Raw genomic sequence first — 56,530 nt, 5'->3', positions numbered from 1 at the left:
TCCCGACATGCGGGCCAAGTATGCGCGGAGGCTGGGGGAGGTGTTGAAGCCTGAGGTCAGTGGGTTGCTCGTTTCGCTTTCCTATAATCCTGCCGAAATGTCTGGCCCGCCTTTTTCGGTGTCGAAGGTCGAAGTGGAAAAGCTGTTTGGCGACCGTTTCGCGATAGATCTACTATCTGAGCGTGATGCTCTTGCAGGAAATGCCAATCTCATAAAACGTGGCCTGACGGGTCTCGTTGAAACTTGTTACAGGCTGCGCTGATGGCTCTTACTACTTTACGTCCTTCATCCGAGGGAGATGCGGCACCGCAGTCCAAAATGCTGCTTGTTGTGGCCGCTGCGCTTGTCGATCCGAACAACCATGTGCTTATCGCGCGACGTCCTGCAGGCAAAAATCTCGCTGGTCTGTGGGAGTTTCCCGGCGGCAAGGTGGACGTCGGGGAAACGCCCGAGGCGGCTCTCGTGCGCGAATTGCGTGAGGAACTGGACATCGAGGTCTGTGAAAGCTGCCTCGCACCGTTCACCTTCGCCAGCCACACTTACGAGCAGTTTCATTTGCTGATGCCCCTTTACCTCTGTCGGAAGTGGGATGGGGACATCGTCGCGCGGGAAGGCCAGGAGTTGGCTTGGGTGCGTGCCAGTCGACTCGGCAAGTATCCGATGCCGCCAGCAGACATTCCGCTTGTCCCCATGCTGAGGGACCTGCTCGGCTGATCAAGTGGTTCGACTAGTCTCGACGTTTTGAATTGCCGACTTGGTCCGGTTTTTCTCCGGTGGAATGTTCCGTCGTGCCTAGGGCGTCTGCCAGACGATGTTGTGCGGAGCCTGGACGCAAGGGCTTCTGCTGACTTTCGTGCGGTGCCCATGCCGTCATCGTGATCAATTCGAAGGTAGCGGGTATCCTTCCGTCAGAGGTTGCGAAGGTGTCTATATAAACCTCGCATGCGCGCGCCAGCAGATGGCGCGTGACGGGATGTCTGTGCCGCCCTGATAGAGCATTTGCGGCGCCCATTTTCTTGAGTTCCCTCATCAGTGCGAGGGGGGAATCATAGGTCACTGTCAGCGTTTCGGAATCGACGACGGGAAGTGCAAAGCCCGCTCGCTGCAAAAGAGCCCCTACCTCGCGGACATCGGCAAAAGGTGCCACGCGCGGCGAGACACCACCGGAAACTTCGGACTCAGCAACCAGCCAAGCATGACGCAGTTCTCTCAACGTGGCGCCGCCTAGCAATGTGGCCAGGAGCAGACCGTCAGGCCGCAAAGCCTTGCGGATCTGAATGAGGGTGCCGGGCAAATCGTTGACGAACTGGAACGCTAAGCCAGAGACGACCAGATCAAGGCTTTCGGAAGCAAACGGGAGGGCCTCTTCATCGGCGAGGACGCGGGGGCCCGTGCATTGCATGAGGAGGTTGAGCGATGCGTCGGCGTCTATCACCACGCCGACGTTGTCGCGTTCTCTAATTCTACGGCTTAGCAGACCGTGGTGGGCTCCAAGATTGAGCGCTGCCGGAAATGATCGCGTGACGATGGATAGGCGGTCAACGAGGTCGTCACTCACATAAGCCAGCAGGAAGTCGTGATCGGCGGCACCACCCGCGGCGCGGTTGCGCTGACGGCGAAGCTGGGCACGGTCAAAAACGATATTTGAGGTCTCGGATGCCATTCCTGATTCCGTGGCTTTGCAGGCCTGGGCGATATGAATAGAGGCGTGCACTTCGTTCTACATAGGTCGCGCTGGCTCTCGCCGATTCAAGCTGAGCAGGTTATCCTCGTGTACGGAGGAATTTGCTTATGGTTGTTTCAGGCAAGGGCGAAAGTAACGGCGCAGAGCCGCAGACACGCTCAGCTTTTAGCGCATTTTTTGTCAATGCGCGCGCCCTTGCCGGTCGCCTCGCCGACACCATTGTTCCGCCTGTCTGTCTCGCGTGCCAGGCTCCCTTATCCGTACATCATGCGCTTTGCCCGGAATGTTGGTGCCAAATAGATTTTATTCGTGCGCCTTTGTGTGACCGGCTCGGTTTGCCTCTGCCGTTTGATACGGGTGGGGTCATGATTTCGGCGGCGGCCGCGGTGCGCGTGCCGCTCTATCATCGGGCGCGTGCGGTCGCGAGTTATGACGGCGTTATGCGTCAGCTTATCCATCGCTTCAAATATCACGATCGCCACGATATTCGGCGGCTATTCGGTGGTTGGCTGCTGCAGGCGGGGCACGAATTGCTAGATACCGCTGATGTCATTGTCCCCGTTCCGCTCAATCGCTTACGGCTGCTCAAGCGCCGATTCAATCAAGCGGCCATCCTGGGCGGGGAGCTCAGCCGACGGTCGGGGGTAAAGCACTCACCTATGGTCCTGCACCGCGTGCGGGCGACCCGGAGCCAAGTCGGTTTGACCCATGCGCAACGGAGGCAGAATGTGCGGGGGGCGTTTGTTATCGCACCTATGGGGCGGTCCATTGTGCAGGGACGCCGCGTTCTTCTTGTTGACGATGTCGTTACGACCGGCGCCACGGTGGAGGCTTGTGCCAAGGTCTTGCTGGATGCCGGTGCGGTGGCAGTTGATGTTCTGGCCTTGGCGTTGGTCACGGAGCCCGAACGCATGACGACGTAACGTCGCGGTTGTTGAAAGTGCATGGTTAGGGCTTTGCCATGAACACCTGCTATCGCTAGCTTTTCGGGTTGATCCGGCAGCGTGTGAGACGAGGGAATGGCGCACATAACCATCTACACAACACTGTTGTGTCCATACTGCCATATGGCCACAAACCTGCTCCGCAAAAAGAATGCCCCGTTTGAGGAAATTGATGTTACGGCGCGCGCTGATTTGCGGGAGGCCATGCGTGCGAAGGCGGCGGGTCGCAATACGGTGCCGCAGATCTTTATCGGTGATGAGCATGTTGGCGGCTGGGACGATCTGTTCGCCCTTGAAACCACAGGCCGTCTCGACGCTAAGCTGACCCCCCGGAGTGATTGAGCAGTTTTCGGGGTTTCTCTCGATAGCCGAGCGGCGTATTCCTTTTTGTTAGCGTGGTCAGCGAAGCATATTCGAATACAACGGGCGGCACATGACTAATAACACTATTGCAGGTGAAAAATTTCGGGCGGGCCTCGTACAAATGTGCTCGGGCCGTACGGTCGACGCCAATGTGACGGCAGCGGTTGCGTTGATCCGTGAGGCGGCAGCGGGGCGCGCGCAGTATGTTCAGACGCCCGAAGTCACGACGCTGATGGAGCTCGATCGCGAACGTTTGTTTGCCGCTTGTCAGCCGGAGGAAGGAAATGAGGCGTTAGCGGCGTTTCAGTCGGTTGCGCACGCGCTTAGGATTTGGCTGCACATCGGATCGATCCCCGTGCGGGTAACGCCGGACAAGCTGGCGAACAGGTCTTTCCTGATTTCACCCGCTGGCGAGATTGCCGCGCGCTATGACAAGATCCATATGTTCGACGTCGAGCTTGCCAATGGTGAGAGTTACCGCGAAAGCGAGAACTATAAGGCCGGAGAAGAAGCCGTGATCGCGGCCACACCTTGGGGCGGCCTCGGTTTGACGATCTGCTACGACCTACGTTTTCCCTATCTTTTCCGGGCGTTGGCTCATGGCGGGGCTTCGTTGTTAGCCGTGCCTGCGGCGTTCACGCGTACGACGGGTGAGGCGCACTGGCATACCTTGTTGCGTTCGCGGGCGATCGAGGCACAGTGTTTCGTGCTTGCAGCGGCGCAGGGTGGTCAGCATGAGCATGGCCGTTCAACCTATGGTCATAGCGTCATCATTTCGCCTTGGGGTGAAGTTCTGGCCGAAGGCGGGACGGAACCGGGCGTCGTTTTTGCTGACATCGATTTGGGGCAAGTTGCTCAAGTCCGTGCGCGTGTTCCGTCTTTGCGGCATGACCGTTCCTTCACGGTAACGACGCAGGCGATGACGGCGCCGGTGGAGAGCTGAGGGAACCCTGCTCCGCATGACGGACGAGGTACGAGCGCTGGAAGTGGGGCGGGGCCGCGAACCGGAGCGCTCGTGCGCGCGGGAGTTGAAGACAGGTTTCAATTGGTCGGGCCATGCGCGGATACTGCTGCTGACGTTCGCCGTTTCGGCTGTGGCCCTTGTTCTGATTGTGGCGGCGTTGAATCCGTACGGCAATCTGCCGTGGAGTTTCACCGGATCTCATGTCGTCATGGACGACAATCAGCGCTTTCAGTATCCGGCGCTGGTGCGGGAAAAGGACTACGATTCGGTTGTCGTCGGAACGTCAACGTCACGCTTGTTGGATCCAGAGCTTCTTGATGCCCAGTTTGGCGGCCGATTTCTGAACCTAGCGCTCAATGATGGGCGGGCCTGGGAGCAGAGCCAACTCATGCACCTCGTGCAGTCTGAAGGGGCAAAACTCCATACCCTTATTGTCGGCCTTGATGTGGTGTGGTGCGATCAGCGTGCCGATGAGCGGCGTATCACAAAGCGGGGCTTTCCCGATTGGATGTACGACGCCAATCCCTGGAACGATTTCCCGTTCATGCTGAATGGAAAGGCCGTTGAAATCGCCGGCCGGAAGCTTGCTTATCATTTGGGGCTCACAGAGGCTCGCATATCCTCACGCGGGTTCGAGGTCTTTGTTCCGCCGGATGCGAGCTATGACGCTGAAAAGGCCAAACGTAAGATTTGGGGAAATCGCGGGCATCGACGCACTGCTGCCTCAAAACCTTACGTAGCTTCGGATGAAGAGCGGAAGGGATGGGATTTTCCAGCCTTGAAGTGGCTGGACGCCGATTTGGGTGCGCTCGCTGCTCAGCGGGTGATCCTGGTTTTTATGCCGGTTCATATTGCTGCCCAGCCGCGTCTTGGTAGCGACGTTGCCGCCGTCGAAACGGAATGTAAGTCCCGCATCGCGGGCTTAGCACGTCGGCACGACGCCTATCTTATTGATTTTCGGCGCCATTCTCAGCTTACGACCCGCGACGAGAATTATTGGGACAATTTGCACTATCGGCTACCGATAGCCGGACAAATCATCGATAGCCTCGGCGAAGCTCTTAAAACGGGTGGCGCTGCCGCAGACGGAACATGGCATGTTCTGGCGCAACCTGCAGGCAAATAGCCGCAGAATGCTGGGATACCAGGGTGATTTGGGCCTCGTGGAAAGTACAACCGCTGACAAGGGCTTGCCGGAGCGGGCTCGGCGGTGCACAAAATGCGGCCAAACAAGGCGGTAAGTGTTCGCCGCGGCTGGTTCAGTTAAAGAGCCGACACCTCCACGGGATAGCAAGGAGAGATAATTCATGCTCACCGACACGGTTGCAATGGCGCGCGCCGAGACGGCGAAGCGGAGCGATGTGCGTCATGATTGGACACGTGTCGCAGCGCTCGAACTCTATCGGCGCCCGTTTAACGATCTGCTTTTTGAGGCGCACACGCTTCATCGTCGCTACTTCGACGCCAACGCCGTCCAGAAGAGCCAGCTGATTTCGATCAAGACGGGCGGGTGCCCGGAGGATTGCGGATATTGCAGCCAGTCCGCGAAATACGATTCCGGCTTGAAGGCTTCAAAGCTGATGGCGGTCCAGGAGGTGCTCGAAGGCGCGCGTGCGGCCAAGGCTTCGGGCGCTACGCGCTACTGCATGGGGGCAGCATGGCGGAGCCCGAAGGCGCGTGACATGGACACGATCGTGGCCATGGTCGAGGGCGTGAAAGAATTGGGCCTTGAGACGTGCATGACGCTGGGCATGCTCACGGACGATGATGTCGGCCGGCTCAAGGACGCCGGGCTCGACTACTACAACCACAACATCGATACATCGGAGCGCTATTACTCCGAGATCATCACAACGCGCAGCTTTGAAAGCCGTATCGACACGATCAATCGGGTGCGGGAAGCGGGCATCAAGGTTTGCTGCGGCGGCATTCTCGGTATGGGCGAGGATAGTCAGGACCGGGTCGACATGCTGGTCACGCTGGCTAATCTCGAACAGCATCCGGAAAGTGTCCCGATCAACATGCTCATACCGATTCCGGGGACGCCGTTGGCGTCGACGGAGAGGATCGATGGTATCGACTTCGTACGCACCATTGCAGTTGCGCGCATCATGATGCCGAAGTCAGTCGTTCGCTTGTCCGCCGGGCGCACGGAGATGAGCGACGAGCTTCAAGCTCTATGCTTCTTTGCCGGAGCGAACTCGATCTTTGTCGGCGAGACATTGCTCACGGCGGACAATCCTGGCGAAGACGCGGATGATGTGCTGTTCGACAAGCTCGGTCTTCAAGGTATGGCACCCGGAACCTGAAGGGGTTCGTTAGCCGGATGACCTGAAAGGCGAAAGGCTCCATGAACGACGCGCGGGCGAAAAGCAGGCACGCAGCTCAGGCGCGCGGTCTTGAAGCGCTGGCCCGTCGCAATCGGTTGCGGCAGCTTTCACCGCGCGCAGGGCTCGACTTTGCCTCAAACGATTATCTCGGCTTGGCTTCGGCTCCTGAGTTGCGGGAAGCGGCGATGGTTGCTTTGGAGCAGGGGGCAAGTATCGGCTCTGGAGGATCGCGTCTCCTACGAGGGAACGATGCTGAACACGAGGCGCTTGAGGCGGAAGCGGCCACGTTCTTCGGAGCTGAGGCTGCGCTCTTCTTCGGCGGCGGATTTGTTGCGAACTACGCACTGTTTTCTACGCTGCCGCAGCGCGAAGACCTTATCATCCATGATGAACTGATCCACGCCAGCGTGCACGATGGTATGAAGGCTTCGCGCGCTCCGCATGTTGCCGTTCCGCATAACGACGTGCAGGCGTTCGGGGATGCCATCGCGAAGTGGCGGTCTCAGGGGCATACGGGACGAGCCTGGATTGCGGTGGAAAGTCTCTACAGCATGGATGGGGACATCGCGCCGCTGGAAGACCTGATGAGCGTCGCGCGCTGGCATGATGCGATACTGGTTGCCGATGAGGCCCATGCGACGGGCGTCTTTGGTCCTCAAGGCCGGGGGCTCTCGGCGAGGTTCGAGGCGACCGAGAATTTCATCGCGCTTCATACCTGTGGCAAAGCGCTGGGCGTTATGGGCGGGATTATTACGGCGCCCAAGGTCTTGTGTGATTTCATCGTCAATCGGGGGCGTCCGTTTATTTATGCGACGGCTCCCTCGCCTCTGCTTGCGGCGGTGGTGCGGGCAAGTCTTCGGCTCATCGCGCGGGGCGACGAGCGCCGGGCGCAGTTGAACCACCTTGTTCAGCGTGTCGGGCGGGCACTTGAAGAGAAATGTGGTATCCAGCCCACGGGCACACAGATCCAGCCGGTGATTGTCGGAAGTGATGCTGAGGCCGTGCGACTTGCGGCGGCAATGCAAACGCGCGGGTATGATATCCGTGCGATCCGCCCACCTACGGTGCCGGAAGGAACCGCGCGGCTGAGGCTGTCGCTTAATCTCAATGTGAGCGAGGACGAGGCGTTGGCCATGGTTGATGACCTCGCGGAAGAACAAGCGCAACGGCTGGCATCATGACATCGGGTTTCATTGTTGCCGGAACCGACACGGGGATCGGAAAAACCGTCTTTTGTGCAGCGCTCACACGTGCGCTCGGCTTCAACTACTGGAAGCCCGTTCAAGCGGGGACGCACGAGGAGACCGATACGCAGGTCGTGCAGCGACTTTCAGGTTTGCCTGCGGATCACTTCCTTGAGCCGCGACACAGTTTGCGCACGCCCTGCTCACCTCATCTCGCGGCGGAGATTGACAAGGTTCAAATCGAGCGGTCGCAGTTAGGTCTGCCTGAGACGGCGCGCCCCGTCGTTGTCGAGCTTGCCGGGGGGCTGCTGGTGCCGCTCACACGCGACCTGCTCCAGATCGATGTCATGGCGGATTGGGCGCTTCCGATTATTCTCTGCGCGCGGACGTCGCTGGGTACGATCAACCATACTTTGCTCTCGGTCGACGTGTTGAAGACGCGAGGTCTCAACATTCACGGGATCACTTTCATTGGTGAGGAGAACATCGATACGGAACGCACGATATGCGATTTCGCGATGGCGCGGCGTCTGGGGCGTTTGCCCTTGTTGGCGTCGCTCGATGCGGTAACTCTGCATGCGGCATTCGACGCGCACTTTCGTCGTGAGGATTTCCAATGAGCGTGCAATCAGAATCGCCCGTTTGGCATCCTTTCACGCAACATGCGCTGCAGGCAGAGATTCCGGAAATTGCGCGTGCTAAGGGTGCGATCCTGCAAACGGCTTCAGGCCGGAAGATCCTCGATGCCATTTCGTCGTGGTGGGTTGTTACCCACGGTCATCGGCATCCGCACATCATGGACGCGATAAAGCGTCAGTGCGATGTGCTGGATCATGTTATCTTCGCTGGCTTTACGCATGAGCCTGCGGAGCGGCTGGCGCAGGAACTCATCCGCCTTGCTCCTGCAGGCTTGTCGCATGTGTTTTATTCCGATTCCGGATCGACCGCCGTTGAGGTCGGTCTGAAGATGGCGCTCGGGTATTGGCACAACAGAGGGGAACCGCGTTCACGCATCCTTGCGCTGGAGCACGCCTATCATGGCGACACTGTCGGAACGATGTCGGCAGGTGCGCGGGGCGTTTTTAACGAGGCCTATGGTCCTTTGTTGTTCGATGTTGAGCGGTTGCCGTTTCCTGTGTCGGGGAGCGAGCAGGGCACGTTCGATGCGCTTGAAGCGGCATGCCGTGATCAGGCGGTGGCTGCGCTCATCGTGGAACCATTGATCCTCGGGGCCGGAGGTATGCTGACCTGGCCGGCGGAGACGCTCGCAGAGATGAAGCGCATCTGTGAACGGTTTGATGTGCTGTTGATTGCCGACGAGGTCATGACAGGGTGGGGGCGGACGGGCACGTTGTTTGCGTGTGAACAGGCAGGCATCACGCCTGATATTCTGTGTCTGGCAAAGGGGATCACGGGGGGAAGCATGCCGCTAGCGGCGACGCTGGCGACGGCGCCGATATTTGAAGCGCACTATTCTCAAGATCGCACGCGGACCTTTTATCATTCGAGTTCGTATACGGCGAACCCGATCGCCTGCGCCGCTGCGTTGGCCAACGTCGGAATCTGGCAAAGCGAGCCGGTGGGCCAACGTATCTCGACCTTGAGCACGCTACAGTCCGAACGGCTCAACCGGTTTTCCGGTGACCAACGTTTTTCATCCCTGCGTCAGTGCGGGACGATTGCAGCTATGGATCTGGCTTGCGGGGATCCTGGCTATCTCGCCGGGGTAGGGCCTCGCCTTTATGACTTCTTCCTCGAAAGGGACGTTCTGTTGCGACCGTTGGGCTCCACGATCTATGTGCTTCCGCCGTACTGTGTGACGGCGCAGGATCTCGACAAAATTTATGATGCGATTTCTGATGCCGCCGAGTTGGTTAATGCCGCATGAGTGTCGCGGGCAGTAGGAATAGCATTGGTGTCGAGATCGCTGGGCTTGGGCATTATGCGCCGGAGCGGATCGTTACCAATGCCGAAATCGAGCAGCAGCTTGGGCTCGAAGCTGGGTGGATCGAGCGACGGACGGGAATCCGGTCCCGCCGATGGGCGCATGATGATCAGGCACTTTCGGACATCGCAATTGCTGCAGGGGAGCGGGCGCTAGAGCGGGCGGGACTCGCACGCAAGGACGTCGGGCTTTTGTTGCTCGCGACGTCTACACCGGATCATTTGTTGCCGCCGTCGGCTCCGCTCGTGGCGCATCGCCTGGGGTTGAGCCGGGCCGGGGGCATTGACATGGCAGGCGCCTGCGCCGGTTTCGTTTATGCTTTGAGCTTGGCGGATTCCTTCGTGAGAACAAGGCGCGTTCCAGTTCTTGTCATCGCTGGCAATATTCTGTCGCGGCGCATAAATCCGGAAGAGCGTGCGAGCGCGATCCTTTTTGCGGATGCTGCAGGCGCCGTTTTGCTGGCTCCGAGTTCCAGAGAAAATGCAGGCGTTATCGGTTGCGAACTGGCGAGTGAGGGTGATGGATACGATCTCATCAAAATCCCGTCAGGAGGAAGCCGGCAGCCATTCCGCATGGGGCTGGATCCAATTGAAACGCTGATGTCGTTGTCTGACGGGCGGGCCGTGTTTCAGAAGGCGGTGGCCATGATGACAGATACAAGTCGTGCAGCTTTGACGCAGGCAGGACTGAGTATTTCGGACATCGACCATTGGATTCCACACCAGGCAAATGCCCGCATTATTGAGGCAGTTCGCGGGCGTTTGGGGTGTTCAGCCGACCAAGTTATTTCGACAGTGCCAGACTATGCGAATAGCTCCGCCGCCTCGATTCCGTTCACGCTATCGAAAGGTGCGGAAGCTCGCGACTATCGTTCCTCGCAAGTCGTGCTATTCTCGGCAGCAGGCGCTGGTCTGACAGGTGGCGCGGTCGTCTTCCGTCTCTAGGGAACTGGAAGGCGGGAAGTGCGTCACCTCCGTGACATGCGCTTGCGTGAAGACCGGTTCCAGGGAGATGGAGGAACGTCATGGATCAGGACATGGAGCAGACTGAAGTCATCGCCGCCAACGATCGCTTCTACGCCGCGATCCGCTCAGGTGATTTCGCAACAATGGATGCTCTGTGGTCGGCTCGCGATGTTGTTTCCGTGTACCATCCCAATTGGCCGGGTATCACAGGACGCGAAGAGGTGATGGCCTCCTGGCACGACGTTCTGGTTTTAGCAGAGCCGCCGGAGATCTTTCCGAAGGAGGTAACCGTCATCCGTACGGAGCGGATGGCGTTCGTACTCTGCGTCGAGGAAGTCGGCGGGGCACGGATGACGGCGAGCAACGTCTTCGTGAAGGAGGCCGGCGGATGGCGTCTGACCTGTCATCACGCGCGACCTCTCCCTGTCGGAGCGGAAAGTAAAAAGAGCCGCTGAAGCAGCTTCGCTTTCCTAGCGGGCGCTGATTATCTGCGCCGGCCGTGATCGCCAAAGTTGGTGTAGGGTGCGCAGATATCCTGAACGCGCGTGTCATGTCCGACTAGTCTGCAGACTTCTTCCTTCTTACTCGGGTTGTTACGGATTGCGCGGGCTGAGACGTGGCTACCGTAACTCTGGGCGACCGACGCGAGATAATTATCGCCGCAGTAGGGTGTTGCGATCAGGGACCCGTTGACAATCTGATACGCGCCGTCACATCGGATCTTTGCGGCAGCAGGTGTCGCCGCTGCAAAGATCGGCAGCGTTGCCGCGCATGCCAGGACGAGTGTGGATTTCCAAATTTGCATTACCTGTTCCTCTTCGGGAGCGAAACCTTGTGTCTGATATTCAGATATAAGGTCACGTGCGCCGGTTGGTTCAGTTTCCTAAGGAACACAATTGCTTTTCACTGAATATTGATGCGCCATATTTTCGGTTTCTACCGGCTCGTCCTAGTTGCGATTTGAACGCGCCGTTGCGACACCTGTTTTGCCCTTGGTGGTGCGCACTTGGTAGCTTCGTTGCTGCAAAGCCAGGAAACGGCGACAGCTCGCCAAGCCCAGATTGCACTGAAGACGGGGAAGGGGGGCGGCGGCCACCGCACGCGGAGGACGCGATTTCGTATTGGTAGATTTAGCGGCTAAGTGCTGGGCGGCTATCGTCTCGATCGGTAACGGCAGCAGTGCGACCAGCCTCTGTTCCTCCACGGACAACGCTTTCCAACGGGAGGGCTGGTGGACAATATTTTGTAATGTCTCCTCTGCCTGAAGAACTGCGGCTGTCTCGCCGCACACGGCTAAAGGGGGGTGAGCGCCCCCCTCCCCGGGGGCGGCATCGAGAATGCTGTAGCGACCATTGCATACGCTGATCCGTGGGGGGAGCCGCGTGCGCTCAAAGGAATCGTAGCCTTCCTTCAAGTTGATCCAAAAGTCACGCCACTCACTCTCAACGTGACTTGCGAGATTCTCGTTGGTCATGCGGAAGGGAAAGACATGAACCGGCACGTAGTCCTGTCCCGCCTTTATGGCGTCGTACACAAGACCGAAGATTTCGGTCATGACCGCGTCGGTCATGGCGTAGCAGCCAACAGAGGAACAGCCTCCGTGAATGAGCAAGTAAGACCCCGTCCGCAGCAGCGAACGGTCTAAAACGTTGGGAAAGCCCAGATTGAAAGACCGCGGCCAGCGTCCGCTGCGGTGGAGGCGCTTGCGGGTTATGGTGTAAAAACCTTCAGGACTTTGCTTGTCGCCTTCCACAAGTTTCGGCCCGAGGTCACCGGACCAATGGCAAATGGGATACGTTGCGAAGTGGACGTAGCGATTGTCCTTCTTCATCCAGATTTCGAATTCGGACTCGTCCTTGAAGATGCGCAAGAGGACGGGGTCTCCGCGTGTCAATTGCTTGTTCGCGAGTCGTTCGTCTAGCTTCCCTACATTAGGCGTCGACGGGAGGGGGAGGTCGCCGTTGGCAGCTTGGCGTTGCCGCTCGATGCGGTCAGGCGCTGCACCTTTGAGCTCGATTGAAATTGCGTAAGCGCGCGGTATTGCGCCTAAGAGGATCAGGATGGCGACAGACAAGCCGACCAAGCCGACAGCCAGAGGTTTGACTGAACGCGCATAAGCGAAGCAGGACCATGTGGATCTAGACACTGCCTGTTCCTTCTCATGCCGGTCTGCGCGTAAGGCGGCGTCCGGCGCTATCAAGGGTACTGCCAAGTGCACACCAAATGCTGAAGCATTGTGACGATTTCATTGAACAATGCTTAACGAAGCCGCCGGTTCAATCTATGCGGGCTTCCACACAAGATGCAGCGGGCATGGCGTTCAATTGGTAACGACCGCGTTCTGCGTTGCGCAGGATTCGCCGATCGTGGCTGATCCATCGGAGCGCTCGACGCCGGGTGTGGCGACGTAGCGTTTACGGCAGATGGCCACGCGTGGCGGGATTTGCGTCTTCTCGAAGAGGTCGTGGGCGTGTTTCAAATCACGCCAGAACGGTGCCCATTTGTGATCGGCGCGTGCTTCGATTGCTTCTGAAGTCATGCGGAAAGGAAAAATCTGCACCTGGAAGCGCGGTTGACCGCTTTTCAGCGCCGAGGTGACGATCTCCCAGATCTCATCAATCACATCGTTGGTCATTGCGTAGCATCCGATCGAAGAACATCCGCCGTGGACCATCAGAAAGGTGCCTGTGCGGTCGTGACTGCGATCGAACGCATTGGGAAAGCCGAGGTTGAAGGAGCGATGCCAACGGCTCGCCGGATTAAGCTGACCCGAGGAAACCGTATAGATGCCTTCGGGTGACTGGTGGTCGCCTTGCTTCAGTTTTGGTCCGAGCTGTCCGGAGTATCGGCAGATGGGATATGTGGCGAAGCGCTGAAACTTGCCGTCTCGCTGCATCCAGATTTCGAGCAGAAACTCACGCTTGAAGATCCGCATAAAAATTGGATCGCCGAGTTTTAATCCGGCATCTTGAAGGCGGGCCTCGAGCGAATTCAGGTCCGGGGTTCTCGGGAGCGGTAGCCCGAAGCGGGCAAACGCTTTGCGCCAGAGGCGTTCTCCTTGAAGAACAACGTCGTCGTGATGAGCGGAGAGCGTGGTCCAATGCTGGCGCACGAAAACGGCACCTAGCAATATAAGGATGGTACCAAGGACGAACAGTGCCGCTCCGGGGCGGCGACGGGGCCGTGGTTCTCGATTTTCGGACTTGCGGGTCATCTCTCGAGGAAACCTCGCGGGAATACTCGTCCGGAAAAGAAACATCCCACCCAGGGTAGGTCAAATGACCCTGGGTGGGATTGCGTTGCGAGCGGCTTACTGGTTGAAGCCTAGCGCCGCGGAGGGCGGTGATTGCGTATAGCCACTGGATGCGATGCCAAGGCCAAATTTTGGGCCTGTGCCGATGGCTCCCGTTGCAATTGGCGATTGCGTTTCCGAAGCTGCGGTGCGCATGCGCTGGCCGGGTGCGGTGTACCGTTCCAGCGCGATTTGCTGTTCCGTGGAGCTTCTCGGGACAAACGGCTCAATCTGCGGCCGCATGAAGCGTGGGCAGTGACCGATGGGATCAATCCTGCTGTTTTGGGGCAGGTGAACATTGACGATATAGTTGCGATTACAAACGGCGACCGTCGGCGGGATGCGATGCACTTCGAAGTGGTCGTATCCTTCCTTCAGCGTCCTCCAGAACTTGTACCACTTGTTATCGCGGTGAAGTTCCATGTTGGCGTCGGTCATGCGGAATGGAAACGCGTGAACCTCAATCCTCTCCTGACCTCCGCGGAATGCTTCGCGGGCCAGGGCGTAGATTTCCTCAATCAGCGCGTCTGTCATGGCGTAACAGCCTGCTGAACGGCACTTGCCGTGGACCATGAGGAAGTCTCCGGTCCGGTTGTGAGCGCGGTCGTAGGCGTTGGGGTAACCTAGATTGAACGCGATGTGGAAGCTCGAGTTCGGGTTCATCTGGCCGCTGGCTACGGTGTAGAAGCCCTCCGGCGCTTGTTTGTCGCCCTGCTTCACCTTCGGCCCCAGTTCGCCGGACCAATTACATATTGGGTAAGTTTTGTAATGGTAGAACCGGCCGTCATCGCGGGCCTTCCAGACCTCAAGTTCGGATTCCTGCTTAAAGATCCGAATAAAGATCGGTGAGCCCACTTCCATGCCCTTGTGTCCCATCAACATCATGGCGGGACGTGACAATGGCTGTTCGGCGGGTGGGATTTGAGGTGCATTTGCGCACGCAGCCAATAATAAGCCGCATGCTGCAACGAGCGTGATAGCGCGCAACATTTTCAACATATCAGTGATGATCAGACTCATGACGCAGTGCCCCTGGCGCACGCCGATCACCTTCGATTCGTAACGGTTAACAAAATGTTAACGCGCATGAGATTAGCGATGATTGGGCGGATGCGCAATGATTCGTTCCCTGCTCAGAAATGAGCTTAGGAATGCGGCGGTCTGTAGGCGGAATTGGGGTCAACCCATCACGTAACGCTTTGTAACTTATGAGAATAACCTACCTCTGGAGGCGCGCTGCTGCAGCTGTTTCGCCTCAGGTAAGGGTGTTGTGCGGACTACAGGTTGCGGCCCATTTGCAAGAAGCGGTCACGACGGTGCCGACGGATCTGATCGGGCGTCATGGTTTCAAAGCCCGCCAGGGCCAGCGCAATTGCCGTTCCTGTTGCGTCGATGACCCCTTTGGGGTCGCGATGCGCGCCGCCTACGGGTTCGGCAATGATACCGTCGATCACGCCGAGTTCCTCAAGGTCCTGAGCTGTGATTTTCATTGCAGTGGCGGCTTCTTCCTTCTTTTCGGCGTCTCGCCAAATGATTGAAGCGGCACCCTCTGGTGAAATCACCGAGTAAATGGCGTGTTCGAGCATAAGTATGGTGTTGGCCGTCGCGATCGCCACAGCACCGCCGGATCCGCCTTCGCCGATAACGACGCTGACAATCGGAACGCCGAGTTTCAGGCAACAATCGGTGGACCGGGCAATGGCTTCGGCCTGACCGCGCTCTTCCGCCCCGATGCCGGGATAGGCACCGGCTGTGTCCACGAGCGTGATGATGGGAAGCGAGAACTGGTCAGCCATTTCCATTAAGCGGACGGCTTTGCGGTAGCCTTCCGGCATGGCCATGCCGAAATTGTGTTTGATCCGGCTTTCTGTATCCGAGCCCTTTTCGTGGCCCATGACCATGACGGAACGGCCGCGGAAGGTGCCTACGCCACCAACGATTGCTTCGTCTTCCGCGAAGTATCGATCGCCTGCAAGCGGCGTGAAATCTTCGATAAGGCCGTTGATATAGTCGAGGCAGTGTGGCCGCTCGGTGTAGCGGGCCACGAGAGTCTTCTGCCAAGGCGTAAGTTTGGCGTAAGTTTCAGCGAGGGCCGTGCGCGCTTTTTCCTCCAGTTTCTCGATTTCTCCGCGCATAGACTCGTTCGTATCATCCCCGATCAACGTCTTGAGTTCGTGGATCTTTTTATCGAGTTCTGCGATCGGCTTTTCGAAGTCGAGATACGTGCGGACAGGCGAGCTGTTTTCCAACGGAACGGACCTTTCAATGACGTCGCGGAGCCTCAGTTCAGGCTCGCTCATCGTACTTGTGTGCGGGCAGATACACTTTTGTCCGGGGTTGGTGTCAAGACCGAGACCCCGTGAGTGCCGCAACCATTGACATGATAGCATTCGTGCGGCGCAGCATCAGCTTTCTGAGGCGGTGATTTCGACCATGGTAAATCGACTGACCGTCAGGGTTCGCGGCGGGCCAACGGATGGTGTTCCTTGACCAGTTTCTTCAAACGTTCTTCGAGAACGTGGGTGTAGATCTCGGTTGTTGAAATGTCTGCGTGTCCAAGAAGTTGCTGAACGGCGCGCAGATCGGCCCCGCGATCCAGGAGATGGCTGGCGAAGGCGTGGCGTAGAACATGGGGGCTGACGCTCTCGGGCGCCAATCCGGCCGCCACTGCCAGCTCTTTCAAATCTTGAGCGAACCGTTGGCGCGTCAAATGGCCCGTGTCGCTTTTTGATGGAAACAGCCAGCGCGTTGCGACCGTCGCTGAGAGAGCCGCGTGCTCCTCCTCGCCGATGGACAAATAGCGTTGAAGCGCGGTGCGAGCCCCGGAATTCAAAGGCACGAGACGTTCACGGCCGCCTTTGCCCTTGATCGTCAGCATCCGATCATCGCCGCGCAAAACTGTACGCGGAAGTGAGACAAGCTCGCTAACGCGAAGTCCAGTGGCGTACAGCAGTTCGATCAGACAGTGTAACCGCAGAGCGCGCATGCGTTCGATGCCGGATGTGCCTTCCGTTCGACGGCGCGCTGCGTCGATCAGGCCATCGACTTCTTCGACGGTGAGCGTTTTGGGAAGGCGGCGGCCCGATTTGGGGGCGGCAACGCCGTGACTTGGGTCTTCCGGGACCCTGCCTTCCGCCGTCAGGAAGCGAAACAACTGGCGCAACGACGACAGTCGCCGCGCTCTGGAGGCTGGCGATAGCCCTGCAGCTGAAAGGGACGTCAGGTAGGCGCGGATGTTGTCTGGTGAGACTGAGACGAGCCTGCAGTTGTTGGCTGCGAAAAAGTGGCAGGCATCATGCAAGTCGCGCTGGTAGGCGGCCAGGGTGTTTGCTGCAGCCCCACGTTCGGCTGACAGCATTTGCAAAAATTCATCGATCTGGCCGCGGTCTTCAGCGGATATGGGCGCAGTCATTGAGCGCTTCTCCGCAGCTAACCGCTGACCTGGCGTGGCCAAGCCGGAAACAGCGCTTCAAAGCCGAGACGGCGGGCTTCAGCCTCCAAGCCCGCACTTTTGAGGGCACGGATGGCATCACCAAGCGCGATCATATGTGCTCCTTCGGCTCCCTTGGGGCCGAGGGCGTTCATAGTCAGGAGTACGGTCCGGCCGAATTCCTTAGCTTTCGCGGCGTTCTGGAGCCTGGAAAGTACGCCGGTTTCAGGTAGATGGCCTGTTGACGGCTGAGGTGTGCGGCTCGCCGCTTCCCAGAGTGGAATGGGGATCTGGTAGTCCAGGGCGTCGAGGACTGTGGCAATACGATGCAACTGATCGGGAACAAAAACGCCGCGTAAAGCGAGATGCTCAAGTGCTGCCAAGCTTTGGCCGTGGCGGGCGCCATTCACGTCTGAAATATCGATCAAGGCGCGCCAATGATTGAGCTGGCCTGCCGCGCGTGGGTCCGCCGGATCGCTCAAGTTCAGCCATGATCGGGCGACTTGAGGTTCATTGCTCGCCAATAGGACTTCAATGGCGGTTTCAGAGAACCAGCTGATTTCCGGCACGGGCCGCATCGATTGGACGGCCGGCCCCATCGTTTGGAGAGCCGGGATATAAAGATTGGCGCGGCGGGCTTCGTCCAGGTACGTGCGGATCGCGCGCACCTTGCGGAATGGCGTCTGCTCTGTTTCCGCCTGCAGGAAGAGTATGGCGCGATAAGCTGGCGTTCCGGCCGCAACATGAGGGTTTTGAGAGCCGAACCCTCCACCTGCGGCTTGCGGAGTGGCCTGGGCCGTTGTTGCCGCCGACATCGCGGCTCTGCGGTAAATCGCGCTGAGCTCTTCAGCCGTTATTGCGTTGAGCCGGGCCGCAGCCTCGCCGGCTGACAGATGCACGTCTGAAGAGGCTTGCGGATCGCGCGTGAGGGCGACGAGCAGGGCCGGGGAAGCGCCTGGCAATAGACCGGAGATGTCAGTGTAACCGGCTTTCGCAAGCAGCTTGTAATCAATCAGCGAAACAGGGTGACCAGATTTCAGCTTTGGCTTGCCGCCGTGGGCGATCGCGTCGAGGGCGGCCAGTCCCGCTCCTTCCTCAACGCCTTGTTCGCGGGCAAAACCTGCGGCTACGCCAGCCGCGCTGGAATTGCCTGAGCGGGTCACACAATAGCCTGAGATCATCACCGCTTCGCCGGCAAGCATCCGCGGCATGCGTCCCAGGTCGCGCAAAAAGCCCTGCGTCTGGCTGCAGGCTTCGTCATCATTGCCGTCAGCGATGGCGGCGCGGGCCAAGAGCACGGAGATAGCCGGGCTTGGTGTGCTTGTTGCGGATGATTGCATGAGGCGCTGCATGTCTGCGGTCAGGCCCGAGCGATAGAGCGCTTCCAAACGTATGGCTTCAAATCTCTCTCCATCGCCTGCTCCGGTGGCGCGAATTTCCGCTGTCATCAACCGGCGCCAGAGGCCGTGAAGTGCGTTTGACCGGGGGGGGATCTCTATGTCTGCGAGCAGCTTTTCGAAGGTTGCTGAATCGAGTCCGTTCCAAAGTTCATAAGGTAAGCCCGAACCATCGCCCGCCATTACCGGTGCCAGATCGGAACTTTCGACTGTGACAGGGGGGCGGAATGCCGGACCTTCTTGATAACTCGCCGGCGGGCGCTGTGAGGGCCCACGTTGTGTTTCGGCAGGTGCCTGCCAGCCGCTGTTGGGCGGTTCTGTTCCCGTCGGCTTCATATACGGAGTGTCGTAATCGGGAACTGTTGGACGTTCCGCAGGCGCGCGTTGACGGTCATATCGCGGCTCGTTCTGCCATGGCCAGCCTTCTTGAGCCTGGGCCGGCAGCACAAATGCGGAAAGAGCTATAAGAGTAAGAACAGAAAGGTTTTTGGGGCCGGCTAGCGACGAATGCACGGTGGTGCTACTCCGTTTGCGCAGGGGGTGGAGTTCCGGCATCCTTTGCACCCTCGTTCTGGTTTGCCGCTCCGGTATTGTCCGCAGACGGCGATTCCCGCGTCGGCATGGGCCCGTTCGTCTTGACGTCCTGGAGACGGTAGACCGTATGGCGTGGTTCGGGCTCGAAGCGGGTCGCCAGAATATAAAGCCCGGCAAACACGGCGGCGACGAGCGTTCCCGTGACGAACAAAAATCGAAAAAGAGTGGGCATTGGATTAGTCTGCTCCCGATCAATTTCTTGTCGGTTTATATTGGCTGCAGTATGGCGCGCCGTCGCGATGGTGGGTTACCATCTTCGGCTGGTGGCGATGAAGAGCCGATCAGCAACAGTTAGGATAGCAATTATGTATTGTCGGTTCGATTCTCGCAAACAGGGCAGCTTAGCATCCGTGCAAGGGGCCAGGATTCGATGATCCGAATCGGTCTGCAGCGACGGGCGAAGCGAATGGATGCGGCGCAAATCGAGAAACTGCGCGTGGCGCTCGGTGAGCGGTCGATCGTGATGGTTGGCATGATGGGATGCGGCAAGACGGCAATTGGCCGCCGTCTGGCTCAGCGGCTCGGTTTGCCTTTTGCTGATGCCGACGACGAAATCGAAAAGGCAGCAGGCAAGAGCATCTCGGAGATATTTCAAGATCACGGTGAAGAGCACTTCCGTGAAGGAGAGCGTAAGGTCATCGCCCGCCTTCTGAGTGGTGGACCCCAGGTGCTTGCAACGGGTGGTGGGGCATTCATGAATGCCCAGACGCGGGATGCCATCCGTGAAAATGGGGTTTCGGTCTGGCTCAAGGCCGATTTACCAGTGCTTTTGCGCCGTGTCGGACGCCGCGACAGCCGACCGCTTCTGCGTGGTGACAACCCGGAAGCTGTTATGAAGCGGCTGCTTAAGGAGCGGTCCCCGATCTATGCCGAGGCGGATCTTGTCGCCGAAAGTCGTGATGAGCCGCATGATCAGATCGTGACCCAGATCATCAATTTACTGCTGAAATCGCCTATTCTGGCAGCGCAGCCCGGTGTCTGATAGGAACAGCTGCCTTATCTCCCTAACTTAAGCTGGTGCCGCTCTGTCGCCAGCCAACTCGGAAACTTTTATGCCGACTGTCGTCAATTCACTCGCTGCAACTCAGAACGTTTCACGGACGGTGAGCGTCGCGCTGCCAGGACGCGCCTATGATATTTTGCTCGGGCCCGGCCAGCTGGGGCAGGGTGGTCGACTGATCGCAGGCCGGCTCGGTAAGGGGCGTTGTGGCATCGTGACCGATGCAAATGTCGCCGCGTACCATCTGGGTGAACTCGAGGCGAGCCTTAAGGCTGAAGGTCGGTGGAAGGGCTCGATCGTCTTGCCGGCCGGTGAGGCGTCGAAGAGTTTCTCGCAATTGGCTCCGCTGTGCGAGCAGCTTCTGGAAATGGAGCTTGAGCGGGGCGATATGGTGGTTGCGCTGGGCGGTGGCGTGATCGGCGATCTCGCTGGTTTCGCTGCTTCTATCCTGCGGCGCGGCGTACGTTTTGTGCAGGTTCCCACCTCTCTGCTTGCCCAGGTCGATTCATCGGTTGGCGGAAAGACCGGGATCAATACGCCGCAGGGCAAGAATCTGATCGGTACGTTTCATCAACCCAGCCTCGTGATCATTGACACCGATGTTTTAGAAACGTTGCCGGATCGAGAGCTTCGCGCAGGTTATGCCGAAGTTGCCAAGTACGGTCTCTTGGGCAACGCGGACTTCTTCGACTGGCTTGAAGCGAATGCGTCAAAGCTGTTCGACGGTGACTTGCCAGCGCGTCTGCATGCGATCGAGACAAGCGTTGCTATGAAGGCGCGTATCGTTATTGCGGATGAACGCGAAGCGGGCGAGCGGGCCTTGCTCAACCTCGGGCACACATTCGGACATGCTTTGGAAGCGTGGACGGGATATTCTGATCGCCTGCTTCATGGCGAAGGCGTTTCGATTGGAATGTGCCTCGCGTTCCGTTTGTCGGAGAAACTGAAGCTTTGTGCTCCAGGAACGGCAGCACGTGTTACTGCGCACCTTGCGGCGGCTGGGTTACCGACGCGGATCAGCGATATTCCCGGTGGGGAGATGCCGACGCCAGCGCGGCTCCTGCAACTCATGGAGCAGGACAAGAAAGTACAAGATGGACTTTTGACATTCGTACTTGTCCGGGGCATCGGCCAAGCGTTCGTTACGCGAGATGTCGGACGTGACGACGTAGCGGCATTCCTGGATGAGAATATCGGGGCACAGGCTTGAACGGCTCTGAGATGTTTGCGGTTCTCAAGGGGCCGACGTCTTCTTTTTCCGGGGCGTAAGCTTGCGAGTTCCGTGCGTGGACCTTACGTCAGTCCGCTACGTACGAATACCGATTATCGCCGACTTTAAACGCATCATGCAAACCCATAAAGAGACATGGCCATAGAACTCCTCCTCACCCTTCTTGCCATATTTCTTCTGTTGGCGCTCTCGGCCTTCTTTTCAGGTTCTGAGACAGCCCTGACGACAGCGTCGCGCGCGCGCATGCATGCTTTGGAGAGCGAAGGTAATGTACGGGCGCAGATGATCAATCAGATGCTGGCTGCACCGGAACGCATCATCGGGACGGTGTTGCTCAGCAATAACCTCGTCAACATTCTTGCTTCGGCGTTGGCGACAAGCCTGCTCATTAATCTGTTCGGGGAAGTAGGCGTCGCTTATGCGACGCTTGCGATCACGTTGCTCGTCGTCATTTTTTCAGAGGTGCTGCCGAAAACGTACGCGCTCGTTTACGCTGACCGTATCTCGCTGGCTGTAGCACCGATCATGAAATTTTTGATCGTGGCTCTCTGGCCTTTTACTCGGGCGGTGGAACTTGTTGTCAGCGCTATTCTCTCGCTCACTCCAACACGGGAGGACGACGACGCTAACATTCTTTCGGCGCACCAAGAGATCCGAGGCACGATTCAGCTCCAGACCAAGGGAGGTGCTGTCGCCAAGGGCGATGCTCATATGCTTGGCGGTATCCTTGATCTCAGCAGCTTGCAAGTGGCCGATATCATGATCCATCGGACAAAGATGGAAATGGTAAATGCGGACGATCCGCCGGAAAAGATCGTCGAAGAAGTGGTGAAGGCGCAGTACTCACGCGTTCCTATATGGAAGGATGAGCCCGAGAATATCGTCGGCATTCTGCATACGAAAGATCTTTTGACGGCGCTAAGCGAGGTCGACTGGGATGTCACGAAACTCAACCTTCTGAGTTTCGCTTCGCAGCCCTGGTTTGTTCCCGATACGACGACGCTTAAGGAGCAACTCAATCAGTTCCTGAAACAAAAGTTACAGATGTCTTTGGTCGTGGATGAGTACGGTGAAGTTCAAGGTCTCATTACGCTCGAAGATATTCTTGAGGAGATTGTCGGACAGATCGTTGATGAACACGACGCGCCGGAGATGGGCATTCGCCCGCAAGCCGATGATACCGTCAACGTCGATGGCTCTGTGCCAATCCGCGATCTCAACCGGTTTATGGACTGGGATCTGCCCGACGATGAGGCGACCACGGTTGCTGGACTTGTGATTCACGAGGCGCAGACCATTCCGGAGCCGGGACAAGTTTTCACGTTCTACGGTTATCGCTTCGAAATTCTGCGCAAGAATCGCAACCGGATCGCGGCGCTCAGGGTGAAGCCGCTTGAGTCGGATGCCGGAGCGGTCGGTGGAGCTGAAGCTTCGGTTGAGCCGCCTGCCGCGCGGTAGGCGGCTCAAAGCTTTGCATAAATGTCAGGTGAGCTGTTCGCCCGGCGCATAGGTTTTCATAGCGAGGGCGTGGACGCTGCCGGCGAGTTCATCGGCTAAAATCGTGTTTACTAGACGATGTCGATCAACGCGGCTTTTACCAGCGAAGACGGGGGAGACAATGAGTAGGCGAAAATGGCTGTTTCCGGTGCCTGGTGATGAGCGGTGACCGGCATGCAGTTCGCTCTCGTTTATGATATCTAATCGCGTTGGTTCCAAAGCGATCAACAGCTTCTCACGCATCTGACTTTCGATGCTCATTCTTGTCCTCTTAGTTGTTGTGTAGGAATTACGCGGTCTGAATGAATTTCAGGCACTTACTTCGTCGCTGGGTGTCGCCCCTGTAACCTTGTGCACCCCCTAACGAAAGATCATACTTCGGTCCATGAAGCTCGGTTCGAAATACTTCGATTCAATCCGCGTCGCACCCAAGCGTAGCAGGTCGGCGAACGATCCTGTGCAGCATACTGCCGGGGCCCCGACGTGCCAATGGAAGGGCTGCGACAAGGCCGGCCGCCATCGTGCGCCGATGGGGCGTGGCCGCGACGGTGAATACTATCTCTTCTGCGTCGATCATGTGCGCCAATACAACGCATCATACAACTACTTTGACGGAATGTCGGACACCGAAGTAGCCAAATTCCAGAAGGATGCGATGACAGGCCATCGCCCGACCTGGAAGATGGGTGACAACCCGGCATTTGAAGGGAATGGTGAGCGGGAAGCCGAGCACGCGCCTGAGAGCGCGGAGAGCCGAGCCCGTGATCCGCATGGCTTTTTTGCCTGGCGCGCACAACAAGCGCGCAAGGAGGCACCCGAGCGCCGGCGTAAGCTGAAGCCGATGGAAAAGAAGTCTCTTGATGCTCTGCACCTGACGCAATCTGCAACGAAGGAAGAGATCAAGGCGAAGTTCAAGGCCCTGGTTAAAGAGCACCACCCTGATGCTAATGGCGGAGACCGTCGCTCAGAGGACAAGTTGCGTGAGATCATTCAAGCCTATAACTACTTGAAACAGGTCGGTCTTGTTTAGAGCGCCGTGATGGCTGCCCACGCTCAGGGCCTTCAAACTCAATCTGTCAAGACTTCTCCTTGCCAGTCCCGGAAAACAAACTGGATCGAGCTAATCAATTATGCCCGTGCAATCATTAGATACGAGTTCAGCAGATACACTCTTGCCCGATATGACGGTTTCGGCGCGTCAGGTCTTCGGGATCGATAGCGATCTTGAGGTCCCCGCGTACGCGAAGTCGAATGAACACGTTCCTGACGTTGACGCAGACTATGTCTTCAATCGCGACGTGACGCTCGCCATTCTGGCAGGCTTCAAACACAATCGGCGCGTGATGATCCAGGGCTATCACGGTACGGGTAAGTCTACGCACATCGAGCAGGTTGCGGCACGCCTCAACTGGCCTTGCATCCGGGTGAATCTGGATAGCCATGTTTCGCGTATCGATCTTGTCGGTAAGGATGCGATTGTCCTTAAGGACGGCAAACAAATCACTGAGTTTCGCGAAGGCATCCTGCCGTATGCGCTGCAGTCGAATACGGCTTTGGTCTTCGATGAATACGATGCCGGCCGGCCAGATGTTATGTTCGTTATTCAGCGTGTTTTGGAAGTGTCCGGCAAGCTGACGCTCCTAGATCAGTCGAAAGTGATCCGGCCGCATCCGGCGTTCCGACTGTTCTCGACGACAAACACGATCGGGCTTGGTGACACCTCGGGTCTCTATCACGGTACGCAGCAGATCAACCAAGGTCAGATGGACCGTTGGTCGATCGTTGTCACGTTGAACTATCTGCCGCATGACGATGAGGTCGCGATCATCCTTTCGAAGGTCAAGTCGATGGCCAAGTCGGCTGAGTCGCGTAAGACGATCAGCAACATGGTGCGCGTCGCCGATCTCACACGCCAGGCGTTCATCAACGGTGACCTGTCGACGGTGATGAGTCCGCGTACGGTTATCACGTGGGCTGAGAATGCTGAGATCTTCAATGATGTCGGCTTTGCGTTCCGGCTCTCATTCCTGAACAAATGCGACGAGTTGGAACGTCCTGTGGTGGCTGAATTCTATCAGCGTTCGTTCGGTGAAGACCTGCCGGAAAGCGCCGCCAACGTAGCTTTGGGCTGAGGCGCCAGATGGCAGGCCGCTCGAACAAAAAGCAGGCCCCTGTCGAGCCGCTGAAACGCGCTGTCGCGACGTGCGCGCGTGCGGTTGCGGGGAAGCGCGATATCGGGGTGGATTTTGGTCCGGGTGGGCCGCAGATCACGGAAACCTCGATTAAGCTGCCTGAGCCGTCGCGTTTGCCCGACAAGCGTGAAATCGCGGTTATGCGCGGTTGGGCGGACTCGCTAGCGCTCCAAGCAGCGTGCCACGATCAGCGTTTGCATCTCAAACTCGCGCCGACCCAGGGTGATGCACGGGCCGTCTTTGAGGCTGTGGAACAGGCCCGCGTCGAGGCAGTCGGTGCATCCCGCATGCCCGGTATGGCCAATAATCTCGCCGCCAAGATTGAAGATTTTTATTCGCATGGGCGTTTTGCGGTGCTGCAAAGCCGCGAGGATGGGCCGCTTGATCAAGCGTTGGCGCTGATCGTACGTGAGCGTTTGACAGGTCGTGCACCTCCGGAAAGTACCCGCGGTCTCGTAGAGGCGTGGCGGCCTTGGGTTGAAGGACGCGCTGGGACCGTTCTTGATCGCATGAATGAGCTGGTCGAGGATCAGGAGAATTTTGCGCAGGTGATGCTCGATCTCCTGGAGGCGCTCGATATCGCGGACAACGCTTCGCAATTACAAAGCGAAACGGAAGAGCAGGAAGAGGCTCGCGATAATTCCGAGGGTGGTGAGGAGCAGGACCAGGAGTCTGGGGAAGAAGGCGACGGCCAGGACGAGGCGACACCGCAGCAGCATTCCGACAACGATGTCGGTGACATGCAGGAAAGCGGCGAGCAATCGGCTGCTGAAGAATTCGATGGCGAGTTCGATAGCGAAGAGGAAGCTGATACACCTGACTCGTGGCGTCCGAACGTCTCTGTTCTCGATGATCCGGAATGGTTCGGCTACAAGGTCTTTACGCGCGAGTTCGATGAGGAAGTCGCCGCTGATACCTTGTCGAGCCCGGAAGAGCTCGATCGCCTGAGAGGGTTTCTCGATAAAGAGCTGCGGAGTTTGTCGAGCGTCGTGGCGCGGCTTGCGAACCGTTTGCAACGTCGGCTTCTGGCGCAGCAGAACCGGGCTTGGAACTTTGACCTCGAAGAAGGGGTGCTTGATGTCGCGCGGCTAACGCGCGTTGTCGTGGATCCGATGTTCCCCCTTTCGTTCAAACAGGAAAGCGACACCGAGTTCCGCGACACGGTTGTGACGCTGCTGCTCGACAATTCCGGGTCGATGCGTGGCCGGCCGATCATGGTTGCGGCGATGTGTGCCGACATCCTAGCGCGGACGTTGGAACGGTGTGGGGTCAAAGTCGAAATTCTGGGCTTTACAACGCGAGCCTGGAAGGGTGGTCAGTCGCGTGAGCAATGGTTGAATGATGGCAAACCGGCCAACCCCGGACGTCTCAACGACTTGCGCCATATCGTCTACAAGAAGGCTGATGCTCCGTGGCGGCGCTCAAAGAGAGCGCTCGCGCTGATGATGCGTGAAGGACTTCTCAAGGAAAATATTGACGGTGAAGCGCTGGCCTGGGCGCATAAACGTCTGTTAGCGCGGCCGGAACAACGCCGCATTCTGATGATGATCTCTGACGGTGCGCCGGTTGATGACTCTACGTTGTCCGTGAATGCCGGACAGTATCTGGAGATGCATCTTCGGCGCGTGATCGAGGAGATCGAGACCAAGAGTCCGGTTCAGTTGATCGCTATTGGCATCGGGCATGATGTGACGCGCTATTATCGTCGCGCTGTGACGATTACCGATCCCAGTGAGTTGGCGGGTGCCATGACGGACAAGCTGGTTGAACTCTTTGAAGAAACAGCAGAGAGGCCTTCGCAAGGCTCGCGCGGTTCGCGGCAGCGCACAGGGACCTGAAAAAGGCCGAGGCAGCTGCCCGGTTTCTAAAGAATTGCGCGGGCGTATCCCGACTTGACGGCGTGACGAAGAGGTGATGGCAGCTGATGGCTGACTACGCTGAATGCGCAGGCAAGAAGCCTGTAAGGCCAAGGCTGTTATTGAGTGCCATCATCGCAGGAATGCTTGCTGCTGGTGTGCAATTTGCTGGCATCGGGCGTGTTTCTGCATCTCCCAAGCCCGATACTTTAAAGCTGAGCGTGCGTCCCATGGCTGTGCGCGCCGTGCCGATATCAAGCTTTGATGCCATCGACATAGGCCGGCGGACGTTCGGCAAACTGGAATGGATTGGCGGGCTGCGCCTGATCAGCGAGGACAAGTTGTTCGGGGGCTGGTCCGGGATTGCATTGAATGCTGATGGAAAAGGGTTTGTTGCGGTTTCCGATTCCGGATCATGGATGACGGGACGGATTGGATACCGCGAAGGTGTTCCTCACGGGTTGGAGGACGTTCGCGTCGGTCCGCTCAAGGCGCTTGATGGATCGAACTTACGTCGCAACAGAGACCGCGATGCCGAGGCTGTGACGCTTGTCAGTGGCACAGCGAAACGCGGACAACTTCTCATCGCTTTCGAACAGAACCACCGGATCGGCCGCTTTCAGATCGGCCCGAACGGTGTGTCGGCCCCCACATCATATATTCGGCCAGATACGAGCCGTGGACGGATGCCGTCTTTGAAGGGCTTTGAGGCCATTGCTGTGCTTAGAGCAGGCAAATTCAAAGGGGCGCTCGTGGCAATTGGCGAGCGTATGCATGACGAGAAGGGGCGACATACGGGCTGGCTTTGGACGGGGGGCAAGGCGCGTGCGTTTGCGCTCACGGATATCGGTGGCTTCGACATAACCGATGCTGTGAGTTTGCCGGATGGTGATCTTTTGGTTCTCGAACGGCGATTTCGCTGGACCGAGGGCGTCAAAATGAGAATTCGACGGATCGCGTCTGGCGAGCTGGCTCCTGGCGCTGCCATTGAAGGAGAGGTTCTCCTTGAGGCGACCATGGCTCAAGTCATCGATAATATGGAGGGAATCGGCGTGCATCGGGACGCGCGAGGCGACACGATCATCACCGTTATTTCCGATGACAACTTCAATCGCGGTTTGCAGAAGACCGTTTTAATACAGTTTCGGCTGCCAGATACCGCTGTGAAATCTACTGCGCGCTGACAATAAGAAATCCGAGAGCAGGCCCAAAAAGGGAAAGGCCAAGCTCGGGGGGAGCTTGGCCCCTTAGGAGAAAAGCTCAGCCCGCTTTAAGCAGCGACGGCTTCGCCTTCGGCGCTTTTCTTTGCCTTTTTGATTTCACGCTTGAGCTTCAGACAGCGGTCTGACAGCTCTTCGTCACGTGCCTTCATCAGGAAGGCGTCCAGGCCACCACGGTGCTCCACGGACTTAAGCGCATGTGCGCTGACCTTAAGGCGGAAGCTGCGGCCCAAAACGTCGCTGATGAGGGTGACCCTGCACAGGTTCGGGCGGAACTTGCGCTTCGTCTTATTTTCGGCGTGGCTGCGGAGCTGCCCCGAAAGCGGAAGCTTGCCCGTCAGCTCGCATTGCCTGGTCATCTTAAAAAGCTCCTTCACTGCGGCAGCCACCCTAGTGTGCTGGGGGCGCGCAGTCTTATTCGTCGCTGCGATTTGGCGAAATTCTTTGGCCCGCGCGGCGAACCGGCGGAACATGACGGGCTCGTATACCGGAGGTGGGGCAATTCCGTCAAGTCGCCTTGTGACGCGGAACGGCGTTAGCCTCACGCAGTTTTAGCTCCGAAATGACGCGTGCGTCAGAGCTTTCTTAATAAGTCTGGGCGAAAATCGAGCATCAAACAGTCGCCGTAAACCCTCGCTACCTATGGTTAGTGGTCGTGAGGCCCGCGTTCGATGGGAAGAACGAGTCATGTTTAAAAGCGTTTCGTGCCGTGCCGCAGGTGGTGCGTTGAGAGTTGTAAGCAAGCGTGATGGTGGCCGATTGTCGGTTGCTACCAAGGGCTTGATCGCCGCAGGGTTCGTTTTTGGCCTGTATGCTCTGCCGCTGGGATCGGTGACCTCCGAACCTGCTAAGGCCACGGGCGGGGAATGGCCCGCCCAGGTGAACGCCGACTACAATATCACCTTCAATGGTTTCGATATCGGCAGTTTTAAATTTCAGTCGGCGATCAGTGGTCGCGGCTATGTGCTCGACGGAGACGCTGAGCTTTCCGCGTTGCTTGGGGCTTTCAAGTGGCGCGGTTTAACCCGGGCGTCGGGGAAGGTTAGTAGCCGCAACCCGCAGCCCGCTGGCTATACATTCACATTCAAAAGCTCTTCCCGATCGGGGTCGGTTAAGCTTGGTTTCAATAAGGATCGGGTGTCCAATGTGTCGTTGGTCCCGCCCATTCCTGATCAGGCAGATACGGTTCCGGTCGAGAAAAAGCATCTTAAGGGCGCGCTTGATCCCTTGACCGCAGTTATGGCGCTGACCCGCCCGGTTGGCGATAAGGGCCCTTGCGAGCGCGTGATCCCCGTTTTCGACGGCAAGCAGCGCTTCGATCTGCGACTTAGCTATCGCCGGCAGGAGCTGATACGCGAAAACCGACGGTCGGGGCAGCCCGGCGTCGCAATCGTGTGCAATGTCCGCTATGTTCCAATCGCGGGCTACAGCCCCAGCGAAGCGGAGCAAATGGCTGAGAATACGGGTATCGAAGTCACCCTGCGCCCGGTGCCAAGTGCTAACCTGTATGTGCCTTATGAGATCCGTATTCCTACGATTGCCGGCTCTGTGACACTTTCATCCAACCGGATCGATATCCGGATTTCGGATAGGGAACGGATCGCGCTGGGGCACTAAAATACGCTTCGTAATCACTTCAGCATTGTGATTGTCCTCAACGAATGGCAGCCTTGGAGGCTGCCATTGCCATGTTGCTGACGCGGTTTGTAACTTAATTCTTCGCACTAGACAGTACGGGCAGAGACGGAACACCTACTGCGGAATGCGCCGTCTCATGATAGGTAGTTCTTGATCTTGACGCGTCCGTGATGCAATGCCACTCGGACCGGCCCGTTTCACGACGCTGTTTCTTCGGGCTCGATCCAGGAGGGCCCTTGCTATGGGCAGCAACCTCGAAACTCGAATCCGCCATGTTACGGCGGTTTTGGGACCGACCAATACGGGTAAGACCCACCTCGCCATTGAACGGATGCTTGGCCATGCTAGTGGCATGATCGGGCTTCCGCTGCGGCTGCTTGCGCGCGAGGTCTACGATAAAATAGGCCATCGTATTGGCTTCCAGAACGTCGCGTTGATCACGGGCGAAGAGAAGATCAAGCCCGAACGCGCGCGCTATTGGGTTTCCACGGTGGAAGCCATGCCGCGTGATATCGACGTTGATTTTTTGGCGATTGACGAAATTCAGCTCGCTGCCGACCCTGAGCGTGGGCATGTTTTCACCGACCGGCTGCTGCATGCGCGGGGCCGCCAAGAGACGCTGCTATTGGGCGCGCAAACTATGCGTGACTGCATTCAGGATCTCATCGACGGTGCCAATTTTATCTCCCGGCCACGCCTGTCAAAGCTCACTTATGCAGGTGAAAAGAAAATTACCCGCTTGCCAACTCGTTCGGCGGTGGTGGCGTTTTCGGCCAGCGAAGTTTATTCGATCGCGGAGTTGATCCGGCGGCAACGTGGGGGCGCGGCGGTCGTTCTCGGTGCTCTTTCGCCGCGTACGCGTAATGCGCAAGTGGAACTCTATCAGTCTGGCGATGTGGATTTTCTGGTGGCGACCGATGCTATCGGTATGGGTCTCAACCTGGACGTCGATCACGTTGCGTTTGCCTCCGTGCGCAAGTTTGACGGTCAAAACCACCGTAATCTGACGCCATCGGAGCTGGCTCAGATCGCCGGTCGCGCCGGCCGGCATATGAATGACGGTACTTTTGGCGTCACGGCCGGGGTTGAACCGTTCGATGCGGACGTTATTGAGCGTCTCGAGTCCCACACCTTCGATCCCGTGAAGGTTCTGCAGTGGCGGACGCGCAATCTCGACTATGGAAGCGTTGATCGATTGCGCGATAGCTTACGAGAGGTGCCAGGCGAACGGCGTCTCACGCGGGCCCGTATGGCTGACGATGTCGAAGCTCTTGAGGCAGTTGCCAACGACCGGGAAGTCGTGGCGCTCGCTCAGGCGCCGGCTGCCGTTGCGAAGCTCTGGGATGTTTGCCAAGTTCCAGATTACCGCAAAATCTCCAGTAGCAGTCACGCTGAATTGGTAGGCGTCATCTATAAGCATTTGATGGGGCCGGGTGAAAAAATCCCCGAAGACTGGTTTGCCAAGCAAGTTCAGTTTGCTGATCGCACAGACGGTGATATCGACACGTTGGCCAACCGGATTGCACATATCCGGACTTGGACGTTCGTTTCCAATCGCTCGGACTGGTTGAAAGACCCTGCGCACTGGCAGGGGCGGACGCGCGAGATCGAGGACAAGCTGTCGGACGCACTACATGAATGTCTGACGCAACGTTTTGTCGATCGGCGAACGAGTGCATTGATGAAGGGTATGCGGGATAAAGACGAGTTGAACGCCGAGATTGCTGAAGACGGCACTATTAAAGTCGAAGATCATTATGTCGGACGCCTCGTTGGCTTCCGCTTTTCTCCTGAGACGCAGGTTGACGGCATCCATGCCAAGGCGACTCGGCATGCTGCTGCGCAGGTTCTGGCCCGTGAGCTCGGGATGCGCGCGCGCCGTGTGGCAGCTGCTAAGCCTGATGCTTTCACGCTCTCGCCCGACGGCAGGATCTTGTGGCGGGATCAAGAAGTCGCGGTGATCGAAGCGGCGGAAGATCAGTTGCGCCCGACCGTCAATCTGCTGGTCGATGAGCATCTGAGTGCGCCGGATAAGGAGAAGATCCAGGCCCGTCTTGATACGTGGATCAGCGAGCATGTACGCGAGAAGCTGAAGCCCCTGGTCGAAATGGCGGAAGCTGAGGATATCACCGGGCTCGCACGCGGTATCGCGTTCCAGCTCAAGGAGAACTTCGGCATTCTCAAGCGCGAGCTTGTGGCTGATGAGGTCAAAGCCCTTGATCAGACCTCTCGCGCACAATTGCGCCGCCACGGCGTGCGCTTCGGTGCCTTCAACATATATATGCCGCTGCTCTTGAAGCCGGCCGCAGCAGAATTGGCGGCCACTCTTTGGGTTCTGAAAAGCGGTGACGCGCATGGCATCACCCGTTCGAATTTGCCGGTAGCGCCACGTGCCGGTTTGACCTCGATTCCGACCGATGCTGCGACGCCTGAGCCTTTCTATCGGGCTTATGGTTTCCATGTGTGCGGTCCTCGCGCCGTGCGGCTTGATATACTTGAGCGGCTCGCGGATCAGATCCGTCCTCTCCTGGCTTGGCGTAACAAAGGTGAGGAAGCCGTGCCGGATCGTACCCCGCCGAAGGGGGCGACTGGCGACGGTGGTTTCACGGTGACGCCAGAGATGATGTCCATCCTTGGGTGTTCGCCGGATGAACTCGGGAATGTGCTGAAGGCCCTAGGTTTCCGTTCCGAACGGCGGGAAGTCAAACGCGCGAGCGTTGCAGCTGAGATTGAATCGGATTCGGCGTCACCGACGGCGCAGACGTCGCCAGAAGCTGATGAGGCTGAGGCGACGCATGTCGCGGATGCCTCCTTGGAATCGGTCGCGACGCCTGCTTCAGAAATCGACGCATCGCCGGATTCTGCGGAGACCAGCGCAGAATTGGTCGCCTCTACGACGGAGAATGCTGCAGAGGTTGCTGCGGAAGCGGTGCAAACTGAACCGAGCCAGGAGGATACACCATCGGAGTCCGCCACAGAGGCGCCGGTTTCCGAAGCTTCGGGAGAGCCGGAGTTCATCGAGATCTGGCGGCCCAAGCGGCATCATCGGAGCCATGATGGTGGCCATCGTGACCGGCGACGTGGCCGCGGGCGGCATCGTTCCGGCGGCGAGGGCGCGCATGATGCCACCTCCTCTACGGGGGGCGCTGCTAATGGTGCGGGGGCGCAGCATGCAGGGGCTAATTCCGACAAGCCGAAAAGTGGCGAACATGGCGATCGGCGCGGCTCGAGCGACGGTAAAAAGTCTCATGGGCGTGAGGGGCAGGCACGCGGAGACGGGCGCGGGCGCGGGCCCAAGCGTGGCAAATGGGAAGGTGGACGTGGCCGTGAGGATCGCCGCAGGCCAGAAGTTCATTCATCGAGCCCACGAGGTAAAGGCGGCTCGGTCGATCCGGATTCTCCGTTTGCGGCACTGGTCGCGCTTAAGGAGGCTTTGCAGAAGCAGGGAGATGAGCCGAACACATGAGCGGGCCGGACACAGCCGATACGCCTTCGGCTGCTGCCTTACCGGGGCAGAGGCTCGATAAGTGGCTGTGGTTTGCGCGGGTTACAAAGTCGCGCACGCTTGCAGCCACGCTCATTGAAGGCGGGAAAGTCCGAGTTAATCGAGCGAAGACAGATAAGCCCAGCTACCAGGTTCGCGTGGGAGATGTGATTACCGCGACGGTGCATCGGAAGGTTCGTATTCTCAAGGTTCTGGAGCCGGGTTTGCGGCGTGGCCCTGCGACCGAGGCACGCACTCTTTATGAAGAGTTGACGCCGCAGTCTGGCAGCGCGATTTCTTCGGAGAGCAAAACTGGAGCTAGTCCGGTGGATTTTGAACCAAGCCCCGTTGAGAGGACGCCCGGTGCGGGGCGGCCTACAAAAAGAGAACGACGGCAGCTAGACAGATTTAAAGGTGGAGAATCTTGATCTCGGTGGGATGAGCGCTTTTAACAGAGCAGCATTCATCCTCTGAAACCCGCCGCCTTGTCCATACGGATCGAGTGGGTTAAGAGCGGGGCATCGCGGTGCCGGATTCGATCCAGCGAAGCATTCGGTTAAGTGAATTCTGATATTCAGACGCGCGCAACACGACAAACGACCATACGGAGCACGATCACTCGCATGACTTACGTTGTTAATGAGAGCTGCATCAAATGCAAGTTCACGGATTGCGTGGAGGTTTGCCCGGTAGACTGCTTCTATGAAGGGGAAAATATGCTCGTCATTCACCCTGACGAGTGCATTGATTGTGGTGTGTGCGAACCGGAATGCCCCGTCGACGCGATTAAGCCCGACACGGAGCCTCACTTGGAGAAATGGCTCGAGGTCAATCGGGAATACGCTGACAAATGGCCGAACATCACTTCCAAAAAGGATGCGCTTCCGGAAGCGGAGGAGCATCGGGATGAGGATGGCAAGTTCGAGAAGTACTTCTCTTCGGAGCCCGGTGACGGCGATTGATGCCGCTTATGGTTGTTCTTGGTGCTCGGTAGGTGTTTTGCGCGCTCGTTGACGAGGCGTGAGCCGTTGATAGATCCATCTTCTACTGGCCCTTAAGCCTTACTGGCTAGGTCGGGGATCTTATTGTTCCAGCATAATTCCTCAGTTAAAACAGGGCCTTAAGACTATCGTTTGGCCTTCGTTGACCAACAGTAATGTTCGGGCCCTTCTATTTCCGTGAAGATTGTGTTACATTATCTATCGAGTGGCGTAGCTGAACAAAACTGGAACCGTAGCGAACATATAGTGTCCATGCATCGTTAAGAGGCGATTTTCTGGACAAATGCGAACATCGACAACGCGATCGCTGCGAGACACAACCCCGTACAGCAGGGCCATGGTGTCCGACAGGCTGATGAGTAGCCCCGCAAGTGGCTAGTATCGGCCCCTATTGATTTGCCTGGAGTTCGATTTTGAACAATCGAGCGCCGGGGCTTGTTTGCGGCGCCTTATATCAAGGGCGCTGTCCAATACCGTCCGTGTGGTTTCTTGGACGGCTCGTGTGTGTGGCAAAAAGTGAGACGATGCAAATGGCTAAAAAGACCAAAGTCGAGGTCAAGGCGACACCCGCAAAAAGTAAGGCCAAGAGTGCAACGAAGTCGATCAGCAAGTCAACTCCCGTGAGCCCAAAGTCGACCCGCGGTTCGACGGCTGCTTCCGCCTCCAAGAAATCGACAGCTAAGGCTGCCGCGCCTACTGCAAAGAGCAAGTCTGCAACGGCCGCAAAGCCACGCGCTACCGTTGCGCCGACCAATAAGGCTGCTGCGGCTCGTGTGAGCCCGACAGCGTCGAGCAAGGGTCGTGTTTCGGCCGCTGTTGCTTCTACCAAGAAGGCATCATCAGCGAGCCCTGTGAGCGTTACCCGCAGCGTGGCCGCCTCGGTTGCCGAGAAGGCAGCAAAGAAGATCAGCGCTCCTGTGAAGCCGGCGGCTCCGAAAGAGGCGCCTGTGCAGACGGCTGCGCGCGTGAGTGATCAGCAGAAGAAGTCTGTGAGCCAGCGCCATGGCTTTAAGACGAACGAATACGTCGTCTATCCAGCGCATGGTGTGGGCTGCATCATTGGCATCGAAGAGCAGGAAATTGCCGGCATTGCTCTCGAACTCTTCGTCATCAACTTCGAGAAGGAGAAGCTGACGTTGCGGGTGCCGACTGGCAAGCTTGAATCTGTTGGCATGCGTAAGCTTTCGGATGATGGCATCGTCAAACGCGCGATGGAGATCCTGAAGGGCCGTGCGCGCGTCAAACGTACGATGTGGAGCCGCCGTGCTCAGGAGTATGTCGCCAAGATCAACTCAGGCGACCTCGTTTCTATCGCTGAGGTTGTGCGCGACCTTTATCGGTCGGAAGCGCAGCCCGAGCAGTCGTATTCAGAGCGTCAGCTTTATGAAGATGCTCTCGACCGTATGGCACGTGAAATTGCGGCGGTTGAGAAACTCGATGAGCGCGGCGCAGTTCAGCGCATCACTGACGTGCTAAGCAAGAGCGCACGTAGCCGTCGCGCGGCTGCTGAGGAAGAAGCTGCCGATGCGGAAACTCGTGCGGCCTAAGTTAGGTTGCGGTCGCTTCGTTGATATTCAAGAAGGCGCCGAACGTGAAAGACGTTCGGCGCCTTTTGTTTTTTGGGGACCGCTGAGGCCAGACCTTGTCCTCCCGATCTGTCACGATTGATCTTTTTTCAGGAGTTCGATCTGGTTCGGGTGCGTGACCTCAATGTGCGGGCCGTTGTGAATCTCGATCCAGCCGCGTACTCGGATGCGGCGACCCTTTAGAGTTTTGAGGTCCTTGGCCCAGTCGCGTTGGCCGGTTAGTGATGCGCATGCAATGAATGCCGTGAAGGCAAAGCGACGATTTCGACCGAAGTTGAGATAAACGTTGCCGCGAGAGCTTCCTACGCCTGTTATGCGTCCCTCAACGAGTTGGAATGTTCCCTTGAGCCGTCGTAGATGCTCAGTGCGCGATGAAGCAATGGGGCGGTAGGCTGCGAGAGACCAAAGTCCAAGCCCGGCGTTTCGTGCCCGGTTCTCGGCCTCAGCGAGTGCATCAACACATTCGGCATTCCCCGGTATCACGTAGGTGCGCGCGTGGCCGTTGGTGACGAGATGCCTTTGGACCCACGTGCGTCCCTGTGAGCTGTCTTCTCGAACCACATGGGCCAGGGTCCGTCCGTATCGGTCGCGATCAATCGCGGGATAATAAAGACGTACGCTGTGACCGAGTACGAGTTCGGTGAGAGCTCTTGCGGCACGCTCTTGGAGTGTTTCTCGATATCCGGCGGCGGTGCTGGACGGGGCCGGTGTTCGTGCTCCTATCAGTCGGACGAGACGGCCATCATCGAGGCGGATGGTTTCTGCATCAACGACATCGGTAACGGTATGGAGCGCACCGCGTTTAAGACGACAGGGTGGGGAGAAGCCCGTCTGATCAATGTCGTAGCCTGGGGTATTGCTCTCCGTTGATCCTGAGGCGGAGGTGGCGAGATGAAAAGACAACGCCAGCACCGCTAAAGTGCAGGTCCGTATTGCCGATTGTGCTGCAGGTTTTCGAAGCCGATTCACACGAGGCGCCTGCATTCATTCGGCCTCCTAAAAGCGGCTTACCGTTGCGCTGTTCTGCGGGGGACCATCCAAACGCGGATTTTGCCATCGTCGCCGGCACTGATCAGGCGGCTTCCGTCGGGTGAAAAGTCGACGGCTGTCACTTCGCCGGGGTGGCTTGCAAAGGTCTTTACTGTTCTTGAGCGTTCGACGTCCCAGAGGCGGACGGTTCCATCTGCGCTGGAGGAGGCTAGTAGACCGCCGGAACCGCTAAACGCCAAAGCCGTGACGCTATCTTTGTGGCCACGCAGCCGCCGGTAGGTCCTCTGGGAGGAGGTCGACCAGAGGCGTATGTCTCCGTTGAGCGTCGCGGACGCAACCCTTGATGCGTCGGGAGAGAACTTGACGGCCGTTACGAAGTCAGGGTGCCGCCTGTAGGTGCGTACGAGATCGAGCGTATTGAGGTTCCACAGTTTGACCGTTCGGTCGGCGCCGCCGGAGGCGAGAAAGGGGCCTTGGGGTGCGAAGGCGATGGCCTGCACCGCGTTTTCGTGTCCTTCGAAGATGTGGACGGGACTACTTGGAGCGCGCAGATCCCATAGGGCAACTTTCCAATCGTGTGCTGCTGCGAGCAGGCGACCAGGCACGTTCGTAAACGCGAGCGACCAAATGCTCGCTTCATTCCGCTGCAAGTCAGCAACCTTGTGGCCCGAGGTTTTGTCCCAGACCGCAACGTATCCGTCCGCGTGTCCGGTCGCGATGTACTCGCCCTGTAACGCAATTGATGTGGCGGCTCCATGGTCCATCGGAATGATACGGGAGAGGCTGCCGTTGCTGGCATTCCAAATTCGGACCGTCGCGTCGGCACCCGCAGATACGATGCTGTAGCCGCCGGGGGAGTACGCTAACGCTGTGACAGCGCCGGTGTGACCCACGAGCTGTTGGAGCAACGGGTTCGCAGGGCCATCGTCTTCGGCAGGGCGCTGTTGAAGGGATGCTGTCGTCTCAGGTCGTTGTCGCGGCTTTGGGAGAGTGCTGCTTTTTGTTGTTGCCGCGCTGTGTTCGCCCATGGACGGCAGGTACGCCGCGACGTCGATTTCCGGAAACTGATCGCGTGCCGCAATCACGCCTGTTCCGAGCCCGCCAACCAAAATGAGCTTGAGGAAGAGCGAGACCCATCCCGAGCGGCCCGCACGATTGGCGCGGGGACGCGCGGGTTTGCGTGTTTCCACTGGCACAGGAAGTGCGGCGGCTTTGCGCTCCTTGCGCTGCCGACTGCTTGCTGCGCCTTTTTGTGGCGCCGCCTTCTTCGCTTTCTTTGCGAACAGCGGGGGCGGTGCCGTGTTCAGCTTTACTGTTTTGGCAAGAGGCGATTGAGCCGCTTCTTCGTTTGCATTTATTTCGGCTGGAGCGGCATCGGCTTCATCGGCAGCAGGGTTGTCGGCCTCGACATTCGCCAACGCCTCAGCTAGCGGCTTGCGCTTCAAGCCGTCTACGAAATCAAGGATACCACCATGCGGTCCTGGGGCGTCCGGAGGTGGAGGCATTCCGGGATCGGGTGTTACCACGTCAAAGGCCCGTTCGGCTGCTTCCTCTTTCGATTGTGCGGCGCGACCCCGCGAGAGCCAGCTACCCCGCTGAGCAGGAGGGGTATCGGGCGCGAGAAGTTCGCCGCGCCAAGCTGCGATCGAACGTGGCCGAGCATCGATATTGAGGGCCATTGCGGCATCGATCGCGCGGAGAAAACGTGTGCGATAGGAGCTAAGTGCGGCCTGACGTGCAGGAATATACTCGTCGTTGACCATGCGCGAAGGCGCGTCCGGAGGCCGCTTTCCTGTAACGGCATGGTAGAGAGTGGCGCCGAGGGCGTAGATATCCGTCCAAGGGCCCTGCTGTCTGCTTGTCTCAGCATATTGCTCATAGGGACTGTAGCCCGGCTTTACGAGAGCGGAGACCGTCTTCGAATGACTCGCGATTTCGCCGCGCGCTGAGCCAAAGTCTATGAGAACCGGGTTGCCATCCTTGCGGATGATAATGTTGTCCGGCGCGATGTCGCGATGGAGAAAATCCGCCTTGTGAATGAGTTCGAGCGCTTGGAGCAACGGCTCCAGAATGCGATCCAGCTCTTTCTGGCGAGGTGCGCGCCCGAGGCCTTTGAGCCAGTTTTTAAGGCTTTGGCCCTCCTCGAAATGGAGAACCATGTAGGCAGTGTTGTTCGCGCGGAAATAACGGTACACGCGCACAATGTGCGGGTGGTTGAATTTTGCGAGCGTCTGGGCCTCTTCGATGAAGCGGTCCAGCCCCCAACGGTAATCGCCATCGCAATCTTGCGAGCGCGGGCTCGCGTTGATGCTATTGGCGCGGGCGGCAAAATCCGAGGGGAAATATTCCTTGATGGTTACGCGACGCTCAAGCGCAAGCTCGTCGGCAAGATAGGTGATGCCGAAGCCGCCGGCTCCGAGCACACGTTCTATCCTGTAGTCACCGACAAGCTCAGTGCCATCTGGAAGCGCTATCAGGTTGGTCATCGTCCCCGTTAAGTCCAGTCTACCGATATTGGCGATGCCATAATCGTCTTACATGACACGCGCCGATTCTTTCACCAGTTTTCCGAGGCGTAAAACCTTGCTCATGCCATCTTTGCAGCACGATTGTGGCGTTCGCGCGTGCGCGCATGCATGTAGCACGGATAAAGTTTGACACTGACGCGATTGGGCGGAAAGGCCAAGAGGGGACGGGGACGTGCGGGGCGGAATTGCGTATGAAGTCGGAGTGAATGCCACAGTGGCAGGGGATCGTTGCCGCCGTTTGACGGCTATACCGACATTTTTGAGGTTCCGACGATCGTTGTTGTGGATAAACAAGACGGCGTGGCAGTGCTCAGTGATCGCTTTGAGCGCTAGATTGCTGGCGGCTGATTCGGCTCTCGCCAACGAGGTTTCAATGCCAATCTGGGATATCGCCGCCGATTGGCAGGGTGATTTGCTGAGCTGGTGGCAGCGCGTGACTTCCGACTTTGGTGATCTTCTTGGTCAGGGCTATGGACAGGCTCCAGCGTTGCTGTTGGGATTGAGCCTTGTGGTCATTGTGCCGCTGTTCGTTGCTGCGGGTTTGATTTTGCGGCGGTCCGGGAGTGTCATCGAGCCCGACCGAACGGTGCGATATCCGGCGGCGCAAAAGCTGCCGACGACTAACCCACCGCCCTATTCACACAGGGTGATCGTCCCAGGAGATGCGTTTGTGCAGATTCAGGAGACGTCTGACGCGGAGGTTTCGGAGTTCCGCTTCAGCGGTGCGCTGATGGTTCGGATTGGCCGGGAGGAGGATAACGACGTGCGACTAACCGATCCTACCGTGCATCGTTACCATGCGGTCATAAGTCGGTCCGCAGATGTTGGTTATGTCGTTTCTGATTTATCCAGTTCGGATGGTAATGGCGTCATCGTCAACGGAGAGAGGATTCGGCGGCAACGCTTGAAGGACGGCGACGTCATCACCCTGGGGACGGCGAAATTGACGTTTCGACTGCAATAGACAGTCAGCGCCGGATGCTGGCGCGGAGGAGACAAGTGGCGAAGAGGAGCGACGCGATATGGCCAACGAATCGAAGCCGGTAGCCGGTGGGAAATCTGGTTTTTTGGGAACATTGAAAGATGCGTTGGTGGCGGCGAGCCGAGACGAAACCGGTAAACCGCAAAAGCCTGCAGAAAGCGCTGCCCCTGAGGCAAGTCCGGCGACCATAGCTTTGCCACCGCCTGTTGCGCCCTCGGAACCTGCGCCTGCCGCTGAGCCTCCTCCTGTCACCACCCGTGTAAAAGACGGCAATACGGGATTGAGTGCAGCGGAAGCCGCGCGCGAAGCGCGCACCCGTGGCCCGCAGCATGCAACGCCTCCTGATGCGCATGTGGAAGCCGATGCACCGCCTACGACGCGGGTCGTGAAGACGCCGAGTGCGCCGAAGGCTGAAGAGAACTCCGAGCGAACCCAGCTGGTACGCGGTCGCCAGCAGGTCAAACGCGGTGAATTTGAGCGTGATCCGGTGGTGGGGTGGCTAGTCGTTGTAGGCGGCCCTGGGATCGGTTCATACCGGCCGGTGTTCGAGGGAAACAATACGCTGGGACGCTCGCCCAACCAACGCATTCCGCTCGACTTCGGTGATGATGCGATTTCGTCGGAAGAGCAGGCTTACATTCGCTACGATTCCAGCGACCGGTCTTTCCTGTTCGTGCCAAATCTTGCTAAGACAAATGTGGTTTCGGTGAACGATAAGCGCCCGACTGGCGCCGTTGAACTCACCGCAATGGATGTCATTACGGTCGGTCGCACGCAGCTTGTCTTCGTGCCCTTCTGTGGGCCAGAATTCGATTGGTCTGAACTTGCCGAAAACAAGGATTGAATGAACGCCTTTGAACACGCCTGGCAGACAACGCGCGGGGCCAGGGAGTATCAAGAAGACAGCGCTGCCGTCGCAAACGGATCGAGCCCGGCTGGAGGTGTGCCTCTCGTAGCTGTGCTGGCCGATGGAATGGGTGGTCACACTGGCGGCGCGTTGGCCAGCCGCGTTTGCTGCGAGCAATTTCTCGAAGCCTTCACGAAGCGTAACGGGCCGGTGCCGGACCGGTTGCGCGATGCGTTGGATGCAGCCAATGGCGCGGTAGCGCAAACGGTGATCTCAAATCCGGTGCTATCAGGGATGGGTTCGACGCTGATCGGCGTGGCCTTCTCCGAGGGCGGTGTCGAGTGGGTCAGTGTCGGAGACAGTCCCTTGTGGCTGTTCCGCCGGGGCGAAATTGCTCTGCTCAACGAGGATCACTCGTTAGCCCCGGAGCTGGACCGGTTGGCTGAGATTGGACGGATGACCGTCGAAGAGGCGCGTTCTGATCCGCGTAGGCATATGCTGCGTTCGGCGGTGACGGGCGATGAACTTGATCTTGTCGACCAATCTCAACGACCTTTGACGCTGGAAGATGGCGATTACATTATTCTGGCGAGTGACGGTTTGCAGACTCTTGAAGAGAGTGAGGTCGAACGCATTATCGCGGCCTACGCGGAGGATGGACCGGACGCAGTGGCGAGCGCGCTTATCCGTGCTGTTGAGGCTGTCCGTGATCCGCATCAAGACAATGCCACGGTCGTCGCTGTGCGTGTTGTGGCCGCTGAACAAATCGGCTCCGTTTAACGCCGTAAGCGCGTGCGGAGATTGCATGGGTTTGCGCCATCACCCTGCAGGGCGGTGAACTCGGTCGTTGGCACAGCGTTGTTTCCTCGCGTTTCACAGAGCTTGAAACTAGGCTCGGGTGATGCTCGTGAGCTTGCGTGTGTGGCGTATCGGGAGACTAACTTGACCGGTTTAAATGAAGGGCAGCAAGTCAGGGCCGACGGTGGTGCTGGCGGCTGGCGCGCCGGTCTCAAGGCAAGTGGGCGGCCCGGGGCTGCCAACGATCCTCTCCTCGGGGCGATTTTCGTTATTATCGCCATGGCTTTGTTGGCGGGCCTTCTCTCGTTGGGCCGGTACTTAGCATTGCAGGGTATGGATCCGCTGCAGGTTCTTTTTTTTCGCAATGCGTTCTGTGTCGTATGGATGCTGCCGCTGCTTGCTTGGCGTGGGCCCTCGCTATTCCAGACCAAGCAACCGAAACTCTACGGCGCGCGTGTTGTGCTGAGTTTCATCTCGATGATGGCCATGTTCCAGGCCGTGGCTTTGATCCCCATCGGGGAGGTGACGGCAATCGGATTTCTGTCACCACTGTTCGGCACGGCCGTCGCAATAATGGTTCTCGGCGAACGCGTCCATTTCCGCCGCTGGGCGGCTCTGGGGATCGGGTTTCTTGGCGCCATGATTATCCTTCGGCCAGGGCTTTCCGAACCGGGCTGGGGGCAGTGGGCGGCGCTGGTCTCCGCTCTCGCGGTCGGTGGCATCGGACCTCTCGTCAAACAGCTGACTCAAAAGGACGATGCTGATCGCGTGGTTTTCATCACCAATGCGATCATGACGCCGTTGGCACTCGTGCCGGCGTTGTTTGTTTGGCAGTGGCCATCACTGGACCTGTGGCCGTATCTGGCAGCTATGGGGCTTTGCGCGGTGCTTGGGCATATGGCGCTCGTACGAGGCTACGCTGTGGCGGAGGCGTCTTTGGTCATGACGTTCAAGTTCGTACGTTTGCCGTTCGCGGTCGCGATCGGGTTTCTCGCATTCGGAGAGGCGATTGACGCTTTAACGTGGGTGGGCGGGCTCATCATTTTTGCAGCTTCGGCTTACGTTACGCGGCGGGAGGCGCAGTTGAAACTCAGGGCGTCATCGCGGCCAGCGGCGGGGCTCTAAGGGAGGCGGGGCTCTAAGGGAAACGGCCGCGCTTTGGGCGCGGCCGCATTGTGCGTTTAATTCTTCCAGACCAACGCGTCGTATCAGTCGACCGAGTTGGTGGCCTCTTCCGGTGCCGCGTCTGGGAAGACTGGGTAGACGTTGGCTACGCGACCCATCTGTTGCGTGAGGGCGAGGACAGTGTCGATGGTCGGTGTGTTCACATCGACCAGGCGACCCATTTCCTGGACCACCGTCAGCAAGGCGTCGAGCTCGATTGGCCGGCCGCGTTCAAGATCCTGCAGCATGCTCGTGCGGTGTGCACCAACCGACGCTGCTCCGTTGATGCGGCGCTCGATGTCGACGCGGAAATGCGCACCAATTCTACGCGCGATGGTTTCAGCTTCTTCCATCATCCGGCGTGCGACTGAGCGTGTGCCGGGATCAGTGGCTACGATATCGAGCGTGGCGTGGGTCAGGGCCGAGATTGGATTGAAGCAGAGGTTGCCCCACAACTTAAGCCAGATATCGTTCCGGATTTCGGGATAGATCTTCGGCTTCAGACCCGCGGCTTCAAAGGCGCCGGCCAGAGCTTTGACGCGGTCTGTTTCTTTGCGTGTCGGTTCGCCCAGGCCATAGCGATCGCCGTAGGTGTGCTTGACGACGCCCGGCTCTACGATTTCGGCGGCGGGATAAACCGTGCACCCGATGGCGCGTTGGGGCCCGATCGCGTTCCACTGCCGTCCGCCGGGGTCGACACTTTCGAGCTGGAGGTTCGCGTACTGGCCTTCGAAGCCATAGAAGTACCACCAAGGGATGCCATTTTGTGCGGTGACGACCGCTGTATCGGGTCCTAGGAGAGGTGCCATCTGTTCGGCGACTTCCCACGCTTGGTGTGTCTTGAGCGCGATGATCACATAGTCTTGAGGCCCCAGGTCGGCAGGGTTCTTGCTCGCCGGCATACGGGCGACCTTTTCCTCGCCGTTGATAAGTAGCTTGAGGCCATTGTTTTGGATCGCTTCCAGGTGCGCGCCACGCGCGATCAACGAAACATCAACGCCGGCAAGTTTCAAAAGAACGCCGATATGGGCGCCGATGGCACCCGCTCCGTAGATACAAACTTTCATTTATTCCTCCCGGAATGTGTTGGGCACGCGCTGCTCTTTTTTGCAGCTTTGCGATCGTGATCTTGGTCCACGTAGGGTTGGTCCGATCTGGTATACCAAGTCAAGGGGGTCTGGGTGCGACCATCAGGACGCGGTAAACTGCCTGACCCCGTCGTTTTCGCAAAATTGGTCAGGCGGCTGCCGATTTGAGAGCAGCGGTTAGCTTTTGGATCGCATCCTTCATGTCGGTGGCATCGATAAATTCGATGCCAGAACCGGCGAGCCGCGTGCGCGCGAAATCAGCGTTGTTGCCCGCGAGACGGACGACGAGAGGAACGCGTCGTGTGGTTTGCCGCATTGCAATGGCGATACCCTCGGCGATCGTATCGCATCGCTGCATGCCGCCGCCGTGGACGTTCACGAGCATGGCCTGCGTCCTGGGATTGTTGAGTACGAGGCCCATCCCGTGGGCGATGTCGAGGCTGGATGCTGTCGTGCGGACGTCCATGAAGTTGGCGGGCCGACAGCCAGCTTCGCGGAGCATGTCGAGTGTCGCGAGCGCGAGGCCGGCACCGTTGACGACGACCCCGATATCACCGTCTAGAGCGGTGTAATTGAGCTGGTGGCGGTCGGCGGCCAGTTCGTGTGGGTCACCATCCTCGAGTTCCAGCGCTTGGCGGAATGCCGCAAGGGCAGGGTGGCGAAACAGAGCGTGAGTATCGAGCTCAAGTTTGGCGTCGAGGGCCCGGAACTGACCGGTTGCAGTTATTGCCAGAGGGTTGATCTCGACCTGGGTGGCGTCGAGTTCGACGGCGAGGCGCGCCATTTGGCGAAAGATGCGTGCCGCCTCTTCGGCTGCCGCCCCTTTAAGTTCAATTGCTTCGGCGGCGCTTTTGAAATCGGCAGAGGGACCGTCGCTTGTCAGGTCTATAGGCGTTTGCCGGATCAACTCGGGCTCGGCCGCAATGCGCGCCTCGATACCCGTACCGGCTACCCGGCTGGTCAGCAATTTCAGCCGGCCGGCGCTCCCGTCGAGCACAACGGCGGCATAAACTTGCTGTACGGCCGCGACGGATTCCTCGACGAGCAGCCAACGAGCTTTTTCGCCGTCGGGACGTGTTTGGTTTGTTGTGAAGATCTGGCCAATAAGCTGTTCGGCCGTCGCCTCCACGCCCTCCTTCGAAGCTGCAAATCGGATAGCGCCAACGTCTATACGATTGCCCGATAGAATCTGCGCCTTCACCGCATAACGGGCGCATTGCAGTCGTGCCGCGGCGCGCCCAGCTCCGGCGACATCGTCAACAACCCGCCCGGCGGGAACCGGAATTTCGTAGCGCTGGAGAAGTTCCTTAGCCTGAAATTCGTACAAGCGCATTGCGGGTGTCCAAGTCTCTTGATCTCGTTGTCCGTGGGCATGTCGCGCGTGAGGGCGCTTACCCCGTTTGAACGACTTGCTGTCTCTTTTTGAGATGTAGCAGAGTCGTAGAGGGAGACCTCATAGGCGACACTCAAAAAACGAGCGTTATCCTGCAATATGCCGATTGCGTAGCGCGATTATTTGGCATATTGTATGCCATGCAAGGCGCAAGCAAGGATCCTCTCCGATCACCGGATTTGGACCCAGAAGAAGACGCCACAGAATTCTTGGGGTCAACGGGCTATCGCCGGCTTGCTGACCTTCGGATAAGCGGCAGGAAACGTGGGCAATGACAGAACCAACCCATGACATCACTTGAAGGGAGCACTATAGTTCGGTATCTGGTATACCAGATGCCGGAGGTTTGTTGGGTTCACCTACCAATGGTCATGGTCGCCGCAGGCGACATCGAGCGGCCAAACGATGGGTGCAGCCACGCTCTTGAAGGCGAATGTCATGGCGTTCGTTTTACGTCATTTTGCAACAACATCCGTTTCCGGAGGGCAAGGATCGATGACCGCATCTGAAACCTTTTCCGGACGGCGCCCAGGTATTTTATGGCTGTGACTTCCATCAAAATCGATCTCATCGGCGAGAATCAAAGTCTCAAAGCGAGAGCTTATGAGGCGCTGAAATCCGCCATTACGAATATGAACATTTATGATGCTGATGCTCAACTAAAGCTCGATGAACGCGATCTTTCCGCGCGCTTCGGCATCAGCCGAACGCCGTTGCGGGAGGCCTTGGCTCAGCTTGATCAAGAAGGCCTCGTCAAGGTCGTCGCGCGGCGCGGTATCTTTATCGTGCGCAAGACTAAGGCCGAAGTGCTCGACATGATCACGGTTTGGGCAGCGTTGGAGGGTATGGCCGCGCGGCTTGCGTGCTCGGCGGCCAGCGCCGACGACATCGCCGCATTGCATCGTCTCGTCGATGACTACGGACAAGACGAAGTGGCCATGCGGCTCGGCGAATATTCAGACGCCAATATCACGTTCCATCAGGCAATTCTCAGTCTCAGTGGAAACCCTCTGATTCAGGGCATCGCCGACAGTCTTTTCCTGCACGTTCGCGCGATCAGGAACCGGACGATTATCGAGCAGGATCGGGCCAAACGGTCCGTCGCAGACCACAAGGAGATCATTGAGGCGCTTGAAGCACGAGATCCGGACCGGGCTGAACGCTTGGTGCGGGAACACACGATGAAGCTGCGAGATCACGTCGAACGCTTTGTGGACATCGACTGAAGAAGCCACAGAGCCAACAGCCACAACCATATGACCGGGGGATATTCTCCAAAGCCGGTCGAACTCGAAGGGAGCTGAGACATGGCGACACCGGCGATAGCGAACACGGCCGACGACACTCTGGCCAAAAAGAGTTCGGATCCAAACATTGTTTCGGGTGGGCGCCTCGTCGCCAAAGCACTCAAGAATGAAGGCGTCGATACGATCTTTACGCTGTGTGGTGGGCACATCATCGACATCTATGATGGGTGCATCGATGAAGGTATTCGCATCATCGACGTACGCCACGAGCAAGTGGCAGCCCACGCCGCTGATGGTTATGCACGCCAAACCGGTAAGCTCGGCTGTGTGGTTACGACTGCGGGGCCAGGTTGCACGAATGCCGTAACCGGCGTCGCGACGGCATTACGTTCTGAGAGCCCCATTTTGCACATTGGTGGCCAGGGAGCATTAACGCAGCACCGTATGGGGTCGCTACAGGATCTGCCGCACGTCGATATGATGCGTCCGATTACGAAGTTTGCGGAATCGGTTCGTTCGACGGAACGGATCGCTGACATGATTTCGATGGCCGCACGTGAAAGCTTCTCGGGCGCTTACGGTCCTTCGTATCTCGAAATTCCGCGCGATGTTCTCGATCGCGAAGTGCATATCGACAATGCGGTTATTCCGAAGTCAGGTCACTACCGTGCGTCGGTCAAATCGATCGGAGATCCCAGGGATATCGAAAAGCTCGCAGATCTGCTCGTGAAGGCGGAGCGTCCGGCTATTCTTTATGGTCAGCAGGTCTGGAGTTCGCGTGGGCATAATGAGGCCATTGCACTGCTGCGCGGTCTCGATATTCCCGGATACTTCAACGGTGCGAGCCGCGGTCTCTTGCCGCCGGGCGATGAGCACCACTTCGACCGTACGCGGTCGCTGGCGTTTAAGAATGCGGACGTCATCGTCGTTGTGGGTACGCCATTTGATTTCCGCATGGGCTATGGCAAGCGCATCTCCAACGAACTCACTCTTGTGCAGATAGACCAGGACTACCGGACGGTCGGTAAGAACCGCGATATCTCGCTTGGGCTCGTCGGTGATCCAGGTGCGATCCTCGGTGCTGTTCTTGATGCGGCCTCCGCCAAGATCGACAACGGCAAGCGCCAAGCGCGTAAGCAGTGGATGGAGAAGCTTCGCGAGGCCGAGCAAATGGCGCTTGAAAAGCTAATGCCGCTGTTCACATCGGACCAGTCGCCTATTCACCCCTTCCGGGTTGCTTGGGAACTGAATGAATTCCTTGGTGATGACACCATCTACATCGGTGACGGTGGTGACGTTGTCACGATCTCAGCGCAAGCGGTGCGTCCGCGCGCGCCTGGGCAGTGGATGGATCCGGGTGCGCTGGGCTCCTTGGGTGTCGGTACAGGCTTTGCCATGGCGGCCAAGCTCGCCAATCCCGATAAGGAAGTCATGTGCTACTACGGCGATGGGTCGTTCGGCATGACGGGCTTCGATATGGAAACGGCAAATCGCTTCGGCGCGCCTTATCTGGCGGTCATCGGGAACAATTCCGCGATGAACCAGATCCGTTACGGCCAGATCTCGAAGTACGGCGAACAGCGGGGCAATGTTGGCAACCTACTTGGCGACATTCCATTCTCGCAGTTTGCACAGATGCTCGGTGGATATGGAGAAGAAGTTCGCGAAGCGTCGGATATTCAGCCGGCTCTGCAGCGGGCGCGCGAGGCCATCCAGAAGACCGGGCGTTCGGCAATCGTCAATATCTGGGTCGATCCGCGCGAATATGCGCCGGGCACCAAAAACCAGACGATGTACAAGTAAAACTTGATGCGTCCCGCGTGGGCCCTCGCGCGGGACGCACGCATAATCAACACCGGTATCATCCGGGATAAATAAAGAGAGACAGACATGGTGAAGGCACTGGAAGGCGTAAAGGTTTTGGATTTCACGCACGTGCAATCGGGGCCGACTTGCACGCAGCTGTTGGCTTGGTTCGGCGCAGACGTGATCAAGGTCGAAAGGCCGGGCGTTGGTGATGCGACGCGCAAGCAACTCGTCGACGTCGACGGTGCTGACAGCCTCTACTTCACGATGCTCAACCACAATAAGCGCTCGATTACTCTCGATACTAAGAATCCAAAAGGCAAAGAGGTGCTTGAGCGGCTGGTCAAGGCTTGCGACGTGTTGGTCGAAAACTTTGCGCCAGGCGCTTTGGACCGGATGGGCTTTACGTGGGAGCGTATCCAGGAGCTCAATCCGCGCATGATCATGGCGTCGGTTAAAGGTTTTGGTCCCGGACCGTTCGAAGATAGCAAGGTCTACGAGAACATTGCGCAGTGTGCGGGTGGTTCAGCTTCTACGACCGGTTTTCTCGATGGACCGCCGACGGTCACTGGTGCTCAGATTGGCGATAGCGGTACGGGATTGCACTTGGCGCTGGGCATCATGACGGCGCTTTTCCAGCGCGAGAAGACTGGCCGCGGTCAGAAAGTTCTGGCGCCGATGCAGGATGGTGTTCTCAACCTGTGCCGCGTGAAGCTGCGCGACCAGCAGCGCCTCGAGCGCGGTCCTCTCACGGAATACTCTCAATACGGCGAAGACATTCCGTTTGGGGATGCGGTTCCTCGGGCTGGAAATGACTCAGGTGGTGGTCAGCCCGGCCGTATTTTGAAGTGCAAAGGGTGGGAAACCGATCCTAACGCTTACACCTATTTCATCACACAGGCTCCGGTGTGGGAGAAGATCTGCGATGTGATCAATAAGCCTGAGTGGAAGGAAGATCCTGAGTATAAAACGCCGAAGGCACGCCTCAACAAGTTGTCACATATCTTCAATACGATTGAGGAGTGGACCATGACCAAGACGAAGTTCGAGGTCATGGAAATCTGCAATCCGCTCGACATTCCTGTTGGTCCGATCCTTTCCATGAAGGAGTTGGCTGAGGATCAAGCTCTTCGGGCGGCGGGCACGATTGTCGAGGTGGACCATCCCGAGCGCGGGAAATATCTGACGGTCGGCTGCCCGATCAAGCTCTCTGACAGTCCGGTGGAGGTGCGTCGTTCTCCGCTGCTCGGTGAGCATACGGATCAGATTTTGTCCGATGTTCTGGGATATTCCGCTGCAGAAGTTGAAGAACTGAAGAATGCAGGGGCGACCGAGCCTGCTAAGAAAATGGCCGCTGAATAGTCTGACGCGGTGGCCTTTCAGTTCGGTCTTTCGCGTCCATAAATTCTTACCTTAACACTTGGAGCGGCTGGCGGTGACACCGCGCCAGCCGAAGGGAGGGATCATGCGTATCGTCGTTCATGGCCAACAGGCATTCGGCAAGGCTGTACTGGAACGATTGCTGGAGCGCGGCGAAGATGTTGTTGCGGTTTGCTGTGCGCCAACAAAGGAAGGCCAGCCAGAAGACCCATTAGCTGAACTGGCTCGTGAACGGGGGGTGCCGCTTTATCAGCCCAGTTCATGGAAAACGCCTGAAGCGCTTGAGCTCATGAAGTCTTTCGACGCGGATGTATGCATGATGGCATATGTCTTGTTGTTTGTGCCGAAGGACGTTCGGGATGCGCCACGGTACGGGACGTTCCAGTATCACCCCTCCTTATGTCCGATGCATCGCGGACCATCCTCAATTAACTGGCCCATCGCGATGGGTGAAAAGCGTACAGGGTTGACGATTTTCTGGCCTGACGATGGTCTCGACGAAGGACCGATCATGTTGCAAAAGACATGTGAAATCGGACCGGACGAGACTATTGGCGATGTGTACTTCAACAAATTATTCCCGATGGGCGTCGATGCGATGATGGAAGGCCTCGATTTGGTCAAGGCCGGCATCATTCTCAAGCACTCACAGGATTTGGCGGCGGGTTCTTACGAGGGGTGGTTTAAGAAAGAGATCGCGCGAATTGATTGGTCTAAGCCGGTCGATGAGGTCTACAACCTGATACGCGCGGCGAATCCCGCTCCGGGTGCATGGACGGAAATCGACGGCCAACGGCTGGATATCTTTGACGTCGCCAAATCGGATGGAAGCGGCGAACCGGGAGAAGTCGTAGAGGTCTCGAAAGAAGGCATCACCATTGCGGCGCAAGGTGGAACGATTCTCGTTAAACGTGTCCGAGCCGGTAAAGCGCCCAAAGTCGCAGCGTCAGAATTTGCGGAAACGGCAGGCTTGAAGGCTGGTAATAGGTTCACGCTTCAGGCCGCGGAATGAATCATAACCGGTGTTAACAAAAAAAGCCGCTAGGCGGCGGAGGAAGACAACGCATGACCGTCAAGTCAGACATTGAGATCGCACGCGAAGCCAAGATGAAGCCGATCTCTCAGGTGGGCGAGAAGATCGCGGTGCCGGGTGACGCGCTGCTCAACTACGGACCTTACAAGGCGAAGATCTCGGCCGAGTTCATCAACAGCGTCAAAGATCGCCCCGATGGCAANCTCATTCTGGTGACTGCGATTTCGCCAACGCCGGCTGGCGAAGGCAAGACGACGACGACGGTCGGTCTGGGCGATGGTCTGAACCGCATCGGCAAGAAGGCGATGAGCTGCCTGCGCGAACCCTCACTCGGGCCCTGCTTCGGCGTGAAGGGTGGCGCGGCCGGCGGCGGNTATGCCCAGGTCGTGCCGATGGAAGACATCAACCTGCANTTCACCGGCGACTTCCACGCCATCACGTCGGCGAACAACCTGCTCGCCGCGATGATCGACAACCACATCTACTGGGGCAACAAGCTCGGCCTTGACGAGCGCCGCATCACCTGGCGCCGCGTCATCGACATGAACGACCGGGCGCTGCGCTCGATCGTCAACTCGCTCGGTGGCGTTTCCAACGGCTTCCCGCGTCAGGACGGCTTCGACATCACGGTGGCCTCGGAAGTGATGGCGATCCTGTGCCTTGCCAGCGACCTCAAAGANCTGCAGCGCCGCCTCGGCAACATCGTCGTCGGCTATACGCGCGACAAGAAGGCGGTGCTGGCGCGGGATCTGAAGGCGGACGGCGCTATGACCGTGCTGCTCAAGGACGCGCTGATGCCGAACCTGGTGCAGACCTTAGAGAACAACCCCGTGTTCATCCACGGCGGTCCGTTCGCCAACATCGCGCACGGCTGCAACTCGGTGCTGGCCACCAAGACGGCCTTGAAGCTCGCCGACTATGTCGTGACCGAAGCCGGCTTCGGCGCGGACCTCGGCGCTGAGAAGTTCCTCGACATCAAGTGCCGCATGGCCGGTCTGAAGCCGGATGCCGCCGTCATCGTGACGACGGTGCGCGCCATGAAGATGCATGGCGGCGTCGCCAAGAACGATCTCAAGGGCGAGAACGTCGCGGCGGTNGCGAAGGGTTGCGAGAACCTCAAGCGTCACATCGAAAACATGCGCAAGTTCGGCCTGCCGCCGGTGGTTGCCATCAACCAGTTCATCACGGACACGGATGCGGAAATCGATGCGGTCCGGGAAGCGGCTGAATCGGTCGGCGCCAAGGCGTTCCTGTGCTCGCACTGGGCAAACGGCGGCGCCGGTATCGAGGACCTGGCCCGCTACGTCGCGGAGCTGGCGGATTCGGGCCAGGCGGACTTCAAGCCGCTGTACCCCGACGACATGCCGCTGTGGGACAAGATGAACACCATCGCCACGGAAATTTACCGGGCTTCGGGCATTACCGCCTCGGCGTCGGTCAAGGCGCAGTTCAAGGATCTGCAGGACGCCGGTTACGGCCATCTGCCGATCTGCGTGGCCAAGACCCAGTACTCGTTCTCGACCGATCCCAACCTGCGCGGTGCGCCAACGGGCCACGAAGTGCCCGTGCGTGAAGTGATCCTGGCGGCGGGTGCGGAATTCATCGTCGCGGTCGCGGGTGACATCATGCGCATGCCCGGCCTGCCGAGCGTGCCCTCAGCGGAAGCCATCCGCCTCAATGATCAGGGCCATATCGAGAACCTGAGCTAACCCAAAGCCGGGGAGGGGCGCAGCAGCGCCTCTCCCCGGCATCTTACACTTATTTATTTCCGGTGGCGTTCGGCGACGAATGCCGAAAAGAGGTTCGGAGATGACAGCAAAAATTATCGACGGAAAGGCAGTCGCCGCCTCAGTACGCGAAGAGTGCCGCACGCGAGTCGACGTCATCAAGGAGCGTTACGGCGTTACTCCTGGACTGGCAGTGATCATGGTTGGCGAAAACCCAGCCTCAAAGGTCTACGTCTCCAATAAAATCCGTGCTTGCGAAGAGGTCGGCATTAATTCGACCAAGTATCTGTTTCCCGATACGGCTTCCCAAGAGGAAGTGCTGGATCTCATTGAACAGCTCAGCATCGATCCAACTGTTCACGGGATCCTCGTTCAGCTGCCGCTGCCCAAGCAGTTCGACATCGAACGCGTTCTGGGTGCTATCAGTGCNCAAAAGGACGTTGACGGCTTCCATCTTTATAATGTCGGCGGCCTTGTCGTCGGCAATACGATCTTCCCGCCTTGCACACCCTTTGGCGTGATGCGTCTCCTCCAGCACGAAGGCATCGAGGTTGCCGGACGTAACGCGGTTGTAGTTGGCGCCAGCAACATTGTCGGCAAGCCGATGGCGCTCATGCTTATGCAGAATGAGGCCACGGTTTCGGTTTGCCACGCGCGCACCCGCGACTTGGCACAGTTCACGATCCTTGCGGATATTCTGGTCGTCGCGGCCGGTTGCCCGAATCTGATCCTTGAACAGATGGTCAAGAAGGACGCTGTTGTCATCGACGTGGGGATTAATCGTCTGCCAAATGGCCGTCTCGTCGGCGATTGCGACTACGAAGGCGTGCGGAAGCGGGCTTCCTACATCACGCCGGTACCAGGTGGCGTGGGGCCGATGACGGTCACGATGCTTCTGGTCAACACAATCAGCTCGGCAGAACGTTCATTAATGGCGGCTTCTTACCGGGCCTCAACAAACATTCACGAGGCTCACGGAGCACAATAAAAAAAGCGTCGGCACTTCTTTTTCCTAACAATTTGCACAAGACCCGCGGCAACATCGGCTTAACTACCTGCAAATATCCCGAGCTAACTCCAGGCATATTCCTCATCCTCTGCGCTATCGAACTGCGCGTACCGCTGCATCGACCGCGGATCAGTGACAATGATTTGACGAGATTCCTGCATGATGAAACCGCGCTTTTCCAGATCCCGCAGAACTTCGCTCACTGTCTGACGACACGTTCCCACGATATTTGCGATTTCCTGATGCGTGATCGGGGCATCCAGCTTGATATGTTCTCCGAGTGGGACACCGCAGTTGTGCGCCAGTCGCAGCAAGGCCAGAGCAACGCGCTCACTCGCTTTTTGTGACCGCATGTCAACGATCGTATCACAAGCCAAACGAAGCCGTGCACCCATAAGCTTAAGAGCATTATAAGAAATTTGAGGATTAAGCTTGAGCATTTGCTCAAAGATTGGCCGCAACATAACGTATACGGTACATTTCGATATTGCTTGGCTATTGACGGTCTGCTTCCTGCATCCCGTAATTCCACCTGCACCGAATAATTCTCCGGCGACACAATACCAATATATTGTCAGCTCGCCTTCTGCGGAGAGGTGATAAATTCGCGCCATGCCGTCTTCGAGATAAAAGACTTTGTCGGCGTCGTCGTCGGCACGAAATAGGTGCTGCCCCTTGTGCACCGTCTGTTTGATGGCATGACGAAGAAACATATCCTTCGCAGCCTCATCTACTCCGTCAAATAAGTGTACGCGATCCCAGTACCAAGGTGAGTCGCCAACTCTACGCTCCAGCATATTATACTCCGGCAGACTGACGTCTAAGTTGCGGGCTGTCGAACAAATATCGAGGGCTCCGCCTCTCACGGATGTCTGAGCTACCCGAAGCTCAAACTTAGATGCTAGGGGCTCAAACTTCTTGCAAGCCCCTTCATGTTATCGAAAGCGCGCGTGATCTCATAATCATTGTCCGCGCCCCCTTGTAACAACCAGACCGGGACGCCGACGGAAGCACTTTCATGCATGACGCCATGCATTTTTCGTCACCTTTGAGGCAATACAAACTTCGCAAACCGATGTTTGTCGTCAACCCGACAGACGTTGCGCATCCTCGAGGTTGAATTCGTCGTCACGACGACTGCTGTCCGCTCCCAATCTCTCTAGCCTCAATCTTATGCCGCGCTTGGACAGCCCCATCCGCGAGAAGGCTGAACGAGCAAACAATCCAGCAAAAAACAAAAAACCAGTCGACTTCACATGTCGCTAGCATAAGGCACCGGGAGTGAAAACGTGACAGAAATGCCGGTCGATATCGAGGAACGCTCGATCCTGTCTCACGAAATGCGACACAGTACTCTTTTTCAGGATATATCAATTGAGCTTTTGCCTGAACAAGTTGATGCATTCCTACCCAAAGCAAAATGTTTTCCAGAAAACTCACTAGTTTTTCTTACTCATATCCCTGGAAAGCCGATCTCAGCGCAGGCAGAAGCGGCCAAAAAGATACACAATAAGGGCTTTGTGCCCGTCCCACATTTGGCTGCCAGAAATTTCACATCTGCCGATGAATACGCAGGGCACCTTCGAACCCTCGCATCAATAGGCGTGACAACCGTACTCGTATTAGGTGGCAATCCCTCTTCGGGCACTCCCCCCCTGCGGTTTGCCGCCGATCTTCTGCGGCACCCCGTGTTGAACGACGTCCAACTCAAGAAAGTTTTCATAGCAGGACATCCGGAGGGCCACAGCGTCATTCCAAAAGACGCCCTTATTCCGGCTCTGAAAGAGAAGATCTCCTTGGTTCGCGAGTGGGGTGCGCAGCCTGAAATCGTTACACAATTTGCATTCAATGGTGAGGCGATGGCGGCGTGGGCCGCTGAACTCCGCACTCAGGATATCAATGCCCCGTTACGCTTTGGCATGGCGGGCGTGACCTCCCTGCCAAAGCTCATCAAGTTCGCAGCAATGTGTGGAGTAGGCGCCTCACTGAACGCACTCAAGCGACAGGGAACGTCTTTGATCAAAGCAATGCGCGATCAAGATCCCGGCGACATAATTGCAGAACTTGATTCATCACTTTCTCAACGTGGAATTAAAGACGTGACGCTCCATTTCTTCCCATTTGGCGGATGGGAGAAAACGTTGAAATGGATAGATATGCAGTCGACTGAATAAACCCCACCAGACAAACGTGTGGCTTATGGCCGAATAAAAACAAACATATCCAACGCACCCAGAAGAGAGGAACATTAGATGTCGGAATTAAAACGTAAAAAAGTGACATTAAATTCATTACGCGAAAAGAAAAGTCGCGGAGAACGCATCACGTCCGTCGGCGTTTATGATGCCCCTATGGCCGCAATCGCGGATCGTGTCGGATTTGATCTTTTGATCAACGGGAACGCTGGTCCGATGTCTCTGCTTGGACATCCCGATCCTACGACAGTCACCTTTGAAGAGCAGCTTTATTTGACTAAAGCAGTAAGCCGCGTGACGAAGTATGCGCTGGTTGTGGGCCATATGCCCTTCATGACCTATCACGCGTCCAAGGACCAAGCCATAACCAATGCCGGTCGCATGGTGAGCGAGGGCGGAGCCGGTTCCGTCAAGTGCGAAGGCAACGTGCGCACAGCCGAGTATATCGCGGAGATCGTAAGTGCAGGCATCCCTGTCATGGGGCACATTGGCATGCAGGCTTCTCGGCGTGTCGAGCAGAGCGGTTTTGGTGTAAAAGGCCGGACA

Annotated in this window: 52 protein-coding genes (2 of these 52 only partly in view); 36 read left to right on the top strand and 16 right to left on the bottom strand. The window is 57.8% G+C overall.

Translation table 11 applies throughout. From position 1 onward, the window contains the following. On the top strand, positions 1-262 hold the final stretch of the coding sequence (locus YBN1229_RS03625; protein ID WP_046476747.1) for a thiopurine S-methyltransferase. 389 nt of this gene lie to the left of the window's left edge; only the last 262 of its 651 coding nucleotides appear in the window; its start codon lies off the left edge, out of view; it ends in the stop codon at positions 260-262. Next, positions 262-714 carry an 8-oxo-dGTP diphosphatase MutT gene (mutT, locus tag YBN1229_RS03620; RefSeq protein WP_046476745.1) on the top strand — a complete coding sequence of 151 codons (453 nt, stop codon included), beginning with the start codon at positions 262-264 and terminating at the stop codon, positions 712-714. Before YBN1229_RS03625 ends, mutT begins: the two co-directional genes overlap by 1 nt. A gap of 13 nt (positions 715-727) precedes the next feature. On the opposite strand, the gene YBN1229_RS03615 is transcribed toward mutT, so the two are convergent. Next, positions 728-1,663, bottom strand: coding sequence for a methyltransferase domain-containing protein (locus YBN1229_RS03615; protein ID WP_046476743.1), 936 nt, complete (start codon positions 1,661-1,663; stop codon positions 728-730). A 128-nt stretch (positions 1,664-1,791) separates the two neighbouring features. On the opposite strand from YBN1229_RS03615, the gene YBN1229_RS03610 reads away from it, so the two are divergent. The 10 genes from YBN1229_RS03610 to YBN1229_RS03565 all read left to right on the top strand — a co-directional run bounded on the left by YBN1229_RS03610 (position 1,792) and on the right by YBN1229_RS03565 (position 10,834). Further along, a complete protein-coding gene (locus YBN1229_RS03610; RefSeq protein ID WP_076605276.1) occupies positions 1,792-2,607 on the top strand; it encodes a ComF family protein in 816 nt (271 codons plus the stop codon). 96 nt (positions 2,608-2,703) lie between these two features. Continuing rightward, entirely contained in the window at positions 2,704-2,970 is a 267-nt protein-coding gene (grxC, locus tag YBN1229_RS03605) for a glutaredoxin 3 (protein WP_046476741.1), read from the top strand. Positions 2,971-3,061: 91 nt separating this feature from the next. Further along, positions 3,062-3,934 (top strand): carbon-nitrogen hydrolase family protein, encoded by an 873-nt coding sequence (locus YBN1229_RS03600; RefSeq protein ID WP_046476739.1) that lies wholly within the window; start codon positions 3,062-3,064, stop codon positions 3,932-3,934. A 16-nt stretch (positions 3,935-3,950) separates the two neighbouring features. Continuing rightward, on the top strand, positions 3,951-5,081 hold the full coding sequence (locus YBN1229_RS03595; protein ID WP_052743671.1) for a hypothetical protein: 1,131 nt from the start codon (positions 3,951-3,953) through the stop codon (positions 5,079-5,081). 181 nt (positions 5,082-5,262) lie between these two features. Beyond that, the gene (gene bioB / locus YBN1229_RS03590; RefSeq protein ID WP_197540875.1) at positions 5,263-6,264 is read left to right on the top strand and encodes a biotin synthase BioB; all 1,002 of its coding nucleotides are present in this window, start codon (positions 5,263-5,265) and stop codon (positions 6,262-6,264) included. A gap of 41 nt (positions 6,265-6,305) precedes the next feature. Continuing rightward, on the top strand, positions 6,306-7,466 hold the full coding sequence (locus tag YBN1229_RS03585; RefSeq protein ID WP_046476737.1) for an 8-amino-7-oxononanoate synthase: 1,161 nt from the start codon (positions 6,306-6,308) through the stop codon (positions 7,464-7,466). Beyond that, a complete protein-coding gene (gene bioD / locus YBN1229_RS03580) occupies positions 7,463-8,089 on the top strand; it encodes a dethiobiotin synthase (protein ID WP_046476735.1) in 627 nt (208 codons plus the stop codon). The genes YBN1229_RS03585 and bioD overlap by 4 nt, the downstream gene beginning before the upstream one ends. Next, positions 8,086-9,357, top strand: a complete 1,272-nt coding sequence (locus YBN1229_RS03575) for an adenosylmethionine--8-amino-7-oxononanoate transaminase (protein WP_046476733.1) — start codon at positions 8,086-8,088, stop codon at positions 9,355-9,357. The genes bioD and YBN1229_RS03575 overlap by 4 nt, the downstream gene beginning before the upstream one ends. Continuing rightward, positions 9,354-10,358 carry a beta-ketoacyl-ACP synthase III gene (locus YBN1229_RS03570; RefSeq protein WP_046476732.1) on the top strand — a complete coding sequence of 335 codons (1,005 nt, stop codon included), beginning with the start codon at positions 9,354-9,356 and terminating at the stop codon, positions 10,356-10,358. The genes YBN1229_RS03575 and YBN1229_RS03570 overlap by 4 nt, the downstream gene beginning before the upstream one ends. An 80-nt stretch (positions 10,359-10,438) precedes the next feature. Continuing rightward, complete coding sequence (locus YBN1229_RS03565) at positions 10,439-10,834, top strand: nuclear transport factor 2 family protein (protein WP_052743670.1); 396 nt, start codon at positions 10,439-10,441, stop codon at positions 10,832-10,834. Between the two features lie 29 nt (positions 10,835-10,863). Here the strand turns inward: YBN1229_RS03565 and YBN1229_RS03560 are convergent, their stop codons facing one another. The 8 genes from YBN1229_RS03560 to YBN1229_RS19105 form a co-directional block, all read right to left on the bottom strand. Continuing rightward, positions 10,864-11,184, bottom strand: coding sequence for a hypothetical protein (locus YBN1229_RS03560; protein WP_052743669.1), 321 nt, complete (start codon positions 11,182-11,184; stop codon positions 10,864-10,866). Positions 11,185-11,328: 144 nt separating this feature from the next. After that, positions 11,329-12,525, bottom strand: a complete 1,197-nt coding sequence (locus tag YBN1229_RS19030) for a L,D-transpeptidase family protein (protein WP_052743668.1) — start codon at positions 12,523-12,525, stop codon at positions 11,329-11,331. A gap of 174 nt (positions 12,526-12,699) precedes the next feature. Continuing rightward, positions 12,700-13,593 carry a L,D-transpeptidase family protein gene (locus YBN1229_RS03550; protein ID WP_046476730.1) on the bottom strand — a complete coding sequence of 298 codons (894 nt, stop codon included), beginning with the start codon at positions 13,591-13,593 and terminating at the stop codon, positions 12,700-12,702. Positions 13,594-13,689: 96 nt separating this feature from the next. Next, positions 13,690-14,691 carry a L,D-transpeptidase family protein gene (locus tag YBN1229_RS03545; RefSeq protein WP_052743667.1) on the bottom strand — a complete coding sequence of 334 codons (1,002 nt, stop codon included), beginning with the start codon at positions 14,689-14,691 and terminating at the stop codon, positions 13,690-13,692. Positions 14,692-14,948: 257 nt separating this feature from the next. Next, entirely contained in the window at positions 14,949-15,971 is a 1,023-nt protein-coding gene (locus YBN1229_RS03540; protein WP_046476729.1) for an acetyl-CoA carboxylase carboxyltransferase subunit alpha, read from the bottom strand. Positions 15,972-16,123: 152 nt separating this feature from the next. After that, positions 16,124-17,083 carry a site-specific tyrosine recombinase XerD gene (gene xerD / locus YBN1229_RS03535; RefSeq protein WP_046476727.1) on the bottom strand — a complete coding sequence of 320 codons (960 nt, stop codon included), beginning with the start codon at positions 17,081-17,083 and terminating at the stop codon, positions 16,124-16,126. 17 nt (positions 17,084-17,100) lie between these two features. Continuing rightward, the gene (locus YBN1229_RS03530) at positions 17,101-19,011 is read right to left on the bottom strand and encodes a hypothetical protein (RefSeq protein ID WP_052743666.1); all 1,911 of its coding nucleotides are present in this window, start codon (positions 19,009-19,011) and stop codon (positions 17,101-17,103) included. Between the two features lie 7 nt (positions 19,012-19,018). After that, the gene (locus tag YBN1229_RS19105; protein ID WP_046476725.1) at positions 19,019-19,264 is read right to left on the bottom strand and encodes a hypothetical protein; all 246 of its coding nucleotides are present in this window, start codon (positions 19,262-19,264) and stop codon (positions 19,019-19,021) included. Positions 19,265-19,462: 198 nt separating this feature from the next. Between YBN1229_RS19105 and YBN1229_RS03520 the strand changes: the two genes are divergently transcribed. The 3 genes from YBN1229_RS03520 to YBN1229_RS03510 all read left to right on the top strand — a co-directional run bounded on the left by YBN1229_RS03520 (position 19,463) and on the right by YBN1229_RS03510 (position 22,781). Then, positions 19,463-20,074: a shikimate kinase gene (locus YBN1229_RS03520; protein WP_244464998.1), complete on the top strand. Its 612-nt coding sequence runs from the start codon at positions 19,463-19,465 to the stop codon at positions 20,072-20,074. A 70-nt stretch (positions 20,075-20,144) separates the two neighbouring features. After that, a complete protein-coding gene (aroB, locus tag YBN1229_RS03515) occupies positions 20,145-21,302 on the top strand; it encodes a 3-dehydroquinate synthase (RefSeq protein WP_046476723.1) in 1,158 nt (385 codons plus the stop codon). Positions 21,303-21,458: 156 nt separating this feature from the next. Further along, positions 21,459-22,781 (top strand): HlyC/CorC family transporter, encoded by a 1,323-nt coding sequence (locus tag YBN1229_RS03510; protein ID WP_046476721.1) that lies wholly within the window; start codon positions 21,459-21,461, stop codon positions 22,779-22,781. A 24-nt stretch (positions 22,782-22,805) separates the two neighbouring features. Here the strand turns inward: YBN1229_RS03510 and YBN1229_RS03505 are convergent, their stop codons facing one another. Next, the gene (locus tag YBN1229_RS03505; RefSeq protein WP_046476718.1) at positions 22,806-23,081 is read right to left on the bottom strand and encodes a BolA family protein; all 276 of its coding nucleotides are present in this window, start codon (positions 23,079-23,081) and stop codon (positions 22,806-22,808) included. Positions 23,082-23,205: 124 nt separating this feature from the next. Between YBN1229_RS03505 and YBN1229_RS03500 the strand changes: the two genes are divergently transcribed. From YBN1229_RS03500 to YBN1229_RS03485, 4 genes are all read left to right on the top strand, one after another. Further along, complete coding sequence (locus tag YBN1229_RS03500) at positions 23,206-23,850, top strand: J domain-containing protein (protein WP_046476716.1); 645 nt, start codon at positions 23,206-23,208, stop codon at positions 23,848-23,850. A 100-nt stretch (positions 23,851-23,950) separates the two neighbouring features. Next, entirely contained in the window at positions 23,951-24,952 is a 1,002-nt protein-coding gene (cobS, locus tag YBN1229_RS03495; protein WP_046476714.1) for a cobaltochelatase subunit CobS, read from the top strand. 8 nt (positions 24,953-24,960) lie between these two features. Further along, a complete protein-coding gene (gene cobT / locus YBN1229_RS03490) occupies positions 24,961-26,850 on the top strand; it encodes a cobaltochelatase subunit CobT (RefSeq protein WP_046476712.1) in 1,890 nt (629 codons plus the stop codon). A gap of 86 nt (positions 26,851-26,936) precedes the next feature. After that, positions 26,937-28,052 (top strand): esterase-like activity of phytase family protein, encoded by a 1,116-nt coding sequence (locus YBN1229_RS03485; RefSeq protein ID WP_052743665.1) that lies wholly within the window; start codon positions 26,937-26,939, stop codon positions 28,050-28,052. 86 nt (positions 28,053-28,138) lie between these two features. On the opposite strand, the gene rpmB is transcribed toward YBN1229_RS03485, so the two are convergent. After that, positions 28,139-28,447: a 50S ribosomal protein L28 gene (rpmB, locus tag YBN1229_RS03480; protein WP_046479903.1), complete on the bottom strand. Its 309-nt coding sequence runs from the start codon at positions 28,445-28,447 to the stop codon at positions 28,139-28,141. 328 nt (positions 28,448-28,775) lie between these two features. Here rpmB and YBN1229_RS03475 point away from each other — a divergent pair, with 328 nt between their 5' ends. The 5 genes from YBN1229_RS03475 to YBN1229_RS03455 all read left to right on the top strand — a co-directional run bounded on the left by YBN1229_RS03475 (position 28,776) and on the right by YBN1229_RS03455 (position 35,758). Continuing rightward, positions 28,776-29,705 carry a DUF3108 domain-containing protein gene (locus YBN1229_RS03475; protein ID WP_052743664.1) on the top strand — a complete coding sequence of 310 codons (930 nt, stop codon included), beginning with the start codon at positions 28,776-28,778 and terminating at the stop codon, positions 29,703-29,705. A 262-nt stretch (positions 29,706-29,967) separates the two neighbouring features. Then, a complete protein-coding gene (locus YBN1229_RS03470; protein WP_046476710.1) occupies positions 29,968-33,192 on the top strand; it encodes a helicase-related protein in 3,225 nt (1,074 codons plus the stop codon). Then, on the top strand, positions 33,189-33,638 hold the full coding sequence (locus tag YBN1229_RS03465; protein ID WP_046476707.1) for an RNA-binding S4 domain-containing protein: 450 nt from the start codon (positions 33,189-33,191) through the stop codon (positions 33,636-33,638). Before YBN1229_RS03470 ends, YBN1229_RS03465 begins: the two co-directional genes overlap by 4 nt. Positions 33,639-33,833: 195 nt before the next feature. Beyond that, positions 33,834-34,172, top strand: a complete 339-nt coding sequence (gene fdxA / locus YBN1229_RS03460) for a ferredoxin FdxA (protein WP_046476705.1) — start codon at positions 33,834-33,836, stop codon at positions 34,170-34,172. A gap of 569 nt (positions 34,173-34,741) precedes the next feature. Continuing rightward, complete coding sequence (locus YBN1229_RS03455; RefSeq protein WP_046479901.1) at positions 34,742-35,758, top strand: CarD family transcriptional regulator; 1,017 nt, start codon at positions 34,742-34,744, stop codon at positions 35,756-35,758. A gap of 111 nt (positions 35,759-35,869) precedes the next feature. Here the strand turns inward: YBN1229_RS03455 and YBN1229_RS03450 are convergent, their stop codons facing one another. Together YBN1229_RS03450 and YBN1229_RS03445 are read right to left on the bottom strand one after the other, a co-directional pair. Next, positions 35,870-36,781 (bottom strand): thermonuclease family protein, encoded by a 912-nt coding sequence (locus tag YBN1229_RS03450; protein ID WP_082101003.1) that lies wholly within the window; start codon positions 36,779-36,781, stop codon positions 35,870-35,872. A 23-nt stretch (positions 36,782-36,804) separates the two neighbouring features. After that, complete coding sequence (locus tag YBN1229_RS03445) at positions 36,805-39,273, bottom strand: WD40 repeat domain-containing serine/threonine protein kinase (protein ID WP_046476704.1); 2,469 nt, start codon at positions 39,271-39,273, stop codon at positions 36,805-36,807. Positions 39,274-39,688: 415 nt separating this feature from the next. Here YBN1229_RS03445 and YBN1229_RS03440 point away from each other — a divergent pair, with 415 nt between their 5' ends. The 4 genes from YBN1229_RS03440 to YBN1229_RS03425 all read left to right on the top strand — a co-directional run bounded on the left by YBN1229_RS03440 (position 39,689) and on the right by YBN1229_RS03425 (position 43,067). Continuing rightward, on the top strand, positions 39,689-40,279 hold the full coding sequence (locus tag YBN1229_RS03440; protein WP_139165381.1) for an FHA domain-containing protein: 591 nt from the start codon (positions 39,689-39,691) through the stop codon (positions 40,277-40,279). A 58-nt stretch (positions 40,280-40,337) separates the two neighbouring features. After that, positions 40,338-41,141 (top strand): FHA domain-containing protein, encoded by an 804-nt coding sequence (locus YBN1229_RS03435; RefSeq protein WP_090230346.1) that lies wholly within the window; start codon positions 40,338-40,340, stop codon positions 41,139-41,141. Further along, positions 41,142-41,924, top strand: a complete 783-nt coding sequence (locus YBN1229_RS03430; RefSeq protein ID WP_046476702.1) for a PP2C family protein-serine/threonine phosphatase — start codon at positions 41,142-41,144, stop codon at positions 41,922-41,924. A gap of 162 nt (positions 41,925-42,086) precedes the next feature. Further along, complete coding sequence (locus tag YBN1229_RS03425) at positions 42,087-43,067, top strand: DMT family transporter (RefSeq protein WP_139165380.1); 981 nt, start codon at positions 42,087-42,089, stop codon at positions 43,065-43,067. A gap of 83 nt (positions 43,068-43,150) precedes the next feature. On the opposite strand, the gene YBN1229_RS03420 is transcribed toward YBN1229_RS03425, so the two are convergent. Continuing rightward, a complete protein-coding gene (locus YBN1229_RS03420; protein WP_046476696.1) occupies positions 43,151-44,173 on the bottom strand; it encodes a 2-dehydropantoate 2-reductase in 1,023 nt (340 codons plus the stop codon). 169 nt (positions 44,174-44,342) lie between these two features. Beyond that, entirely contained in the window at positions 44,343-45,527 is a 1,185-nt protein-coding gene (locus YBN1229_RS03415; RefSeq protein WP_046476692.1) for a succinate--CoA ligase subunit beta, read from the bottom strand. 599 nt (positions 45,528-46,126) lie between these two features. Here YBN1229_RS03415 and YBN1229_RS03410 point away from each other — a divergent pair. The 6 genes from YBN1229_RS03410 (at position 46,127) to folD (ending at position 53,768) form a co-directional block, all read left to right on the top strand. Further along, complete coding sequence (locus YBN1229_RS03410) at positions 46,127-46,813, top strand: GntR family transcriptional regulator (RefSeq protein ID WP_046476689.1); 687 nt, start codon at positions 46,127-46,129, stop codon at positions 46,811-46,813. An 81-nt stretch (positions 46,814-46,894) separates the two neighbouring features. Beyond that, complete coding sequence (locus YBN1229_RS03405) at positions 46,895-48,637, top strand: thiamine pyrophosphate-binding protein (RefSeq protein WP_046476686.1); 1,743 nt, start codon at positions 46,895-46,897, stop codon at positions 48,635-48,637. Positions 48,638-48,724: 87 nt separating this feature from the next. Beyond that, positions 48,725-50,002: a formyl-CoA transferase gene (gene frc, locus YBN1229_RS03400; RefSeq protein WP_046476682.1), complete on the top strand. Its 1,278-nt coding sequence runs from the start codon at positions 48,725-48,727 to the stop codon at positions 50,000-50,002. 103 nt (positions 50,003-50,105) lie between these two features. Then, positions 50,106-51,032, top strand: coding sequence for a methionyl-tRNA formyltransferase (locus YBN1229_RS03395; protein WP_046476678.1), 927 nt, complete (start codon positions 50,106-50,108; stop codon positions 51,030-51,032). A 53-nt stretch (positions 51,033-51,085) separates the two neighbouring features. After that, a complete protein-coding gene (locus tag YBN1229_RS03390) occupies positions 51,086-52,762 on the top strand; it encodes a formate--tetrahydrofolate ligase (RefSeq protein ID WP_046476676.1) in 1,677 nt (558 codons plus the stop codon). 100 nt (positions 52,763-52,862) lie between these two features. After that, positions 52,863-53,768, top strand: a complete 906-nt coding sequence (folD, locus tag YBN1229_RS03385; RefSeq protein ID WP_046500637.1) for a bifunctional methylenetetrahydrofolate dehydrogenase/methenyltetrahydrofolate cyclohydrolase FolD — start codon at positions 52,863-52,865, stop codon at positions 53,766-53,768. 83 nt (positions 53,769-53,851) lie between these two features. Here folD and YBN1229_RS03380 read toward each other — a convergent pair whose 3' ends face one another. Then, positions 53,852-54,586, bottom strand: a complete 735-nt coding sequence (locus YBN1229_RS03380; RefSeq protein ID WP_082101002.1) for a Crp/Fnr family transcriptional regulator — start codon at positions 54,584-54,586, stop codon at positions 53,852-53,854. 501 nt (positions 54,587-55,087) lie between these two features. Between YBN1229_RS03380 and YBN1229_RS03375 the strand changes: the two genes are divergently transcribed. Further along, a complete protein-coding gene (locus YBN1229_RS03375) occupies positions 55,088-55,963 on the top strand; it encodes a methylenetetrahydrofolate reductase (protein WP_046476669.1) in 876 nt (291 codons plus the stop codon). A gap of 78 nt (positions 55,964-56,041) precedes the next feature. Next, positions 56,042-56,530 carry the 5' portion of a 3-methyl-2-oxobutanoate hydroxymethyltransferase gene (locus YBN1229_RS03370; protein WP_046476667.1) on the top strand. It continues 393 nt past the right edge of the window, so only the first 489 of its 882 coding nucleotides appear in the window; it begins with the start codon at positions 56,042-56,044; its stop codon lies off the right edge, out of view.

This window comes from Candidatus Filomicrobium marinum (assembly GCF_000981545.1).
Lineage (GTDB): Bacteria > Pseudomonadota > Alphaproteobacteria > Rhizobiales > Hyphomicrobiaceae > Filomicrobium > Filomicrobium insigne.
Note: the sequence above shows the minus strand (reverse complement) of the source record. Positions and strands in the feature narration are given on the sequence as shown.

Excerpts from the sequence above, each read along its gene's own strand:
- YBN1229_RS03485 (WP_052743665.1), top strand. The coding sequence starts at position 26,937 with ATGGCTGACTACGCTGAATGCGCAGGCAAGAAGCCTGTAAGGCCAAGG.
- cobS (WP_046476714.1), top strand. The coding sequence starts at position 23,951 with ATGCCCGTGCAATCATTAGATACGAGTTCAGCAGATACACTCTTGCCC.
- YBN1229_RS03420 (WP_046476696.1), bottom strand. The coding sequence starts at position 44,173 with ATGAAAGTTTGTATCTACGGAGCGGGTGCCATCGGCGCCCATATCGGC.
- bioD (WP_046476735.1), top strand. The coding sequence starts at position 7,463 with ATGACATCGGGTTTCATTGTTGCCGGAACCGACACGGGGATCGGAAAA.
- cobT (WP_046476712.1), top strand. The coding sequence starts at position 24,961 with ATGGCAGGCCGCTCGAACAAAAAGCAGGCCCCTGTCGAGCCGCTGAAA.
- YBN1229_RS03470 (WP_046476710.1), top strand. The coding sequence starts at position 29,968 with ATGGGCAGCAACCTCGAAACTCGAATCCGCCATGTTACGGCGGTTTTG.
- YBN1229_RS03585 (WP_046476737.1), top strand. The coding sequence starts at position 6,306 with ATGAACGACGCGCGGGCGAAAAGCAGGCACGCAGCTCAGGCGCGCGGT.
- YBN1229_RS03545 (WP_052743667.1), bottom strand. The coding sequence starts at position 14,691 with ATGAGTCTGATCATCACTGATATGTTGAAAATGTTGCGCGCTATCACG.
- YBN1229_RS03440 (WP_139165381.1), top strand. The coding sequence starts at position 39,689 with ATGCCAATCTGGGATATCGCCGCCGATTGGCAGGGTGATTTGCTGAGC.
- YBN1229_RS03570 (WP_046476732.1), top strand. The coding sequence starts at position 9,354 with ATGAGTGTCGCGGGCAGTAGGAATAGCATTGGTGTCGAGATCGCTGGG.
- YBN1229_RS03380 (WP_082101002.1), bottom strand. The coding sequence starts at position 54,586 with ATGCTGGAGCGTAGAGTTGGCGACTCACCTTGGTACTGGGATCGCGTA.
- aroB (WP_046476723.1), top strand. The coding sequence starts at position 20,145 with ATGCCGACTGTCGTCAATTCACTCGCTGCAACTCAGAACGTTTCACGG.
- YBN1229_RS03455 (WP_046479901.1), top strand. The coding sequence starts at position 34,742 with ATGGCTAAAAAGACCAAAGTCGAGGTCAAGGCGACACCCGCAAAAAGT.
- frc (WP_046476682.1), top strand. The coding sequence starts at position 48,725 with ATGGTGAAGGCACTGGAAGGCGTAAAGGTTTTGGATTTCACGCACGTG.
- YBN1229_RS03550 (WP_046476730.1), bottom strand. The coding sequence starts at position 13,593 with ATGACCCGCAAGTCCGAAAATCGAGAACCACGGCCCCGTCGCCGCCCC.
- YBN1229_RS03445 (WP_046476704.1), bottom strand. The coding sequence starts at position 39,273 with ATGACCAACCTGATAGCGCTTCCAGATGGCACTGAGCTTGTCGGTGAC.
- YBN1229_RS03505 (WP_046476718.1), bottom strand. The coding sequence starts at position 23,081 with ATGAGCATCGAAAGTCAGATGCGTGAGAAGCTGTTGATCGCTTTGGAA.
- YBN1229_RS03410 (WP_046476689.1), top strand. The coding sequence starts at position 46,127 with ATGGCTGTGACTTCCATCAAAATCGATCTCATCGGCGAGAATCAAAGT.
- YBN1229_RS03560 (WP_052743669.1), bottom strand. The coding sequence starts at position 11,184 with ATGCAAATTTGGAAATCCACACTCGTCCTGGCATGCGCGGCAACGCTG.
- YBN1229_RS03510 (WP_046476721.1), top strand. The coding sequence starts at position 21,459 with ATGGCCATAGAACTCCTCCTCACCCTTCTTGCCATATTTCTTCTGTTG.
- YBN1229_RS03615 (WP_046476743.1), bottom strand. The coding sequence starts at position 1,663 with ATGGCATCCGAGACCTCAAATATCGTTTTTGACCGTGCCCAGCTTCGC.
- YBN1229_RS03395 (WP_046476678.1), top strand. The coding sequence starts at position 50,106 with ATGCGTATCGTCGTTCATGGCCAACAGGCATTCGGCAAGGCTGTACTG.
- bioB (WP_197540875.1), top strand. The coding sequence starts at position 5,263 with ATGCTCACCGACACGGTTGCAATGGCGCGCGCCGAGACGGCGAAGCGG.
- YBN1229_RS03540 (WP_046476729.1), bottom strand. The coding sequence starts at position 15,971 with ATGAGCGAGCCTGAACTGAGGCTCCGCGACGTCATTGAAAGGTCCGTT.
- rpmB (WP_046479903.1), bottom strand. The coding sequence starts at position 28,447 with ATGACCAGGCAATGCGAGCTGACGGGCAAGCTTCCGCTTTCGGGGCAG.
- YBN1229_RS03500 (WP_046476716.1), top strand. The coding sequence starts at position 23,206 with ATGAAGCTCGGTTCGAAATACTTCGATTCAATCCGCGTCGCACCCAAG.
- YBN1229_RS03450 (WP_082101003.1), bottom strand. The coding sequence starts at position 36,781 with ATGCAGGCGCCTCGTGTGAATCGGCTTCGAAAACCTGCAGCACAATCG.
- mutT (WP_046476745.1), top strand. The coding sequence starts at position 262 with ATGGCTCTTACTACTTTACGTCCTTCATCCGAGGGAGATGCGGCACCG.
- YBN1229_RS03610 (WP_076605276.1), top strand. The coding sequence starts at position 1,792 with ATGGTTGTTTCAGGCAAGGGCGAAAGTAACGGCGCAGAGCCGCAGACA.
- YBN1229_RS03430 (WP_046476702.1), top strand. The coding sequence starts at position 41,142 with ATGAACGCCTTTGAACACGCCTGGCAGACAACGCGCGGGGCCAGGGAG.
- YBN1229_RS03520 (WP_244464998.1), top strand. The coding sequence starts at position 19,463 with ATGATCCGAATCGGTCTGCAGCGACGGGCGAAGCGAATGGATGCGGCG.
- YBN1229_RS03595 (WP_052743671.1), top strand. The coding sequence starts at position 3,951 with ATGACGGACGAGGTACGAGCGCTGGAAGTGGGGCGGGGCCGCGAACCG.
- grxC (WP_046476741.1), top strand. The coding sequence starts at position 2,704 with ATGGCGCACATAACCATCTACACAACACTGTTGTGTCCATACTGCCAT.
- YBN1229_RS03475 (WP_052743664.1), top strand. The coding sequence starts at position 28,776 with ATGTTTAAAAGCGTTTCGTGCCGTGCCGCAGGTGGTGCGTTGAGAGTT.
- YBN1229_RS03435 (WP_090230346.1), top strand. The coding sequence starts at position 40,338 with ATGGCCAACGAATCGAAGCCGGTAGCCGGTGGGAAATCTGGTTTTTTG.
- YBN1229_RS03465 (WP_046476707.1), top strand. The coding sequence starts at position 33,189 with ATGAGCGGGCCGGACACAGCCGATACGCCTTCGGCTGCTGCCTTACCG.
- YBN1229_RS03415 (WP_046476692.1), bottom strand. The coding sequence starts at position 45,527 with ATGCGCTTGTACGAATTTCAGGCTAAGGAACTTCTCCAGCGCTACGAA.
- YBN1229_RS03375 (WP_046476669.1), top strand. The coding sequence starts at position 55,088 with ATGCCGGTCGATATCGAGGAACGCTCGATCCTGTCTCACGAAATGCGA.
- YBN1229_RS03600 (WP_046476739.1), top strand. The coding sequence starts at position 3,062 with ATGACTAATAACACTATTGCAGGTGAAAAATTTCGGGCGGGCCTCGTA.
- YBN1229_RS03575 (WP_046476733.1), top strand. The coding sequence starts at position 8,086 with ATGAGCGTGCAATCAGAATCGCCCGTTTGGCATCCTTTCACGCAACAT.
- YBN1229_RS03565 (WP_052743670.1), top strand. The coding sequence starts at position 10,439 with ATGGATCAGGACATGGAGCAGACTGAAGTCATCGCCGCCAACGATCGC.
- YBN1229_RS03405 (WP_046476686.1), top strand. The coding sequence starts at position 46,895 with ATGGCGACACCGGCGATAGCGAACACGGCCGACGACACTCTGGCCAAA.
- fdxA (WP_046476705.1), top strand. The coding sequence starts at position 33,834 with ATGACTTACGTTGTTAATGAGAGCTGCATCAAATGCAAGTTCACGGAT.
- YBN1229_RS19105 (WP_046476725.1), bottom strand. The coding sequence starts at position 19,264 with ATGCCCACTCTTTTTCGATTTTTGTTCGTCACGGGAACGCTCGTCGCC.
- xerD (WP_046476727.1), bottom strand. The coding sequence starts at position 17,083 with ATGACTGCGCCCATATCCGCTGAAGACCGCGGCCAGATCGATGAATTT.